At 59.1% G+C, this 57,671-nt stretch carries 43 protein-coding genes (1 of these 43 running past the window's edge); 20 read left to right on the top strand and 23 right to left on the bottom strand.

Annotated elements, in window-relative coordinates; all coding sequences use genetic code 11:
- On the top strand, positions 1–517 hold the 3' portion of the coding sequence (locus tag ACN0SO_RS26055) for a hydantoinase B/oxoprolinase family protein (RefSeq protein WP_417682639.1). 1,067 nt of this gene lie to the left of the window's left edge; the window shows 517 of its 1,584 coding nt (coding positions 1,068–1,584); its start codon lies beyond the left edge, outside the window; the stop codon is at positions 515–517.
- Positions 518–548: 31 nt separating this feature from the next.
- Here the strand turns inward: ACN0SO_RS26055 and ACN0SO_RS26050 are convergent, their stop codons facing one another.
- The 4 genes from ACN0SO_RS26050 to ACN0SO_RS26035 all read right to left on the bottom strand — a co-directional run bounded on the left by ACN0SO_RS26050 (position 549) and on the right by ACN0SO_RS26035 (position 4,899).
- A complete protein-coding gene (locus ACN0SO_RS26050) occupies positions 549–2,048 on the bottom strand; it encodes a tripartite tricarboxylate transporter permease (RefSeq protein ID WP_417682637.1) in 1,500 nt (499 codons plus the stop codon).
- On the bottom strand, positions 2,045–2,527 hold the full coding sequence (locus ACN0SO_RS26045) for a tripartite tricarboxylate transporter TctB family protein (protein ID WP_417682635.1): 483 nt from the start codon (positions 2,525–2,527) through the stop codon (positions 2,045–2,047). Before ACN0SO_RS26045 ends, ACN0SO_RS26050 begins: the two co-directional genes overlap by 4 nt.
- A gap of 98 nt (positions 2,528–2,625) precedes the next feature.
- On the bottom strand, positions 2,626–3,630 hold the full coding sequence (locus ACN0SO_RS26040) for a Bug family tripartite tricarboxylate transporter substrate binding protein (protein ID WP_417682633.1): 1,005 nt from the start codon (positions 3,628–3,630) through the stop codon (positions 2,626–2,628).
- A gap of 30 nt (positions 3,631–3,660) precedes the next feature.
- Positions 3,661–4,899 carry an NAD(P)/FAD-dependent oxidoreductase gene (locus ACN0SO_RS26035; RefSeq protein ID WP_417682631.1) on the bottom strand — a complete coding sequence of 413 codons (1,239 nt, stop codon included), beginning with the start codon at positions 4,897–4,899 and terminating at the stop codon, positions 3,661–3,663.
- A 106-nt stretch (positions 4,900–5,005) separates the two neighbouring features.
- On the opposite strand from ACN0SO_RS26035, the gene ACN0SO_RS26030 reads away from it, so the two are divergent.
- The 8 genes from ACN0SO_RS26030 (at position 5,006) to ACN0SO_RS25995 (ending at position 15,133) form a co-directional block, all read left to right on the top strand.
- Positions 5,006–5,905 (top strand): LysR family transcriptional regulator, encoded by a 900-nt coding sequence (locus ACN0SO_RS26030; RefSeq protein WP_417682629.1) that lies wholly within the window; start codon positions 5,006–5,008, stop codon positions 5,903–5,905.
- A 188-nt stretch (positions 5,906–6,093) separates the two neighbouring features.
- Complete coding sequence (locus ACN0SO_RS26025) at positions 6,094–7,161, top strand: AraC family transcriptional regulator (protein ID WP_417682627.1); 1,068 nt, start codon at positions 6,094–6,096, stop codon at positions 7,159–7,161.
- Positions 7,162–7,342: 181 nt separating this feature from the next.
- Positions 7,343–8,491: an FAD-dependent monooxygenase gene (locus ACN0SO_RS26020; protein WP_417682625.1), complete on the top strand. Its 1,149-nt coding sequence runs from the start codon at positions 7,343–7,345 to the stop codon at positions 8,489–8,491.
- A gap of 429 nt (positions 8,492–8,920) precedes the next feature.
- The gene (locus tag ACN0SO_RS26015; protein ID WP_417682624.1) at positions 8,921–9,997 is read left to right on the top strand and encodes a hypothetical protein; all 1,077 of its coding nucleotides are present in this window, start codon (positions 8,921–8,923) and stop codon (positions 9,995–9,997) included.
- A gap of 10 nt (positions 9,998–10,007) precedes the next feature.
- A complete protein-coding gene (locus tag ACN0SO_RS26010) occupies positions 10,008–11,141 on the top strand; it encodes a hypothetical protein (protein WP_417682623.1) in 1,134 nt (377 codons plus the stop codon).
- A 10-nt stretch (positions 11,142–11,151) separates the two neighbouring features.
- A complete protein-coding gene (locus ACN0SO_RS26005; protein WP_417682621.1) occupies positions 11,152–13,098 on the top strand; it encodes an ATP-binding protein in 1,947 nt (648 codons plus the stop codon).
- Positions 13,095–14,468 carry a DUF6638 family protein gene (locus ACN0SO_RS26000; protein ID WP_417682619.1) on the top strand — a complete coding sequence of 458 codons (1,374 nt, stop codon included), beginning with the start codon at positions 13,095–13,097 and terminating at the stop codon, positions 14,466–14,468. Before ACN0SO_RS26005 ends, ACN0SO_RS26000 begins: the two co-directional genes overlap by 4 nt.
- Entirely contained in the window at positions 14,465–15,133 is a 669-nt protein-coding gene (locus ACN0SO_RS25995; protein ID WP_417682617.1) for a DUF1523 family protein, read from the top strand. The genes ACN0SO_RS26000 and ACN0SO_RS25995 overlap by 4 nt, the downstream gene beginning before the upstream one ends.
- Positions 15,134–15,669: 536 nt before the next feature.
- Here the strand turns inward: ACN0SO_RS25995 and ACN0SO_RS25990 are convergent.
- Positions 15,670–18,264 (bottom strand): EAL and GGDEF domain-containing protein, encoded by a 2,595-nt coding sequence (locus ACN0SO_RS25990; RefSeq protein WP_417682615.1) that lies wholly within the window; start codon positions 18,262–18,264, stop codon positions 15,670–15,672.
- 662 nt (positions 18,265–18,926) lie between these two features.
- Positions 18,927–19,904: an NAD(P)H-binding protein gene (locus tag ACN0SO_RS25985; RefSeq protein ID WP_417682613.1), complete on the bottom strand. Its 978-nt coding sequence runs from the start codon at positions 19,902–19,904 to the stop codon at positions 18,927–18,929.
- Positions 19,905–20,226: 322 nt separating this feature from the next.
- On the opposite strand from ACN0SO_RS25985, the gene ACN0SO_RS25980 reads away from it, so the two are divergent.
- A complete protein-coding gene (locus ACN0SO_RS25980; RefSeq protein ID WP_417682611.1) occupies positions 20,227–21,423 on the top strand; it encodes a mandelate racemase/muconate lactonizing enzyme family protein in 1,197 nt (398 codons plus the stop codon).
- A 73-nt stretch (positions 21,424–21,496) separates the two neighbouring features.
- On the opposite strand, the gene ACN0SO_RS25975 is transcribed toward ACN0SO_RS25980, so the two are convergent.
- Positions 21,497–21,970: an Lrp/AsnC ligand binding domain-containing protein gene (locus tag ACN0SO_RS25975; RefSeq protein WP_417682609.1), complete on the bottom strand. Its 474-nt coding sequence runs from the start codon at positions 21,968–21,970 to the stop codon at positions 21,497–21,499.
- A gap of 114 nt (positions 21,971–22,084) precedes the next feature.
- Between ACN0SO_RS25975 and putA the strand changes: the two genes are divergently transcribed.
- Complete coding sequence (gene putA / locus ACN0SO_RS25970; protein WP_417682607.1) at positions 22,085–25,582, top strand: bifunctional proline dehydrogenase/L-glutamate gamma-semialdehyde dehydrogenase PutA; 3,498 nt, start codon at positions 22,085–22,087, stop codon at positions 25,580–25,582.
- Between the two features lie 7 nt (positions 25,583–25,589).
- Here the strand turns inward: putA and ACN0SO_RS25965 are convergent, their stop codons facing one another.
- Positions 25,590–26,162: a cupin domain-containing protein gene (locus tag ACN0SO_RS25965; protein WP_417682605.1), complete on the bottom strand. Its 573-nt coding sequence runs from the start codon at positions 26,160–26,162 to the stop codon at positions 25,590–25,592.
- Positions 26,163–26,450: 288 nt separating this feature from the next.
- On the opposite strand from ACN0SO_RS25965, the gene ACN0SO_RS25960 reads away from it, so the two are divergent.
- The 5 genes from ACN0SO_RS25960 to ACN0SO_RS25940 are packed head-to-tail and all read left to right on the top strand — an operon-like array spanning position 26,451 to position 32,275.
- Positions 26,451–27,272: a transporter substrate-binding domain-containing protein gene (locus tag ACN0SO_RS25960; protein WP_417682603.1), complete on the top strand. Its 822-nt coding sequence runs from the start codon at positions 26,451–26,453 to the stop codon at positions 27,270–27,272.
- Between the two features lie 29 nt (positions 27,273–27,301).
- Positions 27,302–28,012: an amino acid ABC transporter permease gene (locus ACN0SO_RS25955; protein ID WP_346911539.1), complete on the top strand. Its 711-nt coding sequence runs from the start codon at positions 27,302–27,304 to the stop codon at positions 28,010–28,012.
- A complete protein-coding gene (locus ACN0SO_RS25950) occupies positions 28,009–28,752 on the top strand; it encodes an amino acid ABC transporter ATP-binding protein (protein ID WP_417682601.1) in 744 nt (247 codons plus the stop codon). The genes ACN0SO_RS25955 and ACN0SO_RS25950 overlap by 4 nt, the downstream gene beginning before the upstream one ends.
- A 20-nt stretch (positions 28,753–28,772) precedes the next feature.
- A complete protein-coding gene (locus ACN0SO_RS25945) occupies positions 28,773–29,780 on the top strand; it encodes an arginase family protein (protein ID WP_417682599.1) in 1,008 nt (335 codons plus the stop codon).
- A gap of 44 nt (positions 29,781–29,824) precedes the next feature.
- Positions 29,825–32,275 (top strand): GcvT family protein, encoded by a 2,451-nt coding sequence (locus ACN0SO_RS25940; RefSeq protein WP_417682597.1) that lies wholly within the window; start codon positions 29,825–29,827, stop codon positions 32,273–32,275.
- Positions 32,276–32,364: 89 nt separating this feature from the next.
- Here ACN0SO_RS25940 and ACN0SO_RS25935 read toward each other — a convergent pair whose 3' ends face one another.
- The 8 genes from ACN0SO_RS25935 to ACN0SO_RS25900 all read right to left on the bottom strand — a co-directional run bounded on the left by ACN0SO_RS25935 (position 32,365) and on the right by ACN0SO_RS25900 (position 41,066).
- Positions 32,365–34,245, bottom strand: coding sequence for a tetratricopeptide repeat protein (locus ACN0SO_RS25935; RefSeq protein WP_417682595.1), 1,881 nt, complete (start codon positions 34,243–34,245; stop codon positions 32,365–32,367).
- Positions 34,246–34,475: 230 nt separating this feature from the next.
- Positions 34,476–35,528 carry a UDP-N-acetylglucosamine 4,6-dehydratase (inverting) gene (gene pseB / locus ACN0SO_RS25930; protein WP_417682593.1) on the bottom strand — a complete coding sequence of 351 codons (1,053 nt, stop codon included), beginning with the start codon at positions 35,526–35,528 and terminating at the stop codon, positions 34,476–34,478.
- Positions 35,529–35,839: 311 nt separating this feature from the next.
- The gene (locus ACN0SO_RS25925) at positions 35,840–36,556 is read right to left on the bottom strand and encodes a cytidylyltransferase domain-containing protein (RefSeq protein ID WP_417682591.1); all 717 of its coding nucleotides are present in this window, start codon (positions 36,554–36,556) and stop codon (positions 35,840–35,842) included.
- Positions 36,553–37,254 (bottom strand): WbqC family protein, encoded by a 702-nt coding sequence (locus ACN0SO_RS25920; RefSeq protein ID WP_417682589.1) that lies wholly within the window; start codon positions 37,252–37,254, stop codon positions 36,553–36,555. The genes ACN0SO_RS25925 and ACN0SO_RS25920 overlap by 4 nt, the downstream gene beginning before the upstream one ends.
- 58 nt (positions 37,255–37,312) lie before the next feature.
- Positions 37,313–38,221, bottom strand: a complete 909-nt coding sequence (locus ACN0SO_RS25915) for a hypothetical protein (RefSeq protein ID WP_417682587.1) — start codon at positions 38,219–38,221, stop codon at positions 37,313–37,315.
- Positions 38,222–38,230: 9 nt separating this feature from the next.
- A complete protein-coding gene (locus ACN0SO_RS25910) occupies positions 38,231–38,917 on the bottom strand; it encodes an acetyltransferase (protein WP_417682585.1) in 687 nt (228 codons plus the stop codon).
- Positions 38,914–39,966 (bottom strand): pseudaminic acid synthase, encoded by a 1,053-nt coding sequence (gene pseI / locus ACN0SO_RS25905; RefSeq protein WP_417682679.1) that lies wholly within the window; start codon positions 39,964–39,966, stop codon positions 38,914–38,916. Before pseI ends, ACN0SO_RS25910 begins: the two co-directional genes overlap by 4 nt.
- A 47-nt stretch (positions 39,967–40,013) precedes the next feature.
- Entirely contained in the window at positions 40,014–41,066 is a 1,053-nt protein-coding gene (locus tag ACN0SO_RS25900) for a PseG/SpsG family protein (RefSeq protein ID WP_417682583.1), read from the bottom strand.
- Positions 41,067–41,204: 138 nt separating this feature from the next.
- Between ACN0SO_RS25900 and ACN0SO_RS25895 the strand changes: the two genes are divergently transcribed.
- The gene (locus tag ACN0SO_RS25895) at positions 41,205–42,236 is read left to right on the top strand and encodes a putative sugar O-methyltransferase (protein ID WP_417682581.1); all 1,032 of its coding nucleotides are present in this window, start codon (positions 41,205–41,207) and stop codon (positions 42,234–42,236) included.
- Positions 42,237–42,280: 44 nt separating this feature from the next.
- On the opposite strand, the gene ACN0SO_RS25890 is transcribed toward ACN0SO_RS25895, so the two are convergent.
- Positions 42,281–43,198: a class I SAM-dependent methyltransferase gene (locus ACN0SO_RS25890; protein ID WP_417682579.1), complete on the bottom strand. Its 918-nt coding sequence runs from the start codon at positions 43,196–43,198 to the stop codon at positions 42,281–42,283.
- 68 nt (positions 43,199–43,266) lie between these two features.
- Entirely contained in the window at positions 43,267–44,463 is a 1,197-nt protein-coding gene (pseC, locus tag ACN0SO_RS25885; protein ID WP_417682577.1) for a UDP-4-amino-4,6-dideoxy-N-acetyl-beta-L-altrosamine transaminase, read from the bottom strand.
- A 574-nt stretch (positions 44,464–45,037) separates the two neighbouring features.
- On the opposite strand from pseC, the gene ACN0SO_RS25880 reads away from it, so the two are divergent.
- Complete coding sequence (locus tag ACN0SO_RS25880; RefSeq protein ID WP_417682575.1) at positions 45,038–45,427, top strand: response regulator; 390 nt, start codon at positions 45,038–45,040, stop codon at positions 45,425–45,427.
- 222 nt (positions 45,428–45,649) lie between these two features.
- Complete coding sequence (locus ACN0SO_RS25875; protein WP_417682573.1) at positions 45,650–47,971, top strand: PAS domain S-box protein; 2,322 nt, start codon at positions 45,650–45,652, stop codon at positions 47,969–47,971.
- A 125-nt stretch (positions 47,972–48,096) separates the two neighbouring features.
- Here the strand turns inward: ACN0SO_RS25875 and ACN0SO_RS25870 are convergent, their stop codons facing one another.
- The 5 genes from ACN0SO_RS25870 to ACN0SO_RS25850 form a co-directional block, all read right to left on the bottom strand.
- Positions 48,097–48,384: an Hpt domain-containing protein gene (locus ACN0SO_RS25870; protein WP_417682571.1), complete on the bottom strand. Its 288-nt coding sequence runs from the start codon at positions 48,382–48,384 to the stop codon at positions 48,097–48,099.
- Positions 48,374–49,549, bottom strand: a complete 1,176-nt coding sequence (locus ACN0SO_RS25865) for an HlyD family secretion protein (RefSeq protein ID WP_417682569.1) — start codon at positions 49,547–49,549, stop codon at positions 48,374–48,376. The genes ACN0SO_RS25870 and ACN0SO_RS25865 overlap by 11 nt, the downstream gene beginning before the upstream one ends.
- A 2-nt stretch (positions 49,550–49,551) precedes the next feature.
- Entirely contained in the window at positions 49,552–50,814 is a 1,263-nt protein-coding gene (locus tag ACN0SO_RS25860) for a glycosyltransferase (protein WP_417682567.1), read from the bottom strand.
- The gene (locus tag ACN0SO_RS25855; RefSeq protein WP_417682565.1) at positions 50,811–53,204 is read right to left on the bottom strand and encodes a response regulator; all 2,394 of its coding nucleotides are present in this window, start codon (positions 53,202–53,204) and stop codon (positions 50,811–50,813) included. The genes ACN0SO_RS25860 and ACN0SO_RS25855 overlap by 4 nt, the downstream gene beginning before the upstream one ends.
- A 599-nt stretch (positions 53,205–53,803) precedes the next feature.
- Positions 53,804–55,393: an adenylate/guanylate cyclase domain-containing protein gene (locus tag ACN0SO_RS25850; RefSeq protein WP_417682563.1), complete on the bottom strand. Its 1,590-nt coding sequence runs from the start codon at positions 55,391–55,393 to the stop codon at positions 53,804–53,806.
- 612 nt (positions 55,394–56,005) lie between these two features.
- Here ACN0SO_RS25850 and ACN0SO_RS25845 point away from each other — a divergent pair.
- Entirely contained in the window at positions 56,006–57,526 is a 1,521-nt protein-coding gene (locus tag ACN0SO_RS25845; protein WP_417682561.1) for a caspase family protein, read from the top strand.
- Positions 57,527–57,671: the final 145 nt, after the last annotated feature.

Below are 57,671 nucleotides of genomic sequence, written 5' to 3'. Positions count from 1 at the left end.
TCCGGACAAGATGCCGGCAGCCAATTCCGGCATGTCCTACGTGCTCGCCTTTTCAGGCACCCGGCCGGATGGCAACCGCTTCGTGACGACGGAAATCATCGCAGGCGGAGCGGGCGGCGGACCTTGCTCGAAAGGAGCCGATGCCGTCTCGACCGATGTCGGCAACGCCATGAACATGCCGGGCGAAGCCCTCGAAGAGATCGCCCCGATCCGGCTTCTGTCCGCGCACATCCGCGAAGGCTCCGGCGGCGCCGGCAAATATCCGGGCGGGAATGGCATCCGGCGGGAGTATCTTGCCCTGACCGACGGCGTATCCGTCTCCCTTCGCGGCGAACGCTTTGCCCGCGTGCCGCAAGGCCTTTTGGGCGGCGGCAGCCCTCAGCCTTCGGCCGCGACGATCCTGCGCGCCGATGGCGAGACTATTGCCCTCACCGCGCGCTCCGCCTTCACGCTGAACTCCGGTGACCGGCTGATCGTGGAAAGCTGCGGCGGCGCCGGTTACGGCGCCCCGGACTGATTTCTATCCAAGAAAAACATGGAGGCTGGGCTTATCCCCCGGCCACCTTCTTGCGCAGGCTCGGCAGGAAGGCCGCGGCGAGAAACGCACAGGTCAGCAGCAAAAAGGCCAGGCTGATCGGCCGCTCGACGAAGGTCGTCAGATGGCCTTTGGAAAGCAGCAACGCTCGGCGAAAGTGCTCCTCCAGAAGCGGCCCCAGAATGAAACCCAGCAGCACCGGCATGGCCGGATAGTCGAAGATCCGCATCAGGTAGCCGACGACACCGAACCCGAGCACCACGAAGACGTCGAAGGCATTGTTGTCGGAGGAATAGACGCCGACACAGATGAAGACCAGGATCGCCGGATACAGAATGTTGTAAGGGATCGAGAGCAACTTCACCCAAAGTCCGATGAGGGGAATGTTCAAAACCAGCAGCATCAGGTTGCCGACCCAGAAGCTGATGATCAGCCCCCAGAACATTTCCGGCTGATCGTTGATGAGGTTCGGGCCCGGCGTGATGCCGTGCAGGATCATTGCGCCCAGCAGGACGGCGACCACCGCATCTCCCGGAATGCCGAGGCTGAGGGTCGGAATGAAGGCCGCTTGGACCGAGGCATTGTTGGCCGCTTCCGGCGCGGATATGCCTTCCAGGGCGCCCTTGCCGAATTCCTCCGGGTTCTTTGAAATCCGTTTTTCGGTCGCATAAGCCATCAGGGAGGCAATCCCCGGACCCGTTCCGGGAAGTGCGCCGACAAAGGAACCGATGACCGAACCGCGCAGGGTCGGCGCCCAGATCTTCTTCCACTCCGCTTTACTCGGCCACATCTCCTTGAAGCGGATGTGACCCAGTTTCATCGGCGTGCCTTGCGGACTGCCGATGTTGCCGACGATCTCGGCCACGCCGAAAAGACCCATGGCGAGCGCGACCAGGCTGAAGCCGTCGGCCAGTTCCAGAATGCCGAAGTTGAAGCGGAACATGCCCGTGTTCACATCGGTACCGACTAGACCGAGCGCAATGCCGAAGATGACCATGGCAAGCCCCTTGAAGGGAGAGCCCGCGGTCATGGTCGACGCAGCGATCAGCCCAAGCAGCATGACGGAGAAATATTCAGCCGATGAGAATTCCAGCGCCAATTCCGCAATCAGCGGCGCGAAACCCATGACCAGTACGATGGCGAAGGACGAGCCGACGAAGGAGTTGATCGCCGTCACGAACAGCGCAAGCGGCGCCTTGCCTTTCTGCGCCAGCGGATACCCGTCAAGACAGGTGATCGCCGCCGTGGCCGTGCCTGGCAGGTTCAGCAGGATCGAAGCCGTGGAGCCTCCGTACTGAGCTCCATAGAAGATCCCGGCCAGCATGATCAGCGCGGCTGTGGGATCGAGATAATAGGTCATCGGCAGAGCCAGCGAGATCGCCGCCAGGGGACCGATCCCCGGCAAGACCCCGACAACCGTACCCACGGTCACACCGATGAAGCAGAAGAGCAGGGACTCGCCACTCAGCGCCTTGCCCAGACCAATCATGATATTGGCGGCGAAATCACTCATCTCGGACCGAATGCGTTGACCGGGAGACCAAGCCCCCAAATAAAGAGAAGAACACCGAACAGTGCCATGAAGGCCGCGACACCGGCCACGGCCAGCCAGTTGCTGCGCGGTTCGCCCAGCGCCGAAATGAACACGAGAGCGATACTGGCGGCCACATAACCGGCACTATCCACCAGCAGCGCGAAGGCAACCATGCCAACGAAAACCGCGAGAACCGGACGGACGGCAAACCGGTCCGGAGGCTGCGCGCCCTCATCCGGGGGGCCTTCGTCCGCATATCGTGTACCGAACCATGCCTCGACCGCGATGACGACCCCAAGAACGGCGATCAGAATGCCCACCACCAACGGAAAGAACCCCGGCCCGGGACGCAGCATGCTTCCGAGCGGATAGGTGCTCGAGACTGCCGCGAGCGCAGCGCCGAAGATCGTCACGACAGCGGCTGCCGAGTAGTCTCTAGTCGGTGTGTGAACTGTCATTTTTCACTCGAAATCCAAGGTGAGCGGTCCTGAGCGAACCGCCCACCGGCAAGGCATGCCACCAAGTGTTGCTATTAGCATACCAAACTGCGACTACATTATTTCGGGGCGATGCCGGCAGCGTCGACCACACCCTTCCACTTCTTCACTTCGCTTGCGATGAAGGCCTTCGAATCTTCGGGCGTCTTGCTTTCCACGAGGAAGCCCTTTTCCTTAAAGAAGGCCTGCAGCTTGTCGGACTGGAGCGCCGTGTTGATTTCCGCATAAAGCTTGTCCAGAACCGGCTTCGGCGTTCCGGCCGGAGCAAAGACACCCTGCCAGGAGAAGGCCGCGAAATCCGGGACACCGGCTTCTGCGATGGTCGGAACATCCGGCAGCAGGTAGTGCCGCTGAGTCGAGGTCACGCCGAGGGCACGGAGCCGGCCCGTCTTGACGTGTTCGGAGGTCACCAGGATATCGCCGAACATCGCATCGAGCTGACCGCCGAGCAGATCCTGAAGCGCCTGGGCACTGCCCTTGTAAGGCACGTGCAGGAGCTTGGTATCCGTTTCCAGACCGAAGAGCTCACCGGTCATGTGCATGGATGTGCCGACACCCGGTGTTCCGTGCGTGAAGGTTTCCGGATTCTCCTTGGCGTAAGCGATCACATCCTCGACCGAGGTGTAGTCGCTGTCAGCATTGACGACCAGCGCCAGCGGGGCGGCAATGACGATGGAGACCGGATCGAAGTCGGTCACCGGATCGTAAGGCAGGTCATTGCGCAGGGCCGCACTGATGGCGTTGGAGCCGGTCACGCCCATCAGCAGCGTGTAGCCATCGGGGTCGGACTTGGCGACATAGTTCGCGCCAACGGTGCCGCCGGCACCGCCGCGGTTTTCTACGACGACCGGCTGGCCGAGCGGACCGGAAATCGCTTCGCCGATCTGACGCGCCAGAAGGTCCGTAGAGCCTCCCGGAGGGAACGGCACCACGAGTGTGATCGGCTTGTCGGGATAGGCATCGGCCGCAAGCGCGGGGGCAACGAGACCGCTTGCCAGACCGGCGGCGGCCACGAGACCGAGACCCGCCTTGCAAAGTTTTCTGCGATCAATTCCATATTTCATGAGTACACCTTCCTCTGGATTCTGGGTTTCTTATTGAAATCTGGTGGGACTGAAGGGGCTGAGATCGATCTCCGCCTCCCGGCCGGAAACAAGATTCGCGATTTCCCGGCCCGTACTGGCGCCGCCACACATGCCGACATGCCCGTGACCGAAACCGAGAAAGACGTTTTCCGCCCTGGGCGCCTTGCCGATGACCGGAAGACTGTCCGGAAGACAGGGCCGATGCCCCATCCAGTAGGACTTGTCGGATCCCTCAAGACCGGGAAACAGTTCCTGTCCCTTGCGGAACAGGGCCTCAGACCGGCTATAGCGTGGCTTAGCGGTCAAACCGGCAAACTCCACGGTTCCGGCAAGCCGCAGACCGGACGTCATCGGATTGACCATCATGTTGTGCTCAACCGCCATCACGTTGCGCTCGAGACGAACGTTCGGGTCCTTGACCGTAACGTGGTAGCCGCGCTGGCTTTCCAGCGGCACCCGCGCGCCCAGTTTTCTGGAGAGTTTCGCCGACCACGCGCCCGCGGCCACGACCACGCCGTCGACCGCGAGCCGCTCGCCATTGTCGAGCACGATCCTGTCGACGCATCCGTCCTTGATCTCAAAATCCGTTACCAGGGTCTTCTTGTGCGTGGCGCCGTCCCTGATCGCTTGATTGTAGATCGCTTTGACAAGGGCCGAGGGATCCGGTGTGGAGCCATTGTCCGGCGCAAATTGCCCGAACCGGAACAGGCCCTTCAAAGCCGGTTCGAGGTCTGCCAGCTCGTCGCTGTCGACCTCCTGCATCTCGACCCCGAGGCTGCGTCTCAGGTCCATGCCCCACTTCCAGCGCTGCGCCGATTCCCTCGAGGAATAGACGTAAAGACAGCCGTTTCGGCGGATCAGGGACGATCCCCCTGCCCGCTGAAGGAGAGGCTCGTAGCATTCGAAGACAGGGCGCAGAAGATCCCTGACCGCGCCGGCGATCCGGGTCACTTCCTTTTCGCTCGAGGCCCGCATGAAATGCATCAGCCAGGGCAGGATACGCGGCAGGTAATGGGCCCGGATGACCAGCGGACCTTCCGGATCGAGCAACCATTTGGGCACATTGCGCCACATGCCCGGCATTCCGACCGGCAGGCAGGCGCTTGGCGACAAGGACCCGGCATTGCCGAAGGAACAGGCCTCTCCGGCCTCGAGCGGATCGATGAAGGTGATCCTGTGACCGTCCCGCTGGAGCCATGCCGCCGTGCAGGCCCCCACAACTCCGGTTCCGATAACTGCGATATGCAAGACGCCCGCCCAAATCTATTTCGTAAGCATTTTCCCTATGTGCATTCTGTTTCGGCACATGATATCAGACAAATGAATTTTTCTGCTAATTGCATCAGATAACCTTATGAATGTCACACTGCGACAGCTCCGCGCCTTTCATGAAGTCGCCAAAACGCAAAGCTTTACGCTGGCCGCGCAAAACATGGGCCTGACGCAGTCGGCCGTCAGCATGCTGATCCGTCAGCTCGAAACGGAATACGGCATGGCCCTGTTCGACCGGGTTCAGCGCAGCGCCCGGCTGACGGAGGTCGGAAAGCACATGCTTCCCGTCACGGCGCGCATTCTGGAAGACCTGCAACAGGTTTACGAAGGTGCGGCGGACCTGAAGGCGCTGAAGCGCGGAACGCTGCGCATCGCCGTTCCGCAAATGCTGGCCTGCTCCTGGCTGCCGCCCGTCATTGCCAAGTTCACCCAGCTTTATCCGGATGTCAGCCTTCGGGTCATGGACACGACCGGCGATCGCATCGTCAGCGCCATCACCGACAACGAAGCGGAGATCGGGATCGGCCCACAGCGCCCGACACCGGAAGGCATTTCGTCGGAGCTTCTGTGGAAGGAACCGATCCAGGTCGTCTTGCCGCGCTCGCTCGGGCTCGCCAATGCCGGGGAGATCACCTGGGACCGGCTCACCCGCGAGAACTGGATCCAGTATTCGGACGATTTCACGCTGTACCTCGAGCGCTCGATCTGGACCAGCCTGCCCATCCCCAAGACCCGTATGACCAGCGTCCGCTACCTGACCACCGCCCTTGCCTTTGTCGGCAACGGCATGGGCATCACAGCCGCTCCGAAATACGCACGGATCTTCGAGGACCAGTTTTCGGTGAAATTCCGAGAGGTGACCGGCACCCGGATCGAGCGAGAATTCTACATCTACGCCCGGGGAAACCATCACCGCTCCCCTGTCGTGGACGCTTTCATGTCTCTGCTGAATTCCACCCCCTCCCTTCTTACGCCGCCTTAGCATCAGCCAATGCCGATCGCCCGATTTCCATTGCCCGCTGCCAAGGGCGGTCCAGGTCCGCAGCCCTGACGCCTCCTTTCCCAAGCTTTTCGGGACATGGCGACCGCAGGTCTTCAGCGCGCGGTTGATCGCACATCGGGACCGATCCTATAGTGCGGGAAAAGTGCGACACATGGGAGGGAGCCGCCGTGGCCGCATCGGAAGACATCGATCTTGCGCGCTTCGGCCGCTCGGGCTGGAATCCGTTTTCGAAACCGCACTTCATAACCAGCGATTATCGCATCGCTCAGGATTACCTCGAGAAATCGAGCAATGGGCTCTTCCAGCTATCGGTTCCCCAAAACGAGCGGTTTCGCAGATACAGTTCGAAAGCACGCCTCCTGGGCGAGAGCCGCGTCACCCTCGTCAACATCGACAGCGAAGCCGGATACCGGATCGAGATGAACGCCGACCCGGACCTGATCTATGTCCAGGTCCTCTTGCAAGGCTCCGCCCTGTACCAACAGCGCTCCACACGGGTCGAGGGGCGAAGTGCCCAGCTGGTCCTGCAGGAGGCACGCGCAATAACGCGCAAGGACTGGGGTGGACCGACCCAGCTCATGGCCTTCCGGCTCAGCCGCCGCGCCCTCGAACGCCTGGCCGCCCAGACGATGGGCGCCTTGGGATCCCGTCCCCTGGACTTCGACACGATCCAGGTGATCGACCTGGAGCGCGTGCCGACCCTTTGGCACCATATGATGATGATCTACAACGATCTGCAGGAGCCGAAACCGTTCCTGACCGGTCCGAGCGCGGAGCATGCCGAGCAAATTCTCCTGCACCTTCTGCTTCAGTCCATTCCGAACAGTCACAGCGGCATACAATTGTCCGTGCCCGCCCAAACCGCCGCACCATACTATGTTCGCCGGGTCGAGACCTTCATCCGTGAACACGCCCGGGAACAGATCGACATCGAAGACATGATCCGGGCGGCCGGCGTGAGTGCAAGGTCCGTCTATCTCGGGTTTCGAAGGTTCCGCAACACGACGCCGATGGCCTATCTGAAAGAGGTCCGCCTCAATCTCGCGCGCCAGGCTTTGCTCGAGGCACCCGCGCACAAAGCCATGCCAGTCACAGGGATTGCGCTGGATTGCGGCTATGAAAGCCCGAGCCAGTTTTCCCGCGATTACCGGGCACGGTTTCATGAAACTCCGACAGAAACCGTTCGGCGCGCCTCGCGTTCCGAGACCCTTTCCCGCGACGACGCGGCCGGCTGATCTTCGTTCCACGGCGCGAAACGGAAACGGGTCTTGCCGAACGTTTCAAAGGCCGCCCTTCGATTGCACTGGGGCGCAAACCCTTGCAGCCGGTGAAAAGACACCCGTCTCCGCAATGATAGTATCGGCGATCCAACGACTGGCCCTGATCGGCCCTTGCATCGATCTGGTGGAGAAAGACGTGTACGCAAAGAAAATCATCGTCATCGGCGCCGGAATCGGCGGGCTCGCCGCGGCTCTGGGTCTTCAACGCCGGGGCTTCAAGGTCGCCGTCTACGAGCGCGCGCGGGAAATTCGCGAAGTCGGAGCGGGCCTGATCGTCACCGCCAATGCGCGCCGCGCGCTCCATGATCTGGGTGTCGACGAGGAGCTTGAGCGAATTTCAAGTTGCGTCCCGATCATGTACACCTGCAACTACCAGACCGGCGAGATACTCCGGGAACATCCGAATGCCGGCATCCGCGAAAAATACGGCTTCGCCACTCTTCAGGTTCACCGCGCGGATCTGCACACCCTCCTCATGAACGCCGTAGCCGCCAACGACGCGGACGCCCTTCGCCCCGGACATGACTTCGTCGACCTCGACGAGACCGAAACCAGCGTCACGGTCCGCTTCGCGAACGGAGCGGAAGACAGCGGCGATGCGCTCATCGGCGCGGACGGAAACGCCTCGGCCATTCGCGCGCTCCTTTTCCCCGGCGTTGCAACGACGTTCAACGGCCAGGTTGCCTTCCGGGCTCTTCTCCCGGCGAACGTGGTGCCGGACCGGGTCAACGAGATCGGACAGGGCATGTATGCCGGTCCGCAGAGATACATCCTTCACTACCCGTTGCGTGGCGGCCGCATCATGAACATCATCGGATGCGGGCAGGCGACGGATTGGGAGGAAGAAGGCTGGGCGATCCCCGCGGCGAATGACGAATTCGCGAAGGCCTATTCCGACTTCGCCCCGCACCTGCTTGAGATGATCGGGAACATTCCCGAAGGCGGGCTTTTCAAATGGGGGCTGCGGGACCGCGAGCCGCTGGCGACCTGGACGACGGACCGCGTGGGAATGCTCGGCGACGCGGCCCACCCCATGACCCCCTTCCTGGGTCAGGGCGCCTGCCTCGCGATCGAGGACGCGATGCTGCTGGCACGCGCCTTCGCAGCCTCCCAGAGCGTGAAAGAGGCCCTCGTCCGTTACGAGGGCGCGCGAAAGGAGCGCGGTAACGGCGTGCAATTGATGTCCCTGGAAGAAGGACGCGCGCTGCAAGACCCGAGAATCCCCCGAAGAACCGCGGTCGATCGCGGACTGCTCAAATACGACCCGGTGACCGTGCCGGTCTGAACGTCTGCCGCTCACACGGATCGCGCCGGCTTGTCGAACATTTCCTGCGCGCGCCTGTAAAGAACGCAACGCGTTCCTCATGTCTCCGGTACGCTCTGCGACCCGGACCCTGGGGCGGGCACGATTCACTGAACGCTTGAAATGGACGGCAGACGGCCGCCTCGCCCCTCGGCCGGCTGTTCGTCATCGGTAGGCGCCCGATACCCGTTTCGACACGACCAATTCGATGTCGGGACAGGAAATCTCTGTCGGGACATCCCGGCCCGCGCCCGCGATGGGACCGGGGTGGCGTCCTCCCTCAAAAATGACAATCTTCGCCAGCCGACAACCTGGTCTTTACATCCCGCGCGCAGGCTGCATAACAGTTGTAATTCAAGAAATCGCCGCTAAGTATTCTTTACATGGTTCAAGGACTTTCAGGATCTCTCAATGACCAACTTCAACGCGCAAATCGAAAAATCCAAGCAGGACGTTGCTGCTGCCCGGCAGAAGATTGACGAGCTGACCGGCAAGATCGAAGCGGCGCATACCAAGCTCAAGACAGGCCAGGATATCTCGGTCGATATCGAGAATGCGACCCTTGAGGATGTGCACGCTCACACGGAGCTGATGGGCGCGAACATTGCCGAGTTGATCATGGGGCTCGACGATGTCACCGCCGAATTCTCCAAGGATTTCGACGCCATGCGGTCGAAGACCGGCTGGGAATCCTTTATCGGCATCTTCTCGAAGGCCCGCTCCGACAGCATTCGCCAGGAACGCATGCGCGCCGCCAGTATCGACGACAAGCTGCAGGACCTGATTTCCAAGTCGAACGTCATCGGCCAGTTGCTGCAGGAACAGCTTGCAACGCTGAACGACCACAGCAAGCGCGTGGAAGGCAATCTTACGGACACGCTGACCCAGCGCGAACAGGCCGTGGCGACCCTGGAAAACATCAAGCAGCAGCTCGTGGCGATGGACCCGGAAATCATCGCCCTTGAAAACAAGATTTCGATGGAAACCGATGCCGCGGCCCGGACCAAGCTGGAAAGCGAACTGGCGGCGAAGAATGCGGAATACAATCGCCTCGCCCAGGAAGAACAGGTCAAGCTCGCCGAAAGCCAGACCCTTGAGCGCTACATCGAAAAGGGCAAGACCTGGGTCGACAGCCTGCAGAACCAGGCCGCAACCCAGATGGTTCTGATCAACAAGCTGCAGACGGACACCAAGCAGCGCGTCGTTCTCTATGATGCCCTCGTCAAGTCGCTGAAGACCGCCCAGCAGCAGGATGTCGCGCACAAGATCAACGAGATCGGCGTCGCAACGGACAAGGAAGCCCAGTCTGCCATGGCCGCGATCGGCTCCGCCACGAACCAGCGCATGGCCGACATGATGGAAGCCCATGAAGACCACATGGTCTTTGCCCGGAAGGTTCTGGAGGAAAAGGCAAAGTCAGACGAACGTTTTGCCCGCCGTTTCGAGAAGATCGTCGAAAAGCACGACAAGAACGCCTATGGCGCTTGAGGGTTAAGCCTTGGACCTGACCCTGGACCACCGCAAGCTGGAAGAAGCGCATGAAACGCGGCGCTATTTCACCAAGTTCGAGCACATCATTTCTCATCTGCGAGCGGTCTCGGACAGCGTGGTGTCGGAAGACACCGCGCTGGAATCGGAAATCCCGATCCTGCAGGAGTATCTGACGGCCCTTGCCGGAACGTTTTCGGCCCTGTCTTTCAAGTATCTTCTGGCCAGCCGGGTATCGGGCATGATGCCCGACCAGCTGACCATCGACCTGCATGAAAGCGGGTTCCCGATCTTTCAGGAAATCCTGCAAATGGCGAATGACGCCATGCAGGTTCCCAACCACATGAAGTCCCTTCCTTCGATGAAGGAACTCAAGCAGGCGATGGTCAACCATATCCTGCGCGAACAGACCGTGCCGCTGAACCTGCAGTTCGCAGCCTCCCAGCGCCGCTACTACGAACAGATTGCAACCGGCCCGATTTTCTGGGCCCGGAATGACCCGCGGATCGTCTGGGCGGACGGCACCAACCCCAGCCGGCGGAACTACCGCATTCACTGGGCGGTTTATGACAGCCAGCAGAACATCCCGCTGATCTACGTGATGGATGTGGAAGACAGCGGCAGCCGTCCCCTGGCCCACGACCACCGTCGCTGGCCCCGGGCGCAAAGCCATCTGATGGCGCAATCATCCGCCGGGCTGAAGCTCGTGACGATTGCCGGCGGGTTCGACCGGGATTTCGACGACCTGCATCCGAAGCGGCTGAGACGTTTCTATGTCGGGCCGATGTACAGCCATACCTACACCCAGCAGTCCGGCCCGCTGCGCGAGGTTCTGGCCCAGGCGTCCGGCAAGCCCGGTGAGGACTGGGCCCTTGCCTGGACGACGGAAACGCTTCATTCCGCTTCCGTCACCCATGAACCCGCCGGATTTTTCAGCACCGTGGAACGGCAGGTCTATCAGTTGGACCCGTTTGCAGCGCAAGGGGACAATCCGCAGGATGCCGCCGGTCATACCCACCAGCAGCGCTCGATCATTCTGCCCCAACGCCCCTATCAGATCCTGGCGGAGCGCAATCCGGCAGGGTTCTCCGACATCCGCAAATACGCCGTGAGCCCTTCCGGCAAGATTATCAGTTACAAGTAGGTTCCAACCCGTGACACTTTCCACCGATCTCATGGAATTGAAGGAAGACCGGATCCGCGCGAAATATGCGCAGGCCGAGGCCATGCTGGAAGGGTTCGACCACACGCCCCGCATCGCCCGCAAGAGCGAGCCGGTCCGCGTAGAGGAACGCTCCCCCGGCCTTGGAACCCGGCGGCGGTTTCGCTCGACAACGCCGGGCCTGGTCACACGTTCCACGGCACGGCCGGAAGGTGTGCAGCTGGCGAACCGCATTCTCGAGAGCGATGACGATGTCCTGACCACACCCGTTCAGGCCAGTGTGCTGCGGGCGCTGCGCCGGTCTCTTTCGGTCGCACAGGTCGCCTCCGACCAGTTCGCCGAACAGTCCGGACTTGCCGATCTCAAGCGCAAGAACCTCGCCGGAATGCTGGATCCCGCACAGAAGACGCGGTTCCACGACCTCCTGAAGGCCTCCGCCCTGATCGTGCTTCATGTCTTTGCCAACATGAGCGATTTCCTTCTGGCCGACCTTGTCGGAGAAACACAGGACACCGAAGCGCAAAGCGGCGAGATCGAGGAAATTCTCATCGACAACGACCAGCTCGCCCTTCACGGCGTCCTGTGGGAACTGGAACAGGAAATTGCCGCCGGCGTGTCCAATGACGCGGAACTGGTGGCCGTGATCCGCTCCGCCTGCGAGCAGATCATGGAAAAGGTCGCGCTCAGAGCGGAAAGTGCGGCCCATCTCGACGCATTCAACGCGGCCCATTACCGGGTCGAGGCCGACAACTTCGACATCACCGGCTTCACGCCTGCCGCGCGGGCGAAGTCGACGACGCTCGCCATGGCCTTCAAGAAGCCTGAGGAAGTGATCGGCAACCACATTGCCAAGTATCAGGCCATGAAACTGGCCAAGATGCTGATGGCCTACGATTTCCAGCGCAAGCTGAACCCGTTCGCGGAGATTGGCGGCTTCATCTTCACCTTCATGGGCGACGGCAAGCCGGGAACGGGCAAGACGACCCTGATCCAGATGATGGCGGGACTGATCAGCGAGTATTGCAACAACGCCGGTTACGCCTTCCGCTACCAGAACCTGTCGACGGACAACATCGACAGCTATCAGGGCAAGTCCGGGCAGAACGCCAAGGCCTTCATCCGCAACATCATCGATCCCAATGTCATCGGCTTCGGCACGATCGACGATATCGACCAGTTGGCGGGCAAGCGCGGCGACCGTCAGTCATCGGCGGGCCAGCTGGAAATCACCGCCGTTCTGATGGAGAGCTTCGCCGGCGCCAACACGGTCGTGCGCGGCAACTGCACCTTCGGCATGTTCTCCAACTATCCGGAGAACGTGGACGACGCCCTGCGCCAGCGCGCCGGCGCCCGTTTTCTAGTCGACGGACCGCAATCGCGCGAGGACTATATCGACATCCTTCACCTGCTCATGGGCAAGAACCATTCGATCCCGGTCGGCGATCACCAGCTCTTCGAGGCGCAGGCCCTCAAGAAGGCCGTTGCGGCCTCCTATGACAGGCACTCCCGCCCCCAGGAAGACGGCCTGATCAGGGTATTCGAAAAGGTGCGCGCGGACATCGGCGACCTCGACACGATCGCAAAGCTCGGTACCTACCTGAAGGCCATCCAGGAAGCGGACGAACGGTTTACCGGGCGGGCCATCAAGAACATCACCGATGCCGTCAAGGTCCGGGCCATGGACTTCGAGCTTCCCGACGCGTGGATGGAAAACCCCGACCTGTTCCTGTTCAAGGACTACGACACCAAGAAGGCCATGATCGCCGATCTTGCCCGGCCGATCACGGTGGACATGGTCATCCAGGAAATCAACCGCTATGCGGACAGCGAGTTCCGCTATGCCGACAAGTCCGACGAGGTGGCCATCGAGAATGCCGTTCGCGAAATGCGGCGGATGGAAGAAGCCAAGCGCCGGTATATGGAAGCCAGCCGCCCATGATGAGGCTTGTCAAAAACGGCCTGATGTACGGCAACCTCCATGAGGTCCGCTCGCCGGCCATGGTGGAGCGATACAATCGCGCGATGGAACACCTCACGAGCCGTCGAACCGGGCTGAGCGAGTTCCACATCGACATTTCGGGGTTCTCGCCGGAAATCGGCGACGAGCTGGGCGACGACTATTACCTCAATCCGAACGGTTGCAATCGCCAGTTCATCCTGCTGTCGCCGGAGCAGAAAACCGCTCCTCTTCTGAACGCGCGGTTCTCGACCTCCCGCAAGATCATCCGCGGCTACATCGACCGGAACGAAGAGCAGCTGTTTGCCCTGACGGCCCGCGACGTGGTCGTCGGCGAGCTGGTCAATTCGGTTCTCGTCCTGAAGAAACCGAAAGACCTGTTCTACATTCGCGATATCGTCGTCGAGGCAGACACACTCGGCGGCCATGCCGAGGCAAGTGACGAGCTGGCGGGCAGGATCGACCGCTTCATGGAAGAAGAAGATGCCTGGTGGGACGATGTCCTGATCTCAGAGATGATCCAGCTGGCCCGCCAGACCGGCGATATCGTTCGCTCGCCGGTCAAGCTCACACCCCAGAGCTTCACCCAGAAGAACTTCTACACCAGTCATTTCGGCGGGCTCTACGTCTTCCAGGACGTCAGCCAGCCGGCCTGTATTTCCGTGTGGGCAGACAAGCCGGGGGACGACCTCCCGGTCAACGAAACCTTCAGCCTGACGGATCCCGTGGCCGTTGCCGCTTTCCTGTCCGTCAATGGACTGGTCGAACCGTTGACGAACAAGTGGGTTCCGAACAGCCTTAGCATCATCAAGCAGAAACTCGACTTCATCGCCATAGACACGGCCGCGAACGAAGGCGAAGACCTCTCCCATGTCTCGCGCCGTGACCTGCGAAACCTGAAGCGCAAGTATCATGACCGGATGCCGGACGTTTATCACGCGCTCACGCAGGTCTGGCTGAGCCTGAAGACAGGCGGAAAGCTGCCGACGGTGCCGGTCACCGATCCGGCCTATTTCTATCTGCTCAGAGCCCAGAACCATGCGGACAGGGATCTGGTGAACATGCTGCTCGCCCAACTGACGCCGCTCGATTTCCGCCAGCTTTTCATCTGCCACAAGGATGCGTTCTACGCCGCCTACAAGACCTGGCATGACCAGAAGAGGACCTATGTCGCCAAGTTCCTGGCCGAGGAATACGTGGTCGACAAGGTCGGCACCCGCGAGGAACTGTTCGGCCCGGAACCTGCGATGGACTCCGATTATGTCGACCTCGGACTTGGCCCGAACATCGGCCCTTGGGGCCGGTTCCCGCGCGGCGGGGATCAGGACAGCTATGAGGAGAAGGACCGATGAAAGTGATCAAGTGGATTGTCGGCATCCCGCTCCTTCTGATCGTGCTCGCCTTTGCCCATTACACCCTGCCCAGCCGGGATATCGTCCGCATCGTAGGCACTGACGTAAAGCGCATGGATATCGGTTCGTCCTCCTGGTTCTGGGCGGCCCCGGACGCAGGCACCAACTCCAACTGGACCCGTGATGTCCGCTTCATCAACACGGTCTGGCCGGACGGAAAACCGCGCGTCTACCGGAACGAGGACACCGACTGGGGCTGGCCGCCCTACTTCAAGTTCGACAGCAGCAACATCACCGCCCAGGCCCAGGACCTGGCAAAGAAGCCGGGCGATGTCTGGGTGGCCGTGACCCACTACGGCTGGCGGATCAAGCTGTTCACGATTTTCCCGAACGCCATCTCGATCAGCCAGGTCGAAGGACCTGACGTGTTCCTCATCCCCTGGTTCAACATCCTGTTCTTCATCGTGGTGGCCGCCATCCTGTTTGTCACGGTGCGTGCGATCTCCGTCTTCAAACGCATGCGGGTCGATCCGATCGTGGATGGCATCGACGACTTCATCGACGACGTGGGCGAGAATGCCGAACAGACCCATTCAAAGGTCAAAGAGAACGTGACGACCGCAACCTCCGGCTTCCGCCGCTGGCTCAAGCGCTGGTTCGGTTAAAACCCGGAAAGTGCCTGTGCTATCCTGCTCATCGAAATTGATTGGGAAGCAAAAGGCAGGGTGATGTCCAAAATGAAAGGTCGGCCGACACCGCCCGGCGCCTGGACTTGTTCCCGTGAATGGGGCACTGCATGACGGACGAAGAATCTACACCCAGGTTAAAACGTAGACTTGGCGACTATTGGTTCTTTTATGGAGACTTCGTCATAATAATAATCGTTTTCTGGATAATATTTTTTATTTTTAAATACTATGAAGTCGAATCGAAATATCTTCCTAAAGCTCTATACGCCCTGATAGCAGGAACTGCATATGTAATATTCTCATTCTTCCGCGTCTTGATGCGCAAGAAACTTGATAACGACATGCTCCCCTGATGGTCCATGTTTACACTTTAGCGCTGTTCACGGCCTTCAAGTTAAACCGTCTTTTGACCGCCCCGGCTGATGTCCGTGTGGACGATTGCACCATGATGTCTGTGCTCGTTTTAGAGCCTCGGGCGATAACTTTGAGGGCACTGGCACCACGCTCTCGCTCTAGGCCGAACCGTCTGATCCGGCACTCAGCAATGAGGGCTGAGGGAGGAAACCCGCTATCAGCTCGAAAAGGCTCTCAGCCGGCATTGGACGATGCCAAAAGTAGCCTTGGCCCTCGTCGCAGCCGAGTTCGGTAAGCCATGCGGCGATTTCCGCGGTCTCGATGCCCTCGGCCACTGTCTTCAATCCCAGGCTCTGCGCCATTGTCAGAATCGTGCGCACAAGAACTCCCTGTTTGCCGCCTTTTTCGAGTTCGCGAATGAAGGATTGATCGATCTTGAGCCCGGAAATGGGAAACTTCTGGAGATAGCTCAGTGACGAATACCCGGTACCGAAATCATCCAGTGAAACGGTAATGCCGAGTTGGGAGATACTGTTCAGGGTTTCGATGATGGCTGCATCGTCAATAAGAAGCAGGCTTTCCGTAATTTCCAGTTCCAGCCAGGACGCTTTGCAGCCTGTTTCCTCCAGGCAACGGCCCAAAGTGCCGAGGAAGCCGCCATATAGCAGTTGTCGGGCGGACACGTTCACAGCGATCACAAACGGATCGGTTCTGCTTCGATTGCATTCGACGGCGACCTCGCAGGACTGCTTCAGAATACGTCGTCCAATCTCGATGATTTGTCCGGTCTCTTCGGCAATCGTGATGAACTCGGCCGGCGGGATCATCCCCTTTTCCGGGTGGGTCCAGCGGCAAAGCGCTTCCGCACCGTGCAGTTCCAGGGTCCCCAAATCGATTTTGGGCTGGAAATGGGCAAGGAACTGATCCGAGCGCAGGCCTTCGTTGATCATCGCTTCCATTTCAAAGCGTTTGTTGATCGTTCGGCTCATGTCCTCGTCATACCGGCAGTAACGGCCGCGACCCAGTGCCTTGGCCGCGTACAGCGCTATGTCGGAATGTCGGAAGAGTGCCGAGGGGCAGGAACTGTCGTCCGGCCCGATCGTAATCCCGATGCTTATGGAAACATTGATAGTATTATCGCCCAATACCATCGGCATGCTGGCTTCCTGGATTATCCGCTCGGCCAGTGCCTCCGCACATTCGGGGGTATCCAGGTCTGACAGAATGAGCGCGAATTCGTCCCCCCCGAGCCTTCCGATCCAGGCCGCGGACGCGGCGACCTCTTCCAGCCGCCAGGCCATGACCTGCAGGAGTTCGTCGCCCGCGGTATGTCCAAGCGTGTCGTTGATCGTCTTCAGGCGATCGATATCCAAGGTCAGCAGCGCTATCTTTTTTCCCTTCGCGATAGTGCTTTCCAACTGTTCGGTCAAAGTTGTCGTGAATGTTGTCCGGTTGGCCAAACCCGTGAGGTGGTCGGTATAGGCAAGCCGGCGCAGTTCCTGCTCGTTCAATTTCAGTTGACGTTCCGCGATTTTGGTCTCGGTGATATCGCGACCGACGCCGACGACCGAAGTCGTTTGGCCATTGTCGTCAAACTCGGGAAACAGCCGTAATTCAAAGACAATCTCATCCCCGTTTGGAGACTTGAGGATTATTTCCGTTTGTTGCGGTTTGCCGTATTCCAGAACCTCCGACACGACGTTTCGCAGGTCGGCGAAGACAGCCTTGTTCGCGTGTAGCTTCTGTCTGTCTTCCATCAAGGCGACTGGATCGAGGCCGAGCCGTTCTTTCAAGGTATGGCGAACAGCAGCGTTCATATAAACCGGTTTCGCGCTGGCGTCATAACGGATCAGGCAGTCGGGCAAATGCTCCGCCAGAAGGCGGTACTCCCGCTCCCGCGTGCGCAATTCATTCTCGAGTTTGCGCTGATTGGTTATATTTCGAGCCAATCCCAGCAGCCCGGAGACCTCGCCCGCACTATCCCGGATGGCGATTTTCTGGACTTCGTAGAACCGGGTTTCGTTGTTCTCATCTTGCGGGATTTCCAGCTGGAAGCGAACGGGTTCGGTTGAGGTGAGGGCTTGCTCATCCGTCTTCCGGTGGATTTCATAGATTTCGCCCTCAGAAAGGTCAGAGGCCTTTCCACCCAGTGCGCTGTTACGCGCAATCCGGTTAAAGCGATCGAATTCTTCATTACACAGCAGGTAACGACCTTCGGTATTCTTAACCCAGAATATATCCGGCAGAACCCGGACTGCCGCGTGCAACTGATCCTCGGCTTCGGCGACAGCGGCCTTCAATCGCTCGATATTGGCTATATTCCGGCCATAACCAATCACATACATCGTCTCCCCGGAGCTGCTTAGGGCAGGTACCAGGTTGATGATATGGACCTCAGCCTTGCCATCGGCGTCTTCGAGCGGGATTTCCAGGGCTGTTGGCCGGGCTTTAGCCGCGGTTTCCTGGATGGAGGCCTGGAGACTGGAAAAGTCGGCGTGATGGGAAATATCGCCGACGACCTTGCCGTAGATTTCCTCAAAATCCGTGCCGAAATAGGATTGCAGTGCGGGGTTCGCCAGGAGGACGCGGCCTTCGCAATCGAAGACGCCGATATTACTCGGCGCCGAGGCAAAGGCCACCTGCATGATTCGACCGCAATCAAGCTTCGCGGCTAAAGCATCGGTCCCGGTTTTTTGCCCGGCTTTCGAGACTCCAAGAAGCGGGCAGCTCGGCCTTTGTCCATTTTCGGGCATTGTCACCCTGTGCAACTTTGGGTTTTTCTCCTAAATATTGGGAGAAATACTTATTTTGTTCAGAATTAATATTTGTGCGATAAATGTATTAATAATATTTCAATGAGCGCACGCTGCACTCATTGAAGGTTCCGCTAAGGCATGGAAACTCCTATCGATCGATCCGCTTGCGGCCCAGCCAACATCGCCTGCGGTTGCCTCTTCCTGGTCGCACATGGCGATCATCCTGCGAAATGACTTCATCTCGGAGGCATGGGTTACACCCTCGTGCTGAACGGGTTGTCGATTGGCGGTCGTATTCTCTGCTCCAGGTCGATGTATCCCAGAGCATAGCTCATGGCGCTGATGAGCCAAATGTCATCGCCGGCTTCCTCGATCCAGAGCGGGACTGGACTGTCCCGGATCAGAATTGGTCTCTTAAATTTGCCAAATTGGATATATCGACCAGTCCATTGTCTTCTTAGCTTTCCTTAGAGCATCGGCCGACCTTGGCCGAGATGTCCGGAACGCCCTCCCGGCGACAGCCCCATTTCAAGGCCGGCGACCTGATGCTTTCTCAGCGCCCGGAAAAGAAGCCGTTCCACAAACGCAGGCACCTCTTTCCAGATGAACGAAGGCCAATTCCGAAGCTTTTCCGCAATTCAGGATCTGTTGCCAGCGCTTCAAAAACCGCTGCTTTCGATAATGTGATCGATCAGACGGTCAAGCTGCTCATCCTGCCGTTGAAGCCCGCGCGAACGCTGGTGGAAACAGCGGACGGGCTCATTCAGGATAACATCCAGATCACCTGCCATTTCAACGTCGCCAACGATCCGCCGAAGAGCGCTGTTGTCGAACGTGGTCGGCCAGATCTTGTCGCCCAGAAGCGGCTCACGCCAGGCGGGATGGACCTGGGCAAGCGTTTCGGCCGGTATATGGACGATATGCGCCTCGTGACCAAGCATATCCCCCAGCGCGCGGTAGATATCGGTCCAGCTGTGCCCCTGATCTGACGCGATGTGCACGGCTTTGCCCAAAGCCTCTTTGCACCCCAAGAGCCGGACAAAGGGCACCGCGAAGTCGACCGCGCGCGTCAATGTCCAGGGGACATTGCCTTCGCCGGCGACAATCACGGGGCGGTTCTGCACCATCCGCCGGCCGATCACATCGCCTTCAAACATCATCGTGGGCAGGCGTGTTCTGAGCGTATGGGCAGGACGGACAATGGTAAAATCCAGCCCTGTTTGCGCCATTAGCAAATCCTCGCAGGCAATCTTGCCTTGCGCATAGTCCCAGACCGCGTTGGCGCGCACTGCGTCTTCGGTCAGGGCGGATGTTACCGACCGCCGATCATACACACAGGCTGAGGAGACGAAGATATATTGCGCAGTCTTGCCCGCAAAAAGGGCCATGTCGCGTCTGATCTGTTCGGGTGCCAGCGCCAGAAACTGGCAGACCACATCAAAATGGCGCTCCCCCAGTTCGTCGTAGACATCGCCACTTTCCAGGTCACCCGCAATCAGCTCGACAGCCGGGGGCAAGTCTTCGCAATGGCGGCCCCGATTGAAGACGGACACCCTGTGCCCGGCCGCAACCGCCTCGCGGACGCAAGCAAGCGACAGTTCGCCTGTGCCTCCAATGAAGAGAACCTTCAAGGACATACCGGAGTTCCTTAGGGAAGGGCCTGATCAGACCCGCGTGGGTGGTTCGCTTTGATTGTTAATGACCGACAAGGTGTTGGTCTACCCGGGCAATGGTGTCCGATGACGGCAAGCGGCAAGCCAACACGCCGCGCGACCGTTTAAATCAGAAATCCAAGAGTACGCCTTACCCGCCCCGGATCGGAATTGGCCTCTTAAATTTGCCAAATTGGATATATCGGCCAGTCCATTGTCTTCATAGCTTTCCTTAGAGCATCGGCCGACCTTGGCCGAGATGTCCGGAACGCCCTCCAGGCGTCTGCCCCATTTCAAAGGATCGACCATGCAAGTGCTTGACCGCGTCGAACTCTATCTCGTGAAAACGCCGCTGCCGGCACCGCATGCGCCGTCCTGGATACCCGGCACGATCAGGACCCATGTCTCCATGTGTATTGTCCGGTTCATCACCGATGACGGTGTCGAGGGGTGGAGCGGTTTTCCGGCTGCCGGGCGCGAGCGCGCCGGGCTCGGCGACCTGCTGGCCGGTCTCTTTCTCGGTCAGGACGCAAACGATATCGACAATCTGGCAGAGCGCATCCAGATCATGGCGGCGGGCGGCAATTTCAACTGGTGGCTGGAGCCTGCCTTCTGGGACATCAAGGCGAAAACCGCCGGCCTGCCGCTCTACAAACTGCTTGGCGGAACCGACGACCGCATCAGGCTCTATGCCTCCTCCGGCGAACTTCGCGACCCCGGAGCCCGGCGCGAGGAAGCCGAGGCCCGGCTTGCCGAAGGCTTCGACACGATGAAAATCCGTGTCCACGACTTCGACGAGGCGGTTGATATCGAACACATATCCGACATCGCCACATATATGCAGGGACGGATGAAGATCTCCGTCGACTGCAATCAGGCCTTCCGCCTGACCCAGAACGGCGATGCGCCGCTGTGGTCGCTGGACCGCGCCAAATGCTTCGTGGATGCGGCCGCGGATGTCGGGCTTGCCTGGGTGGAGGAACCGCTGTTCGGCGAATGGCATGAGGAAATCGCCCGGCTGACGACCCATTCCCGCGTGCCCGTCGCCGGTGGCGAGCTGCACGTGATGGGCTACCGGGAACTTGCCCGGATGCTGAAGATGGGCTGCTACAATATTTATCAGCCGGACGCCATGTGGGCCGGCGGGGTCGCCCAGAGCCTCAAGGTCGCCGCGCTTTGCCGCGAACAGGGGGTGAAGTTCACGCCCCATTGCTGGTCGAACGGCTTCGGCTTCATCGTCAATGCCCATGTCTTTGCCGCCAGCGGCTTTGCCGGCGAGGCGCTTTTTGAATATCCGGTCTCGCCCCCCGGCTGGATTCCCGAAGGCCGCGACCTGATCTTCACCCAGCCGTTCCTGCACGAAAACGGCTGGTACGTGATGCCTGAAACACCGGGTCTCGGTTTCGAGATCGATCAGGAGGTCCTGGCAAAATACGGCCGCTGCTTCTTCAAGGCCGACCGCAAGTCCAGCCACTGGATGCCGGAAGCGCTGTCGGACTTTTGATCGCTATGCCGGGGTTTCGGGGTTTCGGCCCGGGCCGATATCGCAAGGCGCGTCCGTTGATCCGCCTGGATGATCAAAAAGCCAAATCCTTGACCGCTTCCATGGTCACATAGGTCGATGTGTTGGAGACGTGCGGCAGGGCGGTGATCGTTTCGCCCAGGATCTTGCGATAGCTCTGCATGTTCGCGGTGCGGACCTTCAGGAGATAGTCGAAGGAGCCGGCGATCATGTGGCACTGTTCGATCTCCGGAATTTTCTGGACCGCGGCGTTGAAGGCCTTTAGCGCCGCTTCCCGCGTATCCGACAGGGTCACCTCGGTGAAGGCGACATGCTCCTTGCCGAGCTTCTGCGGATTGAGCACCGCCCGAAATCCCTGAATATAGCCTTCGTCCTGCAACCGCTTCAGCCGCGTCTGGCAGGGGGTTTTCGACAGGCCGACGCGGCGCGCCAGGTCCGTAACCGGCAGCCGCCCATCCGATGAAAGAATATCAAGGATTTGCCGATCATATCGGTCCAATTGCCTAACTTCTTCTATATTCTTAGCCATATGACCTGAAAGAATCCTATTTTTAAGTTCTATCTCTATAAAGTCGATTGATATCAGGGAAATATGCCTTTTGAAAGCATGCGATACTGAAACCTCCTGATACGAGGTCCTGCCATGAACGAGCTGAGCGCGCCGCGGAAGCAAATGTCCGAACTCCATCTGGCGGAGGACGGCGCCGTCCTTGAGCGCCTGACGGCGAAGTTTCAGCCCGACCCCGGCCGGAGGCGCGCCATTGCGACCAGGGCACACTCCCTCGTGGAGGCCATCCGCGCCGATGCGGCGCCCGGCCTGATGGAAGTCTTTCTCGCCGAATACGGTTTGTCGACCGACGAAGGCATTGCCCTTATGTGCCTCGCGGAGGCCTTGTTGCGGGTTCCCGATGCCGAGACCATCGACGATCTGATCGAGGACAAGATCGCACCGTCTTCCTGGGGCCGCCATCTGGGCAGGTCGTCCTCCTCCCTGGTCAATGCCTCCACCTGGGCGCTGATGCTGACCGGACGGGTCCTGGATGACGAAAAGTCCAGGGGCGTGGCGCAGGTGCTGCATGGCGCCGTCAAGCGGGTCGGCGAGCCGGTGATCCGCATGGCGGTCAAGGCGGCCATGAAGGAGCTGGGCAATCAGTTCGTTCTGGGCGAAAGCATCGACAGCGCGCTTTCCCGCGGAAAGAGCTCGGTCAAGAAGGGATACACCTACTCCTATGACATGTTGGGTGAAGCCGCGTTGACCGCACGCGATGCCAGGAAGTTCTTCAACGCCTACAGCGACGCGATCAAGACGATCGGCGCCCAGGCCAAATCGGACGACATCCGCGACAATCCCGGTATCTCGATCAAGCTTTCCGCCCTGCATCCGCGCTACGAGGTCGGCCAGCGCGACCGCGTGATGAGTGAACTGGTACACAGCACGCTGGCCCTGACGCTGTTGGCCCGCGAGCACAACATCGGGCTCAACATCGATGCGGAAGAGGCCGATCGCCTGGATCTGTCTCTCGATGTGATCGAAGCGGTTCTGCGCGACAAGCGCCTGGCAGGCTGGGACGGTTTCGGCGTGGTCGTCCAGGCTTACGGTAAGCGGGCGGCACCCGTGCTCGACTGGCTCTATAATCTCGCGGAAAAGCTTGACCGCAAGATCACGGTCCGTCTCGTCAAGGGCGCTTATTGGGACAGCGAAATCAAGCGCGCGCAAGTGGAAGGCCTGGACGGGTTTCCGGTCTTTTCCCGCAAGTGCGCCACCGACGTCTCCTATATCTGTTGTGCCGCCAAGCTGCTCGGCATGACCGACCGCATCTATCCGCAGTTCGCCACGCACAATGCGCATACGGTTTCGGCCATTCTCGAACTGGCGGAAGACAAGTCCGCCTTCGAGTTCCAGCGCCTGCACGGCATGGGCGAAGTGCTGCACCGCCAGGTCAAGCAGAACGAGGGAACCCGTTGCCGCATTTATGCTCCCGTCGGAGCCCATCGCGATCTTCTCGCTTATCTGGTCAGGCGCCTGCTCGAAAACGGCGCCAATTCCTCCTTCGTCAATCAGATCGTCGACGAAAAAGTCCCGGCAGCCCAGGTCGCCGCGGACCCCTTCGAGGCCCTGCCCGCGGACATGGAAAAGCCCGCCGCCCATGTCCAACGCCCGAGCGATCTGTTCGCGCCGGAGCGGATGAATTCGAAAGGCTGGGATCTCCACGACGACCGCGACCTGGGCGACATCGACCGGAACCGCAAACCCTTTCTCAAGGCCACATGGGTCGCGAAGCCACTTCTGGCGGCCGAATTCAGGGGTGTCGCGCCCAGAACGGTTCACAGTCCCTCCAATCCCGGCGACCTGATCGGCACGCTGACAGAGGCCACGCTTGAGGACGCCGAAGCCGCCCTGGATGCCGCAGGCGACTGGAGCGACTGCCCCGGCCCGCAACGGGCGGAGATCCTCAATCGTGCCGCCGCGCTCTATGAGCAGAATTTCGGCGAGATCTTCGCCGCCCTGACCCGTGAAGCCGGAAAGACCCCGCCAGACGCGATCGCGGAGCTGCGCGAAGCGGTCGACTTCCTGCGCTATTATGCGGCCCGGATCCCCGGGCTCGGCGAACGTAAGCAGCGTGGTCTGTTCGCCTGCATCTCGCCCTGGAATTTCCCGCTTGCCATTTTCACCGGACAGATCGCGGCCGCCCTGGCCGCCGGCAACGGCGTGCTGGCCAAACCGGCCGAGCCGTCGCCGATCATCGCAGCGATTGCGGTGAAGCTGCTTCATCAGGCCGGTGTTCCGCGCAGCGTTCTCCAGTTGCTTCCGGGCCGCGGCTCGGTCGTCGGCGCGAAGATCGTCGCCGATCCGCGTATCTCCGGCGTTTGCTTTACCGGATCAACCGGCACGGCGCAGATGATCAATCGCTCCATGGCAAAGCGCGCCGCACCCGATGCGCCCCTGATTGCCGAAACCGGCGGCTTGAACGCCATGATCGTCGACTCCACCGCGCTACCCGAACAGGCCATCCGCGATATCGTCAACTCCGCTTTCCGCTCTGCCGGCCAGCGCTGTTCGGCGCTCCGCATCCTGTTCCTGCAGGAAGATGTCGCCCCGGCCTTCCTCGAGATGCTCTATGGCGCAATGGATGAACTGGTCCTCGGCAACCCGTGGGATTACAGCACCGACGTCGGCCCGGTCATCACCGAGACGGCGCGCAAGGAGATCGAGGCGCATATCGAAACGGCCAGATCGGAGGGCCGGTTGCTCAAACAGCTGAAGCCCCCCAAGGAGGGGACGTTCGTGGGCCCCGCCGCCATTCGCGTAAAAGGCATGAAGGACATGCACCGCGAAATATTCGGACCGGTCCTGCACATCGCCACGTTCAAGTCTCACGATGTCGACCGCATCCTCGCGGATGTCAACGCCAGCGGCTATGGCCTGACATTCGGTCTGCACACCCGGATCGACGACCGGGTCGAGCATGTGACGACGAGCCTCAATGTCGGCAATATCTACGTCAATCGGAACCAGATCGGCGCGATCGTCGGGTCCCAGCCGTTCGGCGGCGAAGGCCTGTCGGGAACCGGGCCAAAGGCCGGCGGGCCGAACTATGTCCCGCGCTTTACCCGATTGCCCGAACGGCCTGTTTCCAAAGCCGACCCCGCCGGACCGGTGGAACTCAAAACCGTGCAGCAGGCCCTGGACAACTTGCCCGACACCGGGCGCACGATCCTGAAAACTCTGGAAATGCCTGGACCCACCGGCGAATCCAATCAGCTCTCCTTCTATCCGCGCGGCAAGGTCCTGTGCCTTGGCCCAACGCCCGAGGATGCCGCAGAACAGGCGCAGATCGCCCAGGAGAACGGCTGTCCGGCCCTTGTCGTCTGCCCAGGCGTGAACGACGGCTCGGCCATCGCGGGTTTCCTGGACCGGGACGATCTCACCGGACTGTCCGGGGTTTCTGTGGTCGCATTGTGGAGCGATGAGGCCGACTTGCGGGCCACCCGCATGGCACTTGCGAAACGGGACGGACCGCTTGTTCCGCTGGTGACCGATCGCGACATGGCCGGCTATTGCCATCTCGAGCGCCATGTTTGCATCGACACCACCGCCTCCGGCGGCAATGCATCCCTGCTGGCTGCGGCCGGCGCTTAGCGCAATTTCAGTTGCGAGGGGGCGGTGAGACGATGAACAGGGCTTCCGCCGGTTCCGTGTCCGAATTGTTCTTGAAGGTATGGGGGAGCCTCGGGTTGAAGCTCATGGTGTCGCCTTCATCGAGAACGGTCGTCTCCCCTTCCAGGGTGATCCGCACGCTGCCCTTGAGCACGAACACGAACTCTTCCTGGGAGTTGACGCTGTAGAGCTCATCCCCGCCGCCGCCACCCGGCCGCATTTGCGAGAGGATCGCCTGGAACCTGGATTGCTGGTGCGCGTTGATCAGAAAGTCGTCGATGTCGATGCCGCCGAACTTGATGGACAGCCGTTCCGACTTCCGGATGACCTGTGACTCGTTGTTGGGAAAGAGCGCACCGATCGGCATGCTCAGGGTCTCACAGATCCGCAGAAGCGAGGCAACGGAAGGCGAGGTTTTGTCCCGTTCCACCTCGCTCAGAAATCCCTTTGTCACCCCGATGTTTTCGGCCACGTCGCTGAGCGTCATGCCCAGTTCCTGACGGCGCTGGCGCAGCTTGTCCCCGATATTGATCGAAGGCTTGTCTGTGGGTGTGAGCGCCATGCGTTTTTATCCTCAAGAGTCGTTGCTTGACGGCTTCGATATCAGCCGACTGTCGTCCTAGTCAAAAGTTAGAAGCGGCGCAAAAGCGACCTTTTGCGAAGCGAATTTGTGCATTCCCGAGGCTTTTGGCGGTCATCCTGCCCAATCGGTAGGCAATTTTGTATATTAATAACATAAAAAGTCCTCTGTAAGCGAAATATATTGACAGGATCACCAGTTAAATAGATTACTAAGTTCGCTAATACCGAACAAGCGCTCACATGCCTTCCAGCCTTGAAGGAGCCTGATATGTCCAGATCTTCCAGAAAATTCGCTGCCGCGGTCACCGCTGTCGCGGCCCTTATCGCCACCCCGGCCCTAGCGGCGTCAGACTCACCCAGTTTCGTTGAGGACGGCGTGTTTTCCGTCTGCCAGGACCCGACATTCCCGCCCATGGAGTTCATGTCGGCAGAACAGAAGCCGGTCGGCGTGGACGTCGATGTGGTTTCCGCCCTCGCCGCGCACTGGGGCGTCGAGCCCAAGGTCATGACCATGGATTTCAGCGGCCTTCTGCCGAGCCTCAGCGCCTCCCGCTGTGATGCGGTAATCAGCGGCACGCTTCTGACCGAGGAACGGCAGAAGACCTTCGACGGTGTCGGTTACCTGAACACCTTCATCGTCATCGTCGCCAAGAAGGGTGCTGCACCCTTTGCCAGCGTCGAGGATCTCGCCGGCAAGACCATCGCCGCACAGTCCGGCACCAAATATGTCGAAGAGCTCAACCAGATGAGCGCCGCGCTGGAAGCCAAGGGGCTGTCTGCGATCAACGTGCAGGTCTATCCCAAGCAGACAGACGCGATCCAGCAGCTGCAGGTCGGCCGCGTCGACGGCGTGATGACCCAGGACACGGAAGTCGCCTATCGCGAATTTGAAAATCCCGGACAATTCGAAACGGTCTGGACCGTGCCGCTGGAAACGCCCCAGCCTTACGCCGCCTATATCCGGCCCAATGGCGACGACAAGGCCAAGCTTGCCAAGGCAATCGCCGCCCTGATCGCGGATGGCACGCTCAAAGGCATCGTCGAAACCTGGAAACTGTCGCCGTCGCAGCTCGCCGGCATCGGCGAGTGATTGCCTGAACCCAAGCAGAAGAGGGCGTGATGGAGTTCGATACCCAGGTTTTCTGGTCGGCCCTGACATCGGCTGCCTATCTCAAGGGTGCGCTCATCACGCTCTCCCTGACCGTGATCAGCCATGCGACGGCGATCGCCATATCGCTGCCCATGGCACTGGTGCTGAACGGATCTAACCGTGTGGCACGTACCCTCGCCACCGGCTACGTCCTGATCTTTCGCGCTGTCCCGCAGCTTCTGCTGCTGCTCTTCGTCTGGAACGCGCTGCCGCAATTCATCCCCGTATTCCGGGAGCCATGGTTTAACCCGTTCCTCGCCGCCTGGCTGGCGCTCTCGCTCAATGAAGCGGCCTACCAGGTGGAGATCAATCGCGCGGCCTTGCGTGCGGTCGATCACGGGCAAGGGGCTGCAGGCATTGCCCTCGGCCTGACCCACACGGACGTATACCGTTTCATCGTCTTCCCCCAGGCCGCGCGCATAGCCCTTGCGCCGACTGTCAACGAGTTCATTACCTTGTTGAAAATCACCTCGCTTGCCTCGGTGATTTCCCTGCAGGAACTGATGACGGTGACCCAGATCTCCGTCGCCCGCACCTTCCAGTTCAGCGAGTACTATCTCGCGGCCCTGATCTACTACCTGGTCATGGTCTTCACCCTGATGGCGATCCAGAAACGCATCGAACGCCGCTTTGCCTGGGAAAAGACCGGCATGCCCGGCTCGGTAGGAGGCGCAAGATGAGCGGGACTGAGATCATCCGCCTGGAAGGCGTGCGGAAAAACTACGGGGACTTCACCGCCCTCGACAATGTCAGCCTTTCGGTCTTCCAGGGCGAAAAGATCGTGATCTGCGGGCCTTCCGGTTCGGGAAAATCCACCCTGATCCGCTGCATCAACGCCCTTGAGCACCACGATGCCGGCACGATCACCTTTGACGGCCAGCAGCTTTACGCCCCCGGCGTATCGCTCACCCATATCCGGCGCCACGTCGGTATGGTGTTTCAAAGCTTCAACCTGTTTCCGCATCTGAGCGTGCTGGAGAACTGCATCCTTGCGCCGAAACGCACGCAAGGCATCTCCGACGCCGAGGCGCGCGACCGGGCGCGCGGCTATCTCGACCGGGTGCACATCCTCGACCAGGCCGACAAGTATCCGGGCCAGCTTTCCGGTGGCCAGCAGCAACGCGTGGCGATTGCCCGGGCGCTGTGCATGGAGCCCAAGGCGATGCTGTTCGACGAGCCGACCTCGGCGCTCGATCCGGAGATGATCGGCGAGGTGCTCGACGTGATGACCGATCTGGCCGAAACCGGCATGACCATGATCTGCGTGACCCATGAAATGGGTTTTGCGAAGCGGGTCGCCGATCGTGTCGCCTTCATGGACCGGGGCGCGATCGTGGAATCCGCGCCGCCGCAAGACTTCTTCGCAAATCCGCAGACGGACCGGGCCGCCGCGTTCCTGCAGAAACTGATTCATCCCTGATTTGACTAAGGAGAGACGGAATGTCTGACCCGTTCCAGAAGGCGCGCGCGGAATCGTCCGCATGGTATTGGTGGGGAGTACCGACGTTCTTCCGCTGCGAGCATGATTTCGACCCGGCCAAATGCGATATCGGCCTGGTTGGCGTGCCGCACAGCTCCGGCAACGGGTCGACCGAACGGGACCAGCATCTGGGACCGCGCGCGGTGCGCCACGTATCGGGCTATTACCGCAGGGCCCACGGCGTTCACGGCTTTTCGCCGTGGGATGCCGTGCGCTGCCACGATCTCGGCGATGTTCCCCTGCCCGAAGGCATGAACAACGAAGCCTGCGTCCGCGACATCGAGGCCTTCTACCGGCACCTGGATGCGGCCGGAACCCGGCCGGTCTCCATCGGCGGCGACCACTCCATTACAGGGCCGATCCTCGAGGCCATTGCCGGGGAAGGACGCAATCTCTCCGGTGGAAAGAAATGTGCGCTGATCCACTTCGATGCGCACACGGACACCTACGAGAACATGGAACACTGGAACGGCGCGCGGAAGTCGGCCGGACATTGGGCCGCCTACACCGTGCGTGACGGCGTCGTCGACGCCAGCGCCAGCACCCAGCTCGGCATTCGCGGTCACCCTTCGGCGACGATCCACACCGGTCAGGTCGGCGCGACGAGCCGCGACCTCGGCTACCGCGTCCTGACGATGGACGAGGTCGACGATCTCGGCGTTGAGCGGACCATTGAAATCATCCGCGAGCGGGTCGGCGACCTGCCGGCCTACATCACCTTCGATCTCGACTCCCTCGATCCGTCTGTGGCGCCGGGCGTTTCCAACATCGAGCCGGGCTTCGGCGGGCTGTCGATCCGCCAGGCGACCCGCATCCTGCAGGGTCTGAAAGGGCTCAACATCATCGGCGGCGATGTCGTGTGCCTGATGCCGACCAAAGACAGCCCGAATCAGATCACGGCCCAGTTGGCCATGGTGATGATGTTCGAGATGGTGACCCTGATCGCCGCCGGCATGACCGGAAAATAACAAGCGCGGATCCGCGTCAAGGCAGGAACGGACGGGAGGAAGACATGAACGAAGTGCCCGCACGGTGTGACGTCGCAATCATAGGTGGCGGCGTCGCCGGCTGCTCGATTGCCTATCACCTGACAAAGATCGGGATCACGAACGTGACCCTGTTCGAGCGCAAGCAACTGACGAGCGGTACCACGTGGCATGCCGCCGGGCTGGTCACGCAATTGCGCGCGACCCGCAACATGACCGAGCTTGCCAAATACACCGGCGAACTCTTCACCAGCCTTGCTGCCGAAACCGGTCAGGAGACCGGCTATAAGCAGAATGGCGCGCTCCGGCTCGCCACGCACGAGGCACGGCTGGAGGAGTTGAAGCGCGGCGTGTCCATGGCCCGCAATTTCGGCCTGGAGGCGCATGTCCTGTCCGCAGGAGAGGTCGCCGAACGCTACCCGCTGATCCGCAGCGACGATCTGGCCGGCGGCATCTGGATGCCGAAGGACGGCCAGGTCAATCCGGCCGACGTGACCATGGCGCTCGCCAAGGGCGCACGCACGGGCGGGACGAAGATCTTCGAAAACTGCCCCGTTCACGCGATCCTGATCGAAAACGGCAAGGCCGTCGGCGTCCGTCTGGAAGACCGGGAGGTTCGCGCCGACAAGGTGGTGATCGCCGGCGGCATGTGGTCAAGGGACTTCGCCGCCCGGTTCGGCGTGTCCCTGCCGCTGCATGCCGCCGAGCACTACTACATGGTCACCGAGGCCATGCCCGAGCTCACCCGCGACCTGCCGATCGTTTTCGTCGGTGACGAATGCTCCTATTTCAAGGAGGATGCGGGCAAGCTGCTGTTCGGCTTTTTCGAGCCCGACGCCAAGCCCTGGGGGCATGAAGGCATTCCGGAGGATTTCTGCTTCGGAACCCTACCGGAGGATCTCGAACATATCTCGCCCTATCTTGAAAAGGCCATCGAGCGCTACCCGTCGCTCGCGCATACCGGCATCCAGCTCTTCTTCAACGGTCCGGAAAGCTTCACGCCGGACGACCGTTACCTGCTGGGCGAGACGCCGGAGGTGGAGAACCTGTTTGCGGCCTGCGGCTTCAACTCCGTCGGCATTCTGTCTTCGGGCGGTGTCGGCAAGGCGCTGGCCGACTGGATCCGCGACGGCTATGCCCCGGTCGACCTTTCGGATGTCGACGTCCGGCGCATGCAGCCGTTCCAGTCGAACAGGACTTATCTCTACGACCGTACGAAGGAAACGCTGGGGCTGCTGTTCAGCATGCATTGGCCCAGCCTGCAGGTCGAGACCGCGCGCGGCGCAAGACGCAGCCCGTTCCATGATCGGCTCGAAGCGGCAGGCGCCTGGATGACGGAAGCGGCAGGCTGGGAACGGCCCGGCTTCTTCTGGAAACCCGGGCAGGAGCGCGCGGTCGCCTATTCCTACGGAAAGCCCAGCTGGTTCGGCAATGTCTCAGAGGAGTGCCGCAACGTTGCGGAAAACGTCTCGCTGTTCGACCAGTCCTGTTTCACGAAATTCCGCTTCGACGGCCGCGATGCCTGCCGGGTGCTGAACCGGATCTGCGCCAACCAGATCGATGTGCCCGCGGGCAAGATCGTCTATACCCAATGCCTGAACGAGCGCGGCGGGATCGAAGCCGACGTGACCGTGACCCGGCTCGCGGAGACTTCGTTCATGGTTGTCTCCGTCGCCACCAGTCAGACACGGGACATGTCCTGGTTCCGCAGGCAGATACCGGACGACGCGCGTGTGTTCATCACCGACCTGACCTCAGGCCTGCCGATGCTGGGCGTGATGGGACCGAAATCGCGGGCGCTGCTGCAGCAGCTTTCGGGTGCCGATTTTTCCAACAACGCGTTTCCCTTCGGCACCAGTCAGGAGATCGAGATCGGTTATGCCAAAGTGCGCGCAAGCCGGCTCACCTATGTCGGCGAGCTTGGCTGGGAACTCTACATTCCGGCCGAGTTTGCCCAGCACGTGTACGACCGGCTTGTCGAGGCGGGCACGGAGTTCAACCTCGGACAAGCCGGATATTTCGCGCTCAATTCGCTGCGAATGGAGAAGGGTTACCGTCACTGGGGACATGATATCGGCCAGGACGACACGCCTTGCGAGGCCGGTCTTGAATTTGCCGTCGCTTACGACAAACCGGGCGGCTTTCTCGGTCGCGAAGCCTTGCTTCACGGATGTGCGGGCTGGCTTCCCCGTCGCAAGCTGGCGCAGATCCGGGTGGACTGCGACGGCCCCATCCCCTTCCTCTATCATGAGGAGCCGATCCTGAAAGACGGCCGGATTGTCGGCTCGGTAACGTCCGGCGCCTACGGCCACCGGCTCAACGCATCGCTCGGAATGGGCTACATCGGCCATCCGAACGGCGTGACGAAGGAGTTCATCGAGAGCGGAAACTTCGAGGTCGAGATCGCTTGCGAGCGGTTCCCGGCAGCCGTTCAGTTGGCGCCGTTCTACGATCCGAAGAGAAGCCGGCTCGCTTAGGCGTTTTTGTTATACACACTCTCTGCGAGCTACGTTCCGATCGCGGACCGGGAAAGTTCAAAAGTCTCGGTCCGCTTCGGCACCATTCCCTACAGCCCCAACCGCCTGTTCCGGGCCTCGGGGGAAAAGTCCTTCAGAAGCTTCCCCAGTTCCTCCTTGAGCACCGGAACGATTTCCTTTGTCGGAAGCCTCTCGTCTATTTCGCAGTAATGCGTCGTAGGTAAGGTAAGGATGTATTTCCCTTCCAGAAGCGGCATCAGATAAGGCGCGCCCCAACTCAGAACCGGAATGTCCAGGACCGCGGGCAAGACGGATGCCGAGGTATTTGCGGCAACGACGAAATCGCAGATCGCGGAAAGAGACATTGCGGAATCCAGGTCGTCGAACAGATCCACATCCGGGAAATCGATAAAATTCCCGTTGGTATGCTCTTCCAGGAAACGCAGTTCTTTTTCCACGCTGACATATTGCAGGTTTACATAGGTCACACCGTCGAACGCCATGACGGGGCAGAAGTCCGGCGCGGACAGATAGGACCTCATCCGGGATGTTGCCAGGTTCTGCGATCTCCAGGAGACGCCGACAATCGGCCCATCTGCGCGATCTTTCAGGCGTTCCAGGAAACCGAGTGCCTGATCCCGGTCGAACTTGAACGCCGGCCTCCTGGCCTTTGCATACGCCTCGCGGCTGCGGCGGAAATGACCACCCAGATCAGAGATGGCGATCTGGCAGTCATAATCGGGTTTGGCCGACGGATCATCGGCATTGTATGGAATCCTCGTCCCGCGGCACTCGATGTCCGGAAAGGTTCGCTGAAACAGTTTTACGGTCTTGGGCGGGCCTTCGTAAATGATCCTGCCGCCACGCTCGAGCAGATCATGCAGCATGATGCCCGAGACAATGGTGTCGCCGATCCCCTGATCCTGCCAGACCAGAAGGGTTTTGTCCGTTAGATCGCCCCCATCCCAGAGGGGGACATCGAACTCCCGGCTCATGACGCCACCCAGGCCCTTACCGGCGAGCCTTGCCGGGTGCAGATCCCAGCCTTTTTCGAAGTCCCCAAGAGCCATGTACGTCAGCGACAGGTTCCAGTCGATCTGGGGATTGTCCCCATTGGCCAGGCGCTTGGCGAGCAGGAAGGATTCAAGCGCCTCTTCCCGGCGGCGCATGAACAGGTAGCAAAGACCGAGGGTCACGTGACGTCCCGAGTCTTTCGGATCGGCACGGACCGCATCTTCCGCAAAGGAAAGTGCCTCATAGGGCTGGCGGATCATGTACAGATATTTGGCGGCCTGATGCTTGATATCGCCATCGTCAGGAAAACGTTTCAGCGCATCCGCCAATTCCGTTTCGACAGTGTCGTAGTCTTCGAGTGTCAGTCGACACCAAATCAGGGCCGCACGGTGTTCGGCGTTGTCCGGCTCCTTCTGTACCAGTTTCTCGAAGATGGACAGGGCCTTCTCGTGTTCCTCTTTTTCCATCAACAGCTTGCCAAAGTTACGGTAACCTTCCAGGTAGTTGGGAAAGTCGGACTGCAGCTTCTGGAAAACACGTTCAGCCTCAGGCTTGCGCCCTAACTTGAACAGCGTGATGGCCTTCAGGTTGATCGCTTCGACCTGCCCGGCATCCAGTCTGATCGCTTTTTCCGCGTTCTGGAGGATCTCTTCCAGGGAGCTCTCGGGAAGATCCGCCTGAGCGCGGGCCAGGTTCGTGAAGAAAGGCGCTTTGTCCGGAGAAAACTGGATTGCTTTCCCGATGTATTCGATGGCCCGTTTCGGATATCCGAGCTGGCGATAGGTGACACCGAGAAGATGGTTCGCATCGGCATTGCGCGGGTGTTTTTTCAACACGGATTTGTAGATGCGCAAGGCCTTTTCAAGTTTGCCGGAAGACTGCAGGGCAATCGCTTTTTGCAGAGAGGCTACGACCGGGTTGGTGGGTGTCTGCCTGAGAACCTGTTGCCTTGCCATGAGAACGTCTTCCCGCCGTTGAATACGCTTTCAGAAAAACCACGTACCGGTCTACAAGTTCGAAACCGTATAGAATTGAACCTGGATCACATCTATCAGGCAAACCAATACATGCGCTCTCCAAGCCCGCTTCAGAAGATCTAACAAATAAAAGAGCCGGCGCGCGTGTACCAAAGCTCCTATCAACAACTTATGGAATTGCTCCGGCTTACCTTTTCCGGAAGCTGCCCCTAGGCATCCACCAGATCCAGCATCCGGCGCAGGCTCTCCTGATCGAGCCACCAGTCATTCGTGGCGCTGGAATAGGAAAACTCCGCAGGAACCGGAACTGCGTTCAGCGTCTCGCGGAACGAGCGGCGGCCATAATCGACGAATTCGGGTTCGATTGCGTACCGATCACCAAGGTCAACAGTAACCCGGGCATCATCTTCCCCGATCATCATTTCGTGTATCTTTTCGCCGGGCCGTATCCCGACGACTTCGATCGGCAGGTCGGGTGCGATCGCCTTTGCCAGCATGGTGATCGAAGAGCTCGGAATTTTCGGAACGAAAATTTCCCCGCCCTGCATCACCTTGAAACTCGAAAGAACGAAATTGACGCCCTGCTGCAGTGTGATCCAGAACCGCGTCATCCGCTCATCGGTGATCGTGAGCGCCTCCCCCTTGCGGGCAATCTCACGGAAATACGGGATGACCGAACCGCGGGAGCCGGCGACGTTCCCGTAGCGCACCACGCAAAAGCGTGTCCGACCGGAACCGACCAGATTGTTCGCCGCGATAAACGCCTTGTCGGAGGCGAGCTTGCTGGCGCCGTAAAGATTGATCGGATTGCACGCCTTGTCCGTCGATAGCGCGACGACCTTCGCCACGTCCTGGGCGATCGCCGACGCGATGACATTCTCGGCGCCGACGATGTTCGTCTTGACGCACTCCATGGGATTGTATTCTGCGATCGGCACATGTTTGAGCGCAGCCGCATGAACCACGATGTCGATATCCCGCATGGCCATTTGCAGCCGCGGCCCGTCGCGAACATCGCCGATGAAGAACCGCAATCGGGAAAACTGATCGCCGGTCAGTTCCCGCCGGAGCGCATGGGACATCTCGAACTGCTTCAGTTCATCGCGGGAATAAATGACCAGCCGGTTCGGCATCCAGTTGGACATCACCGTCCTGACAAACCGCTGCCCGAATGAGCCGGTCCCTCCCGTCACCAGGATACTTCTGCCGGTGAGGTCGAGCAGATCCTGACTGAAATCATTCAAACCGAATTCATTGGCCATTCTTGTTTTCTATCTCTGCCGTCATTCCAGCTTCGGGAATGTCTTCCGAACATAAGAATACCAGGCACCCGAAAAACACATCAAACAAACAATGAGGATGCTCAAGCGATTCGGCCACAAGAGAACGTGCGCAGGATCGCTTTTGCACGTATTTTGATTAGATACTCAGATCTAAATACTAACAAAGAAGAAAAGGCGGAATTGAAACGCAAGCATTTCAGGTCGCCGGTTGTAAAAAATCCGGACTGATCACCAATAAAATATTGAAAGCACCTCAAGAGAAATGGGAAATAGAGTTGCCGGGACTAAAATCAGGTCCCGCCTTCAGATTGTTTTTGCAGCATCGCCCGGTACATCATGCCGGCATGCTCCCAGTCTTCCGGCCAGTTGATATCGGTGGCGCGCCAGCTTGGCACGACATAGGCCCTGAACTTCGTATAGTCGCCCGCGCCGGTGCTCTTGAGAATATAGTCGGGCGAATAGAAGCAGAACATGCCGGCGTCGTAGTAACCGGCGGACAAATCCTGCGTTCGCCGGCTCAAACCGTCCGCATTGAACGGCAACAGGTCTTTCTGATCGGTGATCGTGAAGGCGTGATCGATCGGGGCGGGAAAAGGAGCCACCGCCAGCAGGGCCTTGTCCGGATCACCGGCCTCGAATTCGGCGCAGGCTTTCTTCAGATCCTCCGGATCGACCAGAGGGCTGGTAGCATAAATCAGGCAGACCGTATCGAACTTCTGTCCCCGCGCCACGTATTCCCCCACCACGTAGCGCAGCAGATCCATGATGGTGACATAGTCATCGGTCAGCTCCACAGGGCGGCCGAAGTCCGGTTTAATACCGCAATCCTCCGCAACCCGGGCGATCGCGTCACTGTCTGTCGACACGTGAATGACATCGTAAATGCCGCTCGCCTTGGCTGCGTCGATCGCATGCGCGATCATCGGCTTGCCGAAAAAGTCTTTCACGTTCTTATGCGGAACGCGTTTCGAACCTGCCCGCGCCGGTATGACACATAGTCTCTTCATGGGTGTCTTATCCCTTCGCTCAAGATCCCTTCGCGCATGATCCGGCCCGCCTCAGGTCCGCAATTCATCAACAGATCCAGCACCGACATGTAGGGCTCGAAATCCCCATGGACCTGTGGCCAGTCCGGGTGCTCATAGGCAAAGTAGCGAACCGGGATACCCGCCTCTTCGAATTCATCCGCGGCATCGAGATAGTCCTTCGATCCGGGCGGCGAGATATAAATATCCGCGCCGCATTCTCTGCAAATGTCGGCAAGCAAGGCCGCTTTCCGCCCAGCGACATTCATGCGGGATGAGAACGCAACAGGCGTATCGATATCGAGCCGGTCCTTGAAAAATTCGATCAGGGCGATGTTCAGGTCGAGGAGATGGCGGATGTCCCGGGACAGGAGTGCAAAGACGTCTTCCGCATAATCCTTGTAAAACGCCGCCTTGCCGTAACCGTGCTCGATCGCACCGATCATCTTGCGCGGAAAGTCGGGCGTGTCCCGGTTGATCAGAACATCGCGGATGGCCTGATCGCTCTTGCCCCTGGAGATGACGGGAACCGTGAGCCACTGCGGTCCATTGGCGGTCTTGATCCGGTTGCGTTGCTGCCAGCTGCGCTTGTCGAACTGGACGTGATCCAGAAAAACGAATTCGTCGACATGATCCATCAGCGCCATGTAGCCCGTCCACGGCAGGAAGGTCGGCTGCATGATGGCAACTTTTTTACCCAAGGCTGTTTGGTCGGCAGGCCGGCTCGCGCTCACGCGTTCAGTCCTCCACGGCCAGACAGATGCCGTTCAAACCATAGCCGTTGCCGTTGTAATACATGATCTGGCGGCCTTCGTGTTCCAGCACCACCGGGTAGCAGATCATCTCCTCATCCGGACCGCCCGGGGTCGGCTTCAGATGGACCCCGCCCGGATCGCGTGTCCAGGTCACACCGTCTTCGGACTCCGCATAGTGCGGCAAGTAATGGTCGCCCTTGGACGAAAACCACATGCGGTAGATACCGTCCTTATTGGTGACATAGGGGCGTGCCAGGGCATTCTCGCCCTCGGCAAAATCGATCGCCACCGTCCCTTCGCGAAGCCAGTCCTTCCCGTCCCGCGATGTTGCCGTCTGGATGTTGTAGCGCGGCAGATCCTTGTGAACCCATTCCACGCCGGCCACGTAATACATCCGGTAGCCGGCTTCCTCGCGAATGACCCAGGGCGCGGTGTTGATGAACGGATTGGCGCGGCAACGTTCGATGACCGGCGCTTCGGACCAGCGTTTGCAGGCACCGGCCTCATCCATCAGGGCGAGACCGCCGAACAGATCCATCCGGGTCGTCCCGCCCGGCTTGAAGCCGATGTAATAAAGATAATTGTCGCCATCTTCCTGGCGGATGTAACAGGACGGCAGGACGCCGTTGTCGTCAAAGGTGCCCAGACGACCCGGCAGCAGAACCGGGTCGGCGCTGTAGTCCAGGACCCTGTCCGGCTCTTTCAGGTCGATAACGGCGTAGCCCGTGTGCGACTGGTTTTGATCGTTCCGGCCACCGAAGAAGATTTTGTAGACGCTGCCTTCGACCTGCACAGGTGTCGGCAGCATAGCATGCGTGCGCATCCACCAGATGTTCTCATCCGGCTCGATGACCAATCCCATCTTCCGCCATTTCGGCTGCGCGAAATGCATCACCACGCCTCACAATTTGAAGTAGGATTTCCGGATTTTCTGCCCCTTGGGATCGTCCGGCCCCAATATCGTTGTTGGAGCGCCGATGGCAACGGACTCGCTCGCCATATCCCGGGTCACGGAAGCGTCCATGGTGATGAAGCAATCGTCACCGATGGTCAGAAAATCCCGGATGGTCGCATTTACCCCAAAGAAACAGCGTTCTCCGATCCGGCTGTGACCGGAGAAGACGACGTGGGAGGCGACATAGGTGTGATCGCCGATCCGGCAGCCGTGGCCCAGATGGTTGCCGGACCAGAGCATGACGTTGTTGCCGATCGTAACTGTCGGCTGGATGGTCTGGTTTTCCAGGATAAAGCAGTTGTCGCCGATGCTCAGGTCCGGCCATGTCACGGATTTGCTGCAGACATAAGAGGCAAGCCTGTATCCCGCCTGTTTCGCCTGATGATATTTCGCCTCGCGCAGCTGGTTGAGCTTCATGTAAGACAGCGCGACATGCATCTCATGGTCTGAGGGCGGATACGCTTCCGCAACCTTGCTGAACGGAACGACGGGCAGCCCTTCGAACGTATCGCCGTCGACATAATCGTCGTCGACGGTGAAGGCTTTGACGTCGTAGTCGCTGTCATGGTCGAAATAGAACTTTGCCAGCGAAGCGATCTCGGCCGTTCCAAAAATGACAAGAGGCTTGCTCATGCGGGTTTCCTCCTCTTTCCAACCATGGACGGCAGCACCGGTTCGTGTCTGGCGATGTCCTTCGGGGCTATCGCACCATAAATTTCTTTATAAGACATGGTCGAAACCGCGCCGGAATCGGAAGGCCCGCGGATGCTTTTAATGTTGTCCTCGCTGAAAACATCTCCGGCCCTGATGTCCCGGACCGTCCAGAACTGGCGGGTATAGATACCCTTCGTCTTCAGATCGGTCGTACCGCCATACTTCACCTCGCCCAGGATGACCGGGTCGTAGCGGGCGGCTTTCGGATTTTGCCAGGCAGCCTTCGTTTCGCGGCACAGGGTTTTCAGCTCATCCGGCTCCAGAGAAAAGGAGGAGTCCGGCCCGCCATCGTGACGATCCAGCGTGATGTGCTTTTCGATGACGCTGGCCCCGTGAACGACGGCCGCGACAGAGGCCTCGATACCCAGGGTGTGATCGGACAGGCCGACGACAACATCGAAACGCTGCGCGATGTCTTCCATCGTCCGAAGATTGGTATCTTCCAACGGCGCGGGATAGGCGCTGACGCAGTGCAGAACGACAATATCCCTCGCCCCCTCGCCGCGCATGAAATCCAATGTATTGGTCAGATCCTGAAGCGTTGCCACCCCGGCTGACAGGATGATCGGTTTGCCGGTCCGGACAATCTCCGCAACCAGCGGCCAATCATGCAGCTCGTTTGACGCCAGCTTGTAGGCCGGGGTTCCCAGGTCTTCCAGCAATCCGACGGCGGCCTTGTCGAAGGGGGCGCTGAAAATCGTGATGCCGTGTTCTTCCGCCCGGGCAAACAGGTCTTTGTGCCAGTCCCACGGTGTATGGGCTTCCCGGTAGAGGTCGTAAAGACGGCGGCCGTTCCACGTGCTTGCCGGCGCGTTCAAGACGAATTCGGGACGGTCGCAGTCCAGCACGAGCGAGTCGGCCGTATAGGTTTGCAGTTTGACCGCATCCGCGCCGCTCTCGGCAGCAATCTCGATCAGTTTCAGCGCGCGGTTGATGTCGCCGTTATGATTGCCGGAGAGTTCGGCAATGATGTAGGGCGGGTTGCCGGAGCCGATTTTGCGTCCGCGAATTTCGATTATCCTGGCACCAGTTCTTTCTTCAGGGCCTCTAACAGCCGATCCATCCCTTTTCCGTCGATCGCCTTCTGTCCGGTACGGGAAAGCGCCCGGCGTTCGGCCTGATCTCCGGCCAGCGCCTCGATCTCCCTGCTCCAATCGGCGCCGTTCAGTGTGTCGCAAAGGCCAATATACCGGCCGATACCCGCCTGCACAAACGCTTCGCTCGGCGCGACATGGGCAGGATACAGGGCGCAGAACAGGGTGGGGGCGCCACAGGCGACACTTTCATACCGGCTGAGGCCGGAGGAGGTAACGACCAGATCCGCCCAACGGTAATGCGGGATCATGTCGGTGACGCCCTCCCGCAGGTCGAACTGCCCGGGATACTTCTGAGCGAGGTCTCTGATGGCGGTCCTGTGCGTCTCCGAAAAATAGGGCCCGATCATCAACCGGAACTGGTCGTCCATAGGCCGTTCGGCGAGCGCCTGCATGACGGTTTGTGTCAACCCTTGCGGATCGCTGCCCCCGAAACTCACCAGAATACGCTGCGCGGTTCCTGCGATTTTCCTGGTCGGACTGTTTTGATAGGCCGCCGGCAGGATGGCAAAAGCACCGCCTGCAATGTGTTTCGTCCCGGGTCGGTCGAAAGCCGCGACGCCGACATAGGGCTGGATCAGGACATCCGGCAGACACGCACTGTCCGGCTTGAAGACGGCATCCTCAAAGGCACCATCGATATAAAAGACCTTGATCCCCTTCGCCCGCAGGGTCGCGACATAGGCGTGAACGGCATTCGGACCGGCGACGTTGTCCGCATCCGACAGGTCGGCCAGAACCTGGCGGCAGGTATCGGGATAGTCCGACACTTCATCGACGTAGGACTTCCCGTCCGAGATGGCGACATGGGCGAGGCCACTCTGCCGGATCAGTTCCTGGGCCGGCCGATCACCGGCAGGGCACAGGAAAACGGCGTCCTCCCCACTGTCACGCAAGGCCGCAGCCAATTTGAGACAACGGCTCAAGTGACCGAAACCCTGCTTTTCCGACGCCTGTGTACGGATATAAATCATTGGCTAACTTCGATCAGCGGCCCAGAGGAGTGCAAGAGAACATAACTTTCGAGGTAGTATAATCCAAACGGAACCACGTATTGCCGGCGTGTCTGGACAAAAGCCGCCGAGAGAAAACGGCGAAAGGGAAAACCCGAAATGAGCAATCCTGATTTACTGGATCGAAGCCGCCGATCGGGTCCGCTTTACGCTCCAACGCCGTTTTGGGCCGAAGGCACCCGACGGCTCGCAGAGGATATTGACGCCAACGGGATTGAGAATTTCCGAAACAAGGGGGCTCCGCTCAGCTTTTTCGTTCCGACCTACGGCTATCCGGGCAACAGCCTGAACGACAAGCAGATCGCCGCCCTGCGTGCAGCCGCCCACCCGGCAACCGCGAAACAATTGGCTATCGTCGATAACTGGCTCACCGGCCACGATCAGGCGCGAGCGGACTATCGTGTTTTCGCCGCTGCTGCTCCGCAATGCGCGCCGCATCTGATGGAATTTTCCGAATCCGCTGCAGGCAATCCGCGCGAACATTTCAGTTTTAACGGACGGCAATACAGCCGCTCAGCTCTGAACTATCTGATCGCTCTGACCTTTCTGGCCCAATTCGCAGATCTGGAGCGGTGCCATACTTTTCTGGAAATCGGAGGAGGATTTGGCACCCTCGGCGAAATCCTGACCAAGACCCGTGAACCGGGCACCTACCGGTTCATCGATGTCGATATTCCGCCGACCTGTGAATTCGCCGATTATTATCTCGGAGAGGCCTGCAGGGCGACGGAACGGATGACCTCCACTGAGGCGAGCGGAACGGACCACCATCCGATCGGCAATCTGCCGCCGCTGACAGTCCTGCCGAACTGGCAGATCGAGGCTCTCAGCGGTCAGATCGACGTCTTCGTGAACTTCTTTTCCTTCCAGGAAATGGAGCCGGAGGTTGTCGCGAATTATCTCGGGCATGTGGATCGGTTGGAGCCTAAATGGATCCTGTTGCGCAACATGCGCGAAGGCAAACAACAGCGAACCGATGACAATCCCGTGGGTGTCGCCACCCCCATCAGGGGGGCGTTTTACGCGGAGCAGCTGCCCAACTATGTCCTGCGCGCCACAGACGCCGATATCTTCGGATCCACCACGGCCGACGGGTTCCACTCCGACCTGTCGGTGTTCGAGCGCGTTTAAAACACCCGGCGCTCCGGAGGACGCTGAAAGATTGTTTCCTCGCCTCAACCAAGATGGGATGCGAGGATCCCGTTATCGGACTTCAGGATGGGGATGCCCTTCAGCTCGGGAAAGGCGAGACCGGTTTCCTTCGAATACCAGAAGCCGTCTGTTTTCATCAGCTCGAACGCCGTTCCCGGAACCGTCAAGGCGGCGCGACCACCATAAGCCTCAGAAAGCCGGGTAGGATGCATAGCCGGCTCGATCACGTAGCAGGCGGTCGGGTTCAGCGGATTGGCAACAGCCGAGACAGGAACCACATCGAGCAGCCTGCCGCCAAGCGCCGCCACGGTTCCTTCGATATCCTTGATGTATCCCAACCGATCCATCCTCTTCTTGCCTTCGTCGGAATTCAGCTCATAGGACGGTTCGAACAAAACCAGCTTCTCCTTGCAGACCCGGAACAATTCCTTCAGCAGTCCCGAAAGGCTCCCGCCATTCGGTTCCAGGGCATGGTTGGATGTCACGATGTCGATGCACTTGTCGGCAAGTGGGATGGCTTTCATGTCCGCCACGAACGGCGTGATGAGGGAAGCGTTCTCTTTCAATATGGATTGAGAAAAGCCCAGCCCCTTGTAGAGGCGCGACCAGCTGATATCGAATGCGAATGCATGTCCGATCTTGATGTCCAAACAGGCCAGCAGAAGACTGAGCGTGGTCAGCTCCCCGGTCCCAACGTCCAGCAGCGTCTTCCCGTCTTCGATATGCGGCGCCAGGAGCCCGGCAAGTTCACCGGCATAGGCCTTGGCCTGACCCATATTCGCATAAACACCTTCAATGTAGCTTCCGGCTTGAAGGTCATATGCGATCTCGATGATCTCGCTGGTGTTGACCGGGCTGTTTATCTCTTTCCGCAGGAATTCCGTCACATTGCCGCCGGCGGCATAAACGGACTTCGCCTTGCTGACATTCAGATATTTCATCGAATGCTTTCCGCTTAAAAAGGAACCGTCAGGTCAACCCGGAGCTCAGTCAGGTCACGCCGACAGCGTCAGCCTAAAACGTCGGAGAGCACCGAACAAACGGTGCTTACGTCGTCCGCGGTCATGTCCGCGTAAAACGGCAGGGACAGACACCTTGCATAATATCGGGATGCGCCGGGCAGGTCCGGCGTGGCGGAGCTTTTCCGATAATACGGCTGGCAATGGATCGGGATGTAATGGACCTGGCTGCCGATGCCTTGGTCCCGCAGGCGCAACATCACCTCGCGCCGCGTGAGGCCGACACTCTCGAAGTCGATCAGCGCCACCATCAGATGCAATACGGCGTCCGCGTTTTGGGCGGAGGAAACCAGCCTTGCACTATTCCCGAATACGCCGCTCTGACGCCGGTAACGCTCGGCCAGCTGCCTGCGCCTTTCGGCGAATTCCGGCAGTTTGCGCAACTGGGACCGACCAAGGGCCGCCTGGATATCGGTCAGGCGATAGTTATATCCGATGGCCTGCTGTTCGTAGAACCAGGGGTTCGGCTCCCCGTCGACCGGATCGAAGGCCAACGCCTTTTCCATCCAGTCCTCCGGCGAGCGTATCAGGCCGTGATTGCGCGCCCTTGAAAGCCGCTCCGCCGCACCCCGGTCACGGGTCGTGATCATGCCCCCCTCTCCGGTCGTGATCGTCTTCACCGGATGGAAGGAGAAGACCGCGAAGTCCGACAGCGCGCAGTCACCGACAATTCCCTGTCTGCCGGGCTCGATGTCATATCGGGTTCCAAGCGAATGGCAGGCGTCCTCGATCAGCGCGACACCCGCATCTTTCGTCACGCTGGAAATCCGGGCCAGGTCGACAGCGGCCCCGGTCATATGCACCACGAATACGGCCTTGAGCCTGCTGCGATCGGCCCGGGCTATCGCCTCGCGGACTGTCCCTGCGGTTGCCAGTCCGCTGTCCGGATCCACGTCGCAAAAGATCACGTCCGCACCGCAGTATCTTGCGCAATTGGCAGTCGCGACGAATGAGATCGTCGGAACGATCACCTGATCGCCGGGTTCAAGACCTAGCGCCAGACACGCCAGGTGCAAGGCCGCCGTCCCGCTGGAACAGGCAATGGCATGGGGCGCCCCGACATACTCGGCAAATGCGGCCTCGAACGCAGGCACCTCCGGCCCGGTCGTCAGAAAGTCGCTATGCAGGACCCGAACCACTGCGGCGATATCTTCCTCGTCAACTGACTGCCGGGCATAGGGAAGCAATGTTTTTCTCCGCACGCGCCCTCAACCGGGGCCAAACCTTCACTGTTTCATACCAGGGGTCATCTGACCCGGGCTACTGTCAGCCATTTGTTCTTCAATATCCGTTTACACCGCATCGTGTCCCTCTTAGCGGATTAGGTTCAATCGACATTCAGCATTTGGAGCATTCTGCCAATCGTCCCACAAAGCGATCCGCGCGGGACATCGGGTCCAGCAGGTACGGTTCGCCTGCATACGGGATCTCTTGATGGCCTGTGCCCCGTCTTGGCAAACACGTCATGGATTGGTTCCCCGGAACCGGCAATTCAACACAACCGCTCCATCCAGCAAAATCGATTTACGGATCAGATTACAGAGAAATCGACATTCAACTCGAAACGGACCCTTATTACGTAAATTTCACCACCATAAAGTCAGATAAACAGGAAAATTATTACACCCATGCCACGTTCTTCTAGTGTTTCTCCTACCAGATTCAGAAGACTTAAACGAGTAACGGCCAAAATGCGGTAATGGGGCCGCTCGCGAATTCACCCGTCGGTCGGCCCGGGCGTCGTCTTGAAAGAGGTGCAGATTGCCGGAACTCAAAAAGATCCTGTACGCCGATGACGAACCGGATATTCGCGACATCGTCGCATTGACACTCAGTTCGTTGGGCGGGTTCGATGTCAAAGCCTGCGAAAACGGGGCGGACGCTATTGCCGCTGCGGGCACTTTCAAGCCGGACCTCATCCTTCTGGATGTCATGATGCCCGGATTGACGGGTCCGGAGAGTTTATCCGTGTTGCGCGGCGAGGAAGCGACGGCAATGACACCGGCGATCTTCATAACCGCAAAGGCGCGTCCGGAAGAAGTCGAAGAACTGATTCAGCACACAAGAACGGGCATCATCACCAAACCGTTCGATCCGATGCGCCTGCCGGACGAAGTGAAGAGTATCTGGGCTCGTTTGTCATCCGAGTAGGCACGGTCTTTCACAGCACAAGCCGGCATACGAAAACGCTGACCCGTTCGCAGTCCGATCGCTGACGGCGGACCGACAGCAACGTTGCGATCACATCGAAAATACTCGAATAAAATGCTGCAAACCAAAGAAAAAATTTCAGAATAATTAGTATATATTTGATCTATAATTAGAAGTCTGAGGAAAAATGCCCAAATGAGCATAAAGTCACAGGACTAAATCATGGTCAGAATTGACAATAGAAATCTCGATCGCGATCTATTGGAGATATTGACAGCATTACATCAAGATTCACTCAGGGATATTACAAACGACGAGCAATCGTTTAAGCGTTTTGACGATACCCTTGAGAAAATCCGCAGGGTTGCAGGAAGCCGCTGCGCAATCCTGGCCGAAGCCATTCACAATAATATCGGCGAAAAAGCAGGCTGCGAACTCGCAGGCCACGCCGGTTTCGATTCCAGGGAAACCGCGTTTGTCTACCTTACACAAACGCTGGAAAAAGCTGCGCAGAACGTATCCGCTGACAAGGTCGGCCATTGCGATCATATTTTGTCAGATTACGAAGATGTATACGTCCTGGAACACCAGGGCGACGTTCTCGGTTTGTTAAGGCTGGACGGTCTGGCTGCAGCGGATTGGAAACGCCTCGCTCCGGTCACCGAGGCTTTCACCACTGCATTTGCTTCGCGAGCGCGCCGGCGCGAACTTTACGAACAGTTGGACGTTTTCAAGGAGGCCTTCGAAGCCACCGCGGAAGGCTACGTCATCTACGACCCGGAGGACCGGCTTTACTACTGCAATACCGCCTACAAGAACCTCTACGACAAGTCGCGGCACCTGATGAAAATCGGTGCCAGGTTCGAGGACATCCTCAGACATGGTCTCGAACAGGGCCAATATCTTGAAGCGGGTGACACGCCGGAGGAGCACGAGTTCTGGCTTCAGGCCCGCCTTATGGTCCACCGACGCCCGACCCATTCCGTTATCCAGCGCATCGATAACGATCGTTGGCTAAAGATCGAGGAACGCAAGACCGAACGCGGCTATACGGTCGGCGTGCGGGCGGACGTTACCGAAATCAAACAGAACGAGGAAGCGCTGCGCAAAAGCGAAATGGAAGCGTCGCGTCTTGCCCTTGTCGCGAGCAAGACGAACAACTCCGTAATTATCACCAATGAAAAAGGCACCGTGGAGTGGGTCAACGACGCTTTCACCCGGATAACCGGCTATACGAGCGACGAGATCATCGGTAAAAAGCCGGGCGAGTTACTGCAGGGGCCGGGAACCGATCCCGACGCGATCTCCTATATGCGATCCTCCCTCGCCGCCGCTCACCCCTTCAAGCAGACCATCTTCAACTATGACAAGTCCGGCAAACCGTTCTGGAACCAGATCGAGGTGCAGCCGATCTTCGACGATGAAGGCCACCTTACGAATTTTATCGTAATCGAGCAGGATGTTACACGTGAAAAGACATCGGAACTGGCCCTTAAGCGAAGCGAGTTGAAGTTTCGATATGTAGTCGACATGGCACCGGTCGGGATTCTGCAGACGGCGACGGACGGTCGTTTCGTGGATTGCAACGAAACCTTCCAGAAACTCAGCTTTTCAATGAAAAACGAACTGATCAGCCAGGATTTCCATCAAATCTTTGCAAAAATGCCGGCTGCCGAGCGTGAGGACTACCTCAAGCATGTCGAGGAAGAAGGCCATGCCGGCCCGGTCGAAGTGAGCTTGAAATCAGGTGTGCGGGAGAGCTCCGTTGTCATCAACTCCCTGATCGTCAACATTCCGGGCAGCATGCCGATCGTCTGGACAATTCTTCAGGACATAACGGAGCGAAAGCGCATCGAGCGCCTGAAGAGTGAATTCATCTCGGTCGTAAGCCATGAACTGCGGACGCCGATCACGGCAATGATCGGCTCGATCGGCCTCCTGGAAGGCGGCGTCTTCGGAACCCTTTCAGAAAAACAGACGGCAATGCTGAAGCTCGCGAGCAGCAATGCCGCGCGGCTTAAAACCATGGTCGACGACATTCTCGACAGCGAGAAAATAGAAACCGGCAACCTGATACTGGAGCCCGAAGAATTCGATCTCATCGAACTGCTCAGCAAGACCGTTGAAGAATTCCGCCCCTACTGTGCGGACCGGGAAATTTCCGTTGAATTCTCGACCGCTGTACCGGAAGCCAGAACCGTGGCGGATCGCGGCAGAATTGAGCAGATTATTTTGAATCTGCTCTCAAATGCGGCCAAATTCTCTGCAGACAACAGTGCGGTCACGGTCGCTCTGGATGAATCGGAGGGCAATTTCAGACTGACGATCTCAGACGAAGGAGCCGGTATTCCGTCCGAGGCATTGCCACATCTCTTCGACCGTTTCTATCAGGTTGACGGTTCAGACAAGCGTTCCAGACAGGGCACCGGCCTGGGCTTGAGCATCTGTCAGGCGATCGCCAAAGCCCATGGCGCCGAAATCGAGGTCGAAAGCGAAGTTGGCTGCGGCTCGACGTTCCGGTTCAATCTGCCGCGGGCAGCATAATCCGCGCCGGCTCGTGGAGAAACGATCAGCACCTGTGTCCGGTATCGTACATCGATTTTCGCAACGTCACCGGGCGGAGCAGGCAAACGTTTCAAAACCTGAATGGTTATGATGCGGACGCAGCTTTAGAGCTTGCGACCGTATAGCGTGGAATCTTCCGGGTTCGTGCCGTCGATCAAGGCGCGAAGCATGCAAAGGTTCCGGCTTTGCTCGCCTTCATAGGCGGAACCGGAACCAGGATCGGCGGGCCATTCCCTCAACTTGCTTTCGAAGTCCGCAACGGCCGTGTTCACGGCCGAAAAACCGATAGTTCCGCTGCTTCCTTTCAGCTTGTGGAGGACGGCCATCGCCTCGGCACTGGGCGCACAACCGACAGCCCGGTCCTTATAGAGCGTCTGAAACTCATCGAACATCTGCTTGATCGTTTCGCAGTGCCGTTTGACCAACATGTTCAGGTCTTGCGAAAACATCGCCGGTCCCTCCTGCACTAGAGCCGGTAGTAACCTCGCGGGGGTCCGGCCGGGACCCGACGATGGTCCGGATTTCCCGCCAGGCTTTGCCGGCCAGTTGGGTAATTCCCCGCAAGGTTTCCCTCTTCCGGGAAATGCGGATCTTTGTGTTCGTGGGCACCAACTGCGGATCGGATATGACGATCCGGGCCAGTTGGGTTCGTTCGACAGGCTTGAAGGTGTTCTGGAACTCGCTCGGGAGCTTGTCCGAAACGGGCAGGATCTCGTCGATTTTTCCATCCAGCACAAGTTGTCCGGAATCCAGGAGAACGTCTTCACCGACAGCAACAGGAAACAAATGCCTCGAAGGCAGGTAAGCCAGAACGTATTTATCGCCGGTATAAAGGGAGAGGATCTTTTCACCCGTGAGGAAGATCTCGCCGCGTGCAGGAATCTTGCTGTCTAAGATACCGGTAACCGGCGCCTTGATAATCCCGTCACCATACAATTCGCTCAGGGTGGCCAGAGCCGTTTCCGCGCTTTCCAGAGCAGGCTGCAGCGCCTTCTCGGCCCTTTGATCGCTGCTCAATTGGGCCCGCAGACGAATGGCTGCCTCCTCTGCCGAATGATTTTCTATGAGAACATCCAGAAGACGATCCGACGAAGCGAGCCCCTTTCCCTTCAACCCATCCAGAACGGCACGCAGTTCGCGGGAATTTTTCACCCGTGCATCCGCAATTGGCAAAAGGTCCTGGGCAACATCGATCTCCTGCTTCTTCTCAAGAACCTGCTGCTTGAGTTCCGCCACGCGCAATTTCAGTTCGGCCAGGCGTTCCGCGATCTCAATCGAGGTAAAGACGGCCAGGGTTTCACCCTGCCGGACAGACTGGCCTATCCGCAGCGGCACCTTGTCCAGACGACCGACATACCCCGCTTCAATGTCGACCCGATCCTGAACGACAACACCGTTCGCCCGGAAAAGCAGAAAATCACCCCAGACGTAATCCAGAACGGCGACAAGGAACACAAACAGAAATGCCAGATAAATCCAGCGGCTGTAACTACGACCCTGAGCGCGCCTGTCATTGACATGCGCGTCTGTGCGAGCCCGCTTCTTCAGTCTCCTCATGCCTATCTCCCCCTCACGTCATGAACCTTTTGGGGCACGTAGCTATCCTTGTAGGAACTGTCGAAAATCCATTCGTCCAAATAGGCCGCGAGCCGGATGATGCGCATGAAGAACCCGTTGTAGAAGCTATAGGCAACCGTGTAGGGCAGCAGCGCAAAGCAATTGATGTAGGGGGTCGACGCCGCAGCGAGCAGAAAAATGAAAAGATCGAGCAGCATCAGCGACAGCTTGATGGCAAGCAGAAGAACAAAGGCGAAGCTACCGTATTCCAGGAACATCCAAAGCACGTAGAACGGCATGATAGCCGCACCGAAAACGTTGAAGACCAGGAACTCGAGCTGGTGAAGCGCCTCTGAAATCCTGAACCGCGGATCGAAAGGATTGAGCTCGAAACGGTATTTCCGGAAACGCAGGCGAACGGCATCGCGCTCCCAGCGGAACCTTTGCCTGATCAACCCCGTCACGGTGTCGGGCACATCCGTGTAACAGATTGAATCCGGGCGAAAACCGATCTTCCAGCCATAATTCCGCAGTCTTAAAGTGGCATCGAGGTCCTCGCCGCCACCGGCATCATTGCCGCCAATTTGCTCAAGGGCCGTCCGTCGAAAAGCGGAATACCCGCCCGAACTGCAGGTCACCTGGTCAAATACGAGCGCACTCTGTTTGCCGAGAGAAATCGTGATCAGATATTCGATCGCCTGCGCCGTCGCAATCAGGCTTGCGCGCGCATTGCGAACCTGGATGTTGCCGGCCACGCTTCCCACCTTCGGGTCCTCGAAAGGTTCGACGATCCGCCGGATCGCATCCCGGTCAAGCGAACAGTCGCAATCGATATTCACAATGATGTCGCCGGTCGCCAGTCTCTGGCAGATGTTGAAGCCGGCGGACTTTCCGCCGCGAAGATCGGTCCACTGCGCCTTGTCGATTTCGCCCTTCGCCAACAGATTGCGCAGGACTTCCGTCGTGCGATCTGTCGAACCGTCGCTGAAGGCGATGATCTCGTCAGGTGGCCGCGACTGCTCCTTCAAGGAGGTCACACACAAGGGGAAGGCTTTTTCCTCGTTGTGGCCGGCAATGATCACGCTGACTTTGAACCGTGTTGCGGCTTCGAGCGTCCTTTGCCTGGGCCGTTCGAACAGGGCGGCGACCAGGAACAGTAAAATATAGCGCGGCACTTCGAAGATGATGACCATCCCGAACAGGAGCACCATGCTGTTGGTGCTGTGTGCGGTTATATACGCAAGGCTTTCCGAAATCGGGTTCATCCGAAAAGCTCCGTCGGCCCGAAGACGGTCATCCTCGGGGTCAAATCGATCTTCAGTCCGGACTGGGCGATCTCGATATAGGAGTCCAGATTTGCCCGCGCGCTCTCCGGGGGCAGCCGGTTCAACAGAAGATAGTCGTAGTCCGTCCCCTGATGGGTCAGCGCGCTTTCGCCGAAATAATTGTGGAGGTTCTCGATCAACTGTGCCCGCGATTTCTCCACCAGCCTTGCCCCGTGATCTGCGGTCGCCGCGCGCCGGTTGGGATAACCAACGGTCATCAGGCAGAACGGGCGGGAAGTCTCGGTGAAGTTCCGGGCGGATTTGTTCAGCGCGATAACCAGTTCAAGAGCCAGTTCGCCGAACTTGAGGTTCTTTTGAGCTCCTCCGATAACAATCGGCCCTTCCTCAACGAAGGCGATCCCCTTGTCGGTGAGCGTGTATTCGAACACGTCCTTTGTATCGATGAGTTCGCCATCCATGTGCTGGCCGCAGTCGAGGCATTTGAAGCCAACCGCTGCTTCACTCGCCGAAGCACCGCACGCGATGCAATTGATGATCGTCCCCGGTTTGTCGTAGTCGACACCGAAATGGCGAAGTTCGCGGGAGCATTTCGGACAGACAAGATCCGAACCCTGCTGGAAATCCTCAACGGGCGCCTGATAGGCGCATTTGAAATGATGGATCAGCGTCGTTTCGGCGAGATGGGGCGAATGGCAATCGAAGCACTCTTCCCGTACATTCAGCCGGACGGACCGGCACCCTTTGCAAACGTGGAACCGGTCGAAGAACCTCCGCGAAACAAGCCCGAGTTCGGTCAGTTCGGAAATACAGGAAAGGACCTCGTCATCCTCCAGGGACGTGTTGTACGAAAAACCCAGAGGTGTTTTGGCGTCGTATTCGGGAACCAGTTTCCGCTTGCGGACATACATGCTCGCCGCAAGCTTTTCCGCAAGGACCTTGCTTTGACGGACCTCGAGATTGACCGAGGAGCGGGCTTCCGCAAACTCCTGAAGAGCCGTTTCGGTCATTCGTTTGACCACACCGCGCGGAATCGAAGGGACGGAGATATCCGCTTTGGCTCCGAGATGACCGGTCTCGTCGATGACCGGTAAAAGACTGAGGTCACCCAGACCCCACAGATGGTGCAGGTCGCTGGCGGTCGCAGGCTCTGAAATCACGACCGCATCGTAGTCATTGCCCGCCGCCATATACTGCCGTGCCGATACGGAGAAGCCGGCCGGTCCGATATCTTCCGGCCACCTCAGCGAGCGTACCGGCAGGTCATCGCCGCCCGGAAGGCCGGGGCGGGTCCGGTTCAGCTCGACTTCGGCCTGCCGGTCTGGCGGATTGCGCTGCGGCGGCTTTGCCGCGGCGCTGTCGGCGGCCGTGGCGTCATTCCTCCGAAGCGGAGATTCGGCGCTCTGCGCGGCGTATTCCTCGATATAATTCAGCACCTCATCGAAATCGAACGGCTTGGCAAAGATCTTGGAAAATCCGCTACCAAGACCTTCGTCGGCGAGCAGCGCCGCCGGATCCGCGGTCATGGCCGCAAAAACCGGCAGGCGCCGGTCGGTAATCTCCTTATGACTGCGCGTGACCACCTGGCCGCCGGTCAGGCCGGGCATGTGATAATCCATCAGCGCAAGCGTATAGTTTCGCTCCTTCAGGAGCTTGAGCGCTTCGGTCCCGTCATGAGCTATGTCGACGTCATATCCCTTGGACGACAGCAGCAGCTGAAGAATGTCCTGCGTAACCGGAGAATCTTCGGCAATAAGAACGCGCTTTTCGTGCTTGCCGACCGAAGCGGACCCTGCCCGCTCGGGCTGCACAGGTCCATCAGGCGTTTCAGGCATTTCCTTGGCATCGACCTCACAGCCTGCCTCTCTGCCGCCGGGCACCGCACGTTCGGCTTGCGGCATCATCTGAACCGTATTTTCCCCAGGGCCTTCATCGACCTCTCTTGAGCCTTGGTCCGAGCCCGATGCTGCAGACGGAGCTTGAATGCCCGCGTCGGCGGCTGAAGCCTCCCGCGACTGAACGGATTCGATGAAAGTCAGAACGTCGTCGAAATCAAAGGGTTTGGCAAAAACCTTTGCAAACTTTTCCGATTGTTCCGGGTTCGCATGGATCGCTTCAGGATCGGCGGTCATCGCGACGAACACCGGAAGCGGTTGCCCGGCTGCGCTGTCGGTGAATTGATTGACCACTTCGAACCCGGTCAGTCTGGGCATGTGGTAGTCGAGCAGAGCAAGATCGAAGTGCTCCGACTCCAAACATTTCAGCGCCTCAGCGCCATCCCTGGCGATATGCGCTTCATGCCCTTTGCCGGTCAGAAGCAATTTGAGGATGTCCTGTGTAACCGGCGAATCCTCGGCAATAAGAACCTTCATCGTGCCAGTACGATTATGCGGCTCCGATTTTGCGACTGACGCTCCCATGATGTCGATCACTCTGCCCCCACCGTCTACCCTAAAGGAAATAAAACAGCTTCAAGGACTAATAATTAAATAACTTGAACGAATATTTCAAAATATTCAGAAATTATTTATTGATAATTTTTACAATGGAAGGAGATATCGCACAAATTACTATTAATTATTTATTTCAACATCAATAAAAGTCGAAATCGAGCATAGTGATCCATAGCCAGCATGTCCGGTTTTATTGCGTGCCCCCGGACGCCACGCGCGTGAGTTCCATGACATCATCAGCCATTTCGACCTGAGCATATGGGGAACCATTCCGGGAAAAACCGTGCCGCGCCGGCGTTTATCTGGCAATATTTTTGAGGCGATGCTCAACAGGGGCGGACCCGATCCATCCTCAGGTCGATGGCCTGTCAACGGTAAGGCAGGCGAGATGGTCCGCCTGCCGATATCAAGCCCGAACCGCCCGTAGCCCGGCTGCCGGGAGCGACCAAGCGGCAGGCCGCGACCGGGACGCCATCGGCGGTCTCCGGAAAAGACCGGACCAACGCGAAAAATCTCTATTAAGCGCTCCTAATCGCGGCCGGGCTCTCGCCTCTGTCCCGCAACACCCACACTTCCACGGACTCGGCGCGCCCTTTCACCTTTGCGGCCCCGATGTTCTCGAAGTCGGCAAGCAGCGTATCCGCCTTTTCGCCCATCTCGTCTCGGACGGCGTCGACAATGTCCTGGCTGACGACGATGGCCGCGTCATACTCCCGGGAGAGGGATTCCAGGCGCGCGGCGGTGTTGACCGTGTCGCCGATCACCGTGAAGGACAGGTTGCGTTCGCTGCCGACATTGCCGGCCACGACGTCGCCCACATGCAGTCCGATGCTGATCCTGTAGTCCTGTTCGCCGGCATCCTTCCGCTGTCTTGAAAGCTGACGGGTCCGTTCCAGCATGCCCCGGGCGCAGCGGACGGCGGAGGCGACGTCGACCTCGCTGGTATCCGGTAGGCCAAAGGCGGCCATGACGCCATCGCCCAGATACTTGTCGACTACGCCCTTGTTGTCGAAGATCTCGCCTTCCATGGCGGTATCGAACTCGCGCAGCATCGCGATCGTCTCTTCCGGCGTCTGGCGTTCCGACAGGGTGGTGAAACCGACGATGTCGGCAAACATGACGACGGCGCGCTGCGCACGGGTCTCGTCGAAGGCGCCGCGCTGCGCGAGCAGATCCTCCACGATGCGGGGCGAGAAATACCGCTTCAGGCGCGCCCGGCCGAGTTCCGCCTCGACGGCCCGCTCATGGTCCAGCCGGCGCTGCGATGTCATCGCGCTGCTTGCCTGGGCGAGCACCGTGAGCGCCAGGAGATTGGCATAGACCGTAATCGTGTCGGATGTGGTTGCCGGTATCGGCGTGCCGCCCAGCCCGAACGTGTGGCACGAGACGACGATCAGGCCCACGGCGGCCGTCGCGATTGTCGTGAAGGACAGGCTGAAGCGCAGGGCCGCCCACGCAAGGAGCAGGAAGTAGGCCGGCGTCATGTCGTTGATCCCGTGGCGCAGCCAGTCTTTGCCGAAGATCGTCACACCGACCGTGGATGCCGCGGCGAAAAGCACCCACAAGAGCATCTCGCTGCGGTTCTGCGCATCCGAATGCGCGGGAGGATTTTGCGCGGTAAGGCGCTCGATCGGCACGCATAGGGCAAGCCCCAGCGAGACCGGCGAAAAGCTGTCGCTGATGTAGTTCGAGACAAACAGAAGCAGCCATCCGCCATCGGCGCTCGCGACCCCGCCGGCCACAAGGACCGGCACACCCAGGATCGTGGTCAATGCCGGCATAACGACCCCGACGATGGCGTACCAGGCAACGACTGCGCGAACCGGATGGGAAAGCAACCGGTCGAAGCCGAAGCGGTGGAGCGCCACCGCCGCGACCCAGGTGGCCCCGCTGTAAATGACCGCATAAAGCAGGGAATACCCGGAAGGCATGCCGAAGAAAAAGGCAAAGGCGCCGAACACCACCACGCCCCAGGCCAACGCGACCGACGGACCGAAATAGACCGTCCCGGCGATCGCGATTGCCAGCGGAAACGCGGCCAGGGTGATCGCTCCTTCGGCGATAAGAAACAGCGTCATCAGCCAGGTGGCGAGTGCGATCACCGCCACCGAAGCCGGAAAAATCAGAAGAAACCGAATGAACGGCGAAGGAATTCGCGTTCGCAGCCAATCCGGTTCAGGCCACAACATTGAGAAAAATATCGATGACATGAACCATTCATACCCGAGTCGCACTGTAATAGTCGCACAGTAATAAGAGATCTGCGTGAGGACTTCCCGGCCTTCTGAAACCCACGGGAACCCGACAATGGCCCTCGCCTTGCGCGCTCCCCGGCGGTAATTCGCGCCGATGAGGAAAGTCTCGGCAACGTGATCGGTTGTGAAACCGCAAACTCATTGCAATTATGGGCTGCGTCGCCATCTCACGTTCAAGGCGAAGCCGGAAGGTACCAAATCCCGGAAATTTGCTCATTGCCTTTGACAAGTCCACAAAAGTGGCCGCTGTTCCGGTTCGGCGCACTTTCATGTGGCAAGAGTGTGCGAACGGCGCATTCCGCCGGAAGATTTCACACTGCGAATTTGTTGAGTAAAGTGTAAGTAGTGTGTTAAAATTCATCCGAATTTGTCTGTAGCCTTTAAACGACAAAAAAACCCTTTTTCCTTAAGTATCTGCCGAAACACGAACAATTTTATTTAGTACATGATTATCAGGAGGACGAGATGTTCCGTAAGTTATTGGTAGGCTTTTCGATTCTGCTGGTCAGTTCCGCGCCGGCTCTTGCCAAGCGCGTAGCCCTCGTGATCGGCAACAGCGAATATGCCAATACGGTGGTGCTGCCCAATCCTGTGAACGATGCCACCGCGATGGCGACCAAATTGCGCAATCTCGGATTTGACGTGGTCGCCGGTTATGACCTGGACCTGAGGAACATGCGCAAGACCGTGGGTCAGTTCGCACGCTCCGCAAAAGGTGCGGATATCGCGCTGTTGTTCTATGCCGGTCACGGCATGCAGATCGGCGGTCAGAATTATCTGGTTCCGATCGATGCCCGCTTGCAGGACGAAACCGACCTCGATTTCGAAACGATGCCGATGGATTTCATCCTCCGGCAGATGACGAATGATGTGAAGGTCCAGCTGGTCTTTCTCGATGCATGCCGGGATAACCCGCTGGCACGCTCGCTTGCCCGCCGGATGAGCCCGTCGCGGTCCGCAACCGTCGGACAGGGGCTTGCGGAAATAAAGCTGATCGAAACCGGTGGTTCCGGTTCGGTAATCGCGTTTTCAACCAGCCCCGGCGATGTCGCGCTCGATGGCGATGGGCAGAACTCCCCGTTCACCAACGCCTTGCTCAAACATATCGACGAACCCAACGCCTCCATCCAGACGGTCATGACCCGCGTGACGGGAGACGTATTCAATGAAACCAACCGGCGGCAACGCCCTTGGGTCAACGCCTCCCTGATCGGCGAGGTTTTCCTGAACAAGACCGCAAACCAGCAGGTGGCGTCGCTGGAACAGGGAACCGCGGATACGCAATCTAACGCCTCGACGGCTGCCGTCGCGCCGTCAGTACCCGCGAACGCCGCGTTGGCCTGGGAACGCGAAAAGGCGGTTTGGGATGCAGCCGAAGGCACCGGCTCGAAAGCCGCCTATGAAGCCTATCTGCGCGCTTACCCGACGGGTACGTTTTCCGAAATCGCGCGTGAGAAAATCACGACAATTACCCGCTCCGCGGAGAAAACCCAGAACGTCGCATCCGCTTCCTCAAACGATGGCCCGCAGATCACGACTGAGGACCTCCGGTTGCCGGGAACAGAAGCCACCGAAGCGCAGCTGGGCTGGGGCCGGAGCGTGCGGCGGGAGGTTCAGGCCAGGTTGAACCTGGCCGGCTTTAACACCGGGCATCCGGACGGCGTCCATGGCCCCAAGACCCGCCAGGCCGTGACCGCATGGCAAACCGCCAACAAATTCGTTCCGACGGGCTACTTCACCGCCCCGCAGTACCGGCTTCTGACCAGCCAGACCCAGGTGCAGTATGTGGCATGGCTCGAGGAGGAACAGCGGCGCATTGCCGAGCGGCGAAAAGTCGTCAGCAGAAGCTCGGCGCCTCAGAACAACCCGCCGAGAAACAGAAATACGAACCAGAACACGAACAACAATAACAACGGCGGCGGACAGGTTCCGGCTGCGCTCATCGGCGGCGTCATCGGCGGCATTATCGGCGGTGCGATCCGGTAACAGAGATATCTCGTCGAATTCCGTTGCGGAAATCGGAAAGAAGCAAGGGCCGGATATTTCATCCGGCCCTCAGACTGCTGACAAACCCGTCGATTTCGGCGGGTTTGTTATTTTGGATTAGGTTTTGTGGCGATTGTCGGCGTTT

The organism is Roseibium sp. (genome assembly GCF_048260565.1).
Classification (GTDB): Bacteria; Pseudomonadota; Alphaproteobacteria; order Rhizobiales; family Stappiaceae; genus Roseibium.
This window is presented reverse-complemented; position numbering and strand designations above follow the sequence as displayed.

Excerpts from the sequence above, each read along its gene's own strand:
- ACN0SO_RS25890 (WP_417682579.1), bottom strand. The coding sequence starts at position 43,198 with ATGAAATATCTGAATGTCAGCAAGGCGAAGTCCGTTTATGCCGCCGGC.
- ACN0SO_RS25940 (WP_417682597.1), top strand. The coding sequence starts at position 29,825 with ATGAACGAAGTGCCCGCACGGTGTGACGTCGCAATCATAGGTGGCGGC.
- ACN0SO_RS25920 (WP_417682589.1), bottom strand. The coding sequence starts at position 37,254 with ATGCAGCCGACCTTCCTGCCGTGGACGGGCTACATGGCGCTGATGGAT.
- ACN0SO_RS25965 (WP_417682605.1), bottom strand. The coding sequence starts at position 26,162 with ATGGCGCTCACACCCACAGACAAGCCTTCGATCAATATCGGGGACAAG.
- ACN0SO_RS25995 (WP_417682617.1), top strand. The coding sequence starts at position 14,465 with ATGAAAGTGATCAAGTGGATTGTCGGCATCCCGCTCCTTCTGATCGTG.
- ACN0SO_RS25895 (WP_417682581.1), top strand. The coding sequence starts at position 41,205 with ATGAGCAATCCTGATTTACTGGATCGAAGCCGCCGATCGGGTCCGCTT.
- putA (WP_417682607.1), top strand. The coding sequence starts at position 22,085 with ATGAACGAGCTGAGCGCGCCGCGGAAGCAAATGTCCGAACTCCATCTG.
- ACN0SO_RS25925 (WP_417682591.1), bottom strand. The coding sequence starts at position 36,556 with ATGAAGAGACTATGTGTCATACCGGCGCGGGCAGGTTCGAAACGCGTT.
- ACN0SO_RS25985 (WP_417682613.1), bottom strand. The coding sequence starts at position 19,904 with ATGTCCTTGAAGGTTCTCTTCATTGGAGGCACAGGCGAACTGTCGCTT.
- ACN0SO_RS25975 (WP_417682609.1), bottom strand. The coding sequence starts at position 21,970 with ATGGCTAAGAATATAGAAGAAGTTAGGCAATTGGACCGATATGATCGG.
- ACN0SO_RS26040 (WP_417682633.1), bottom strand. The coding sequence starts at position 3,630 with ATGAAATATGGAATTGATCGCAGAAAACTTTGCAAGGCGGGTCTCGGT.
- ACN0SO_RS25990 (WP_417682615.1), bottom strand. The coding sequence starts at position 18,264 with ATGCCCGAAAATGGACAAAGGCCGAGCTGCCCGCTTCTTGGAGTCTCG.
- ACN0SO_RS25855 (WP_417682565.1), bottom strand. The coding sequence starts at position 53,204 with ATGAAGGTTCTTATTGCCGAGGATTCGCCGGTTACACAGGACATCCTC.
- ACN0SO_RS26015 (WP_417682624.1), top strand. The coding sequence starts at position 8,921 with ATGACCAACTTCAACGCGCAAATCGAAAAATCCAAGCAGGACGTTGCT.
- ACN0SO_RS26000 (WP_417682619.1), top strand. The coding sequence starts at position 13,095 with ATGATGAGGCTTGTCAAAAACGGCCTGATGTACGGCAACCTCCATGAG.
- pseB (WP_417682593.1), bottom strand. The coding sequence starts at position 35,528 with ATGGCCAATGAATTCGGTTTGAATGATTTCAGTCAGGATCTGCTCGAC.
- ACN0SO_RS25960 (WP_417682603.1), top strand. The coding sequence starts at position 26,451 with ATGTCCAGATCTTCCAGAAAATTCGCTGCCGCGGTCACCGCTGTCGCG.
- ACN0SO_RS25845 (WP_417682561.1), top strand. The coding sequence starts at position 56,006 with ATGTTCCGTAAGTTATTGGTAGGCTTTTCGATTCTGCTGGTCAGTTCC.
- ACN0SO_RS25875 (WP_417682573.1), top strand. The coding sequence starts at position 45,650 with ATGGTCAGAATTGACAATAGAAATCTCGATCGCGATCTATTGGAGATA.
- ACN0SO_RS25860 (WP_417682567.1), bottom strand. The coding sequence starts at position 50,814 with ATGAACCCGATTTCGGAAAGCCTTGCGTATATAACCGCACACAGCACC.
- ACN0SO_RS25945 (WP_417682599.1), top strand. The coding sequence starts at position 28,773 with ATGTCTGACCCGTTCCAGAAGGCGCGCGCGGAATCGTCCGCATGGTAT.
- ACN0SO_RS25935 (WP_417682595.1), bottom strand. The coding sequence starts at position 34,245 with ATGGCAAGGCAACAGGTTCTCAGGCAGACACCCACCAACCCGGTCGTA.
- ACN0SO_RS25955 (WP_346911539.1), top strand. The coding sequence starts at position 27,302 with ATGGAGTTCGATACCCAGGTTTTCTGGTCGGCCCTGACATCGGCTGCC.
- ACN0SO_RS26030 (WP_417682629.1), top strand. The coding sequence starts at position 5,006 with ATGAATGTCACACTGCGACAGCTCCGCGCCTTTCATGAAGTCGCCAAA.
- ACN0SO_RS25865 (WP_417682569.1), bottom strand. The coding sequence starts at position 49,549 with ATGAGGAGACTGAAGAAGCGGGCTCGCACAGACGCGCATGTCAATGAC.
- ACN0SO_RS25870 (WP_417682571.1), bottom strand. The coding sequence starts at position 48,384 with ATGTTCGATGAGTTTCAGACGCTCTATAAGGACCGGGCTGTCGGTTGT.
- ACN0SO_RS25980 (WP_417682611.1), top strand. The coding sequence starts at position 20,227 with ATGCAAGTGCTTGACCGCGTCGAACTCTATCTCGTGAAAACGCCGCTG.
- ACN0SO_RS25900 (WP_417682583.1), bottom strand. The coding sequence starts at position 41,066 with ATGATTTATATCCGTACACAGGCGTCGGAAAAGCAGGGTTTCGGTCAC.
- ACN0SO_RS25910 (WP_417682585.1), bottom strand. The coding sequence starts at position 38,917 with ATGAGCAAGCCTCTTGTCATTTTTGGAACGGCCGAGATCGCTTCGCTG.
- ACN0SO_RS25915 (WP_417682587.1), bottom strand. The coding sequence starts at position 38,221 with ATGCATTTCGCGCAGCCGAAATGGCGGAAGATGGGATTGGTCATCGAG.
- ACN0SO_RS26045 (WP_417682635.1), bottom strand. The coding sequence starts at position 2,527 with ATGACAGTTCACACACCGACTAGAGACTACTCGGCAGCCGCTGTCGTG.
- ACN0SO_RS25950 (WP_417682601.1), top strand. The coding sequence starts at position 28,009 with ATGAGCGGGACTGAGATCATCCGCCTGGAAGGCGTGCGGAAAAACTAC.
- ACN0SO_RS26050 (WP_417682637.1), bottom strand. The coding sequence starts at position 2,048 with ATGAGTGATTTCGCCGCCAATATCATGATTGGTCTGGGCAAGGCGCTG.